This window comes from Chryseobacterium aahli, assembly GCF_022699665.1.
Taxonomy (GTDB): Bacteria; Bacteroidota; Bacteroidia; order Flavobacteriales; family Weeksellaceae; genus Chryseobacterium; species Chryseobacterium aahli.
Map to the genome: position 1 here is coordinate 1 of NZ_JALDNB010000007.1, position 56602 is coordinate 56602.

Genomic DNA, 56602 nt, shown 5'->3' on the forward strand with positions numbered 1-56602 from the left:
GGATGGGGGGCGGGGTTTTGTGTTGGGAAGAGTTGATGTGTCGAGGGAGCGGAGCGGTCGGGAGGGGGTTGAAAGGTGGTGTGAATGTTTGAAAAAGACATGGGTTGAGCAGCAGGGAGGGATTATGCAAGGGAGGATCATTGGAGAAGCAGAGAGTTTTAGGGAGCGGGTGAGGATGTGCTAGAAGTTTGAATTTATATTCAGATGGGTGGATTTTATATTTCTTTATTGCCAAAGATTGTTTTGAGTATTGTTGTAGAGAGGACATGTCCGGTTGATATGGGTTGTGGAATTTATATTAGTGTATCCGATTTTTGAAATGGCTTCCTATTAGCAATGTGATGTGCCGCTCCGATGGAACTCATGATCTTTATTGTAAATTACACTACAAACAGGCTGCTCCTACGGAGCTCAAAATTTTCACTATTCGACTATACTATGAACAGTGATCTCCTAGTGGAGCTTTATTTGTATTATGCTAGAAACATTACTCATGGGAGAGTTTTTGATTTAAAACTATACTTACTATAGATGCAATCTGTAAAATTTTAGATTATCAAATGTTATGGTAAGCCTGATAATGTGTGGGAGATTAGTAATTTTTTATGGCAAATAGCAATACCACCCACCACACTACCTTAGCCCCGATAAGAGCGGCATCCTTTTTATGGGCACCGATGCACAGCAGCGAAACCATAAAAAGATACAGCGGTGAGCGGGAAAAAGCTACTCAAGAAAATGAAGTGTGAGGCAATCTTTGGATGACAATGGGAAATCACTTCTCCTATTATATGATACAAAAAAAGAGTCCGGTTGTGCCGAACTCTTACTATATAGATGTGTAAAAATTTACTTAGTCAACTTTGTTGTTGGTAGAGAAACTGTTCCGGGATCTTTCCATAGGCCGTCTTTTTCGGCTCTTTTTTTCACTGCTTCTGCTCTTTTGTTGCTATCAGGGTGCGAATTAAACATTTTTTGAAATCCCGATTGTGCTGATCCACCTTCGGATAGTAATGCCAATTTCTTGAAAGCTGTATATGCGCCAACTACATTATAGTTGTTTGTTCTCATAAAATCGTAAGAATATGTATCTGCCTGAGATTCTTGTTTTTTGCTGTGAGAAGCATCTAAAAACGCATTGGCCATTTTCCCAACCTGACCTTCGCTCAATGTTGCAACTGTGGATGATGCTGATGATGCTGCATCCATTGCTGCAGCTTTTAAATATGCTGATTTTATAGCATCTTTTGTATCTTGATTTTTAACGTGACCAATCTCGTGACCGATAACTGCCAGCAATTCATCGTCTGTCATGATATCCATTAAAGATGAAAAAACCCTTACACTACCATCTGCACATGCAAAAGCATTGATGTCTTTCACTTTGTAGACTTTATAGTTCAGATTAAGTCCGTCTTGAGATTTGTGTTTTGCAAAAAGCTTGTTAAGTCTCACTGTGTAAGGATCTTTAGGACCTGCAATCGCATTGTTCTTATCCATATAATCTACAGATTCTTTTGAAAGCTTGATTGCATCTTCATTACTGAAAGTAAGTGCCGACGCTCCTTTTGAAACTACTCCCGCAGCTTTTCCTAGATTGATTTTCTGAGCTTGCACATGGTACATTGATCCCAGTACGATTGCACCGATAATAATTTTTTTCATTTTAATATAGTTTAGTGCAACTAAGATAATACTTTTTGACGAAAAAAAATCCTCTTTCGGAGAAGTACCGAAAAAGGATTTGGCTAACTATATATATGTGTTTCTATTAATCAATAAATAGAAGTGCAATATCTGTAGCTTGTTGACCAGTTAAAATCTCATCATACGCTGCAGAACCTGCTGCTGCCCCAAAAGCTGTCGCAGTATTGAACCCTGCTTGCATTGTTACATCTTCACCTGCATAAACCGCATTGGTTGCAGGAGGCATACCTCCACTTCCACTTCCGCCACTCGCTAACTCGATCCATCCTTTGTTGGCACGCATTCTACGAACCATTGAAGCATGTCTTGCTTCTACAGAGTGAATCTGTAAGGCCGCCTGAAGGACATCTTTGTTTGACATCACATTACCTGCCTGCCCTTTATATGCTCTTACACCCGTATCTTCAAAAGCCTGCGCCAAAATAAGGAACTGCTGATAATTGGTAAATGGAGTGAAAGCACCATTTACTGTAAAATCAAAAGTCGGTTTAGCCCCCGGAGTAACTCCCAAAGATGTTAATGTACTTTTAAGAAAAGTAACGTGAGCATCTTCATGCTTGGAAATCTGCTGAAAAACAACTTTATCCGAAGCAGGGATCAGGTTTGTGGCAGCAAGTCCAATTTTATAATATTCGTCTTCTAAATATTCCAAAGTCAATGCTAGCTGAAGGGCATCTGTTAATGCACTTTTCATTGCCAAAGTAGGTTCTGTTGGGGTTTCAGCTTTGGCTGAAGTTGCCATAAAGCTTCCTAATCCTAATGGTATCGCAGCAACAGCCGCTTTTTTACCAAATGAGGTGATATCTGAAAGATTATCTAATCTAGACGTTTGCTTTGTGAAAAAAGAATCGTCAGAGAATTTATCTAATAATTTTAAAATGTTCATAATAATTGATTTTTGAGATTGGTAAATTAATTAATGCCTCTTTCTTTCCAGGTAAATGGAGTTTTAATAAACCCTCCGGCTGCCGCAATAACATCTTTTGGTTCTTTTGCTACATCCAGTCCTGTAGTAGGATTTACCACATCATCTCCTGAGAAAGCTGCAGTTAAAGGATTAATCAAATCTCTGATTGCGGATGCATGTCTTGCTTCTACAGAAACAATTTTACCTGCAAGCACAAGATAAGTAGGGTTTGTAATATACTTACCCGCAGCATTGTAAGCGGCAACTCCTGTATCTTCTAAAGCTTTTGCAGTAGCCAGAACAGAACTTCTGTCGTTAAAGTTTACATTCGGATATTGAAATTCAAGTGTTGGAAGAACGTTAGTTGTTGCACCTGTAATTGCTGCTTTAAAGAAATCTCTGTGAATAACCTCATGGTGATAAAGGTCTGTAAGTACTTCTTTTTCAATAGTTGAAATTCCTGCATAGAAATTATTTACCACTTTCGTGTAGAAATCGGCTTCTAATTGTTCAAGAGCATATGCATAGTTCAAAACACCTACATCGCCCATTCCCAAATCAAATATTTTATTATCATTGTAGACAAAATCGTCATCATCGCAACCTACCAAAGTAAGCCCGGCAACGGCAATACCAATACCGCTTAGTTTTAGAAAGTTTCTTCTGCTGGTATCCAAGGTGGCTCCTTGGTTGGAAACATTAATTGGTTTTTTCATAATATTATTTTTAAAAAGGTTTAGTCTGTTTAATGATATCTACGACAATAGTTTTCGTTTGGTTTTCATAAAATTTAAAAAAAACAAATATTTATTAAACAAATCCCTTAAAAACCCCTAAAACACTGTAAATAAAATAAATATCGAGTGCTTTATAATTGATAATGAAGATTATAATTGGATTGATTTTAAAATAAATTTTACTTATTTTTGTGAAATGAGTCAAAAATGGATTTATAAAACCGAACCTGATGAAGAAACTGTTGATGGATTGAGTTCGTCGCTTGGTTTTGGAACTTTTGAATCCAAACTATTGGTTCTCAGAGGAATTGACAATTACCAAAAAGCGCGCGAATTTTTCAAGCCAAACTTCACAGATATTCACAACCCTTTCCTGATGGCGGATATGCAAAAAGCCGTAGAGCGGGTTGCTACAGCCATAGAAAATGGGGAAAAAATAATGATTTATGGAGATTACGATGTCGACGGAACTACCGCTGTGGCGCTTACTTATCTTTATTTAAGAAAAATAGTTCAGAAAAAATATTTAGATTTTTACATTCCCGACAGAAATTCTGAAGGATACGGAATTTCTACCGAAGGAATTGATTACGCCAAAGAAAATGGCTTTTCACTGATTATCGCATTAGACTGCGGAATCAAGGCGATTGACATGATTAATTATGCCAAAGGAAAACAAATTGATTTCATTATTTGTGATCACCATTTACCCGGAGACGAAATTCCGGATGCCGTAGCCGTTTTAGATCCGAAAAGATCAGATTGTCGCTATCCTTTTAAGGAACTTTCAGGATGTGGAGTTGGTTTTAAACTGTGTCAGGGATTAAATACCATCTATAAAATTCCGGAAACTGAATTGTTTGAATTGACCGACTTATTGGCTATTTCTATTGCTGCGGATATCGTTTCAATGACTGGCGAAAACAGAGTTTTGGCTAAAATGGGGTTGAAAGTTCTCAGAAAAACCCGCAACTTAGGTTTAAGATTGTTAATTCCTGAAGATAAACTGTCGCATTTTGAAATTTCAAATATTGTTTTTGAAATTGCTCCAAAAATAAACGCTGCCGGAAGAATTTCTCACGGTAAAGCTGCTGTAGAATTGATGGTTTCAGATAACCTGAAACATGCACAGCAAATTGTAGGCGACATTATGAATCTGAATGACGAAAGGCGCGAACTTGATATGAACTCTACCCTTTCTGCACTCAATCAGGTAATTGAATCTCAGCAGGAAACAAAATATTCCACAATTGTCTATCATCCTGAATGGAACAAAGGTGTGATAGGAATTGTAGCCTCAAGATTGATTGAAACTTATTATAAACCAACTTTGGTTTTTACCGACGGAAATAATGGAGAAATGGTAGCATCTGCAAGATCTGTTTCAGATTTTGATGTGCATGAAGCGCTGGATCTTTGTTCGGAATACTTTCTGAAATTTGGAGGACATCACGCTGCGGCCGGACTTTCTATGGAAAAAGATAAGTTTGAGGCTTTCAAAATTAAATTTGAAAAAACAGTAGCCGAAAAAATTAAAGATCATCAAAAAGAACCTTCCATCACCATAGATGCTGATGTGGATACAGACGAAATCAACAGAGATTTTATTAACTTCCATCGAAAACTAGGACCTTTCGGGCCTCAGAATATGAAACCGAATCTTGTTTTAAGAAATCAAAAGATTGCCGGTTATCTGAAAACGATGGGTAAAGATAATAATCACCTTAAGTTTTACATTAAACAAGAATCTACAGGAAGAAATATAGAATGTGTCGGCTTTAAACTCGGTCAGTTTGCTGATGATTTTAGAAATAAATCTTTTGACATAGCTTTTACTTTAGAAGAAAACCATTGGAAAGGGAATGTGACCCACTATCTGAATATCAGAGATGTGAAATTTAGAGAAGATTAACCTTAATCAATCCAACCTTAAACTCAACCTCAACTTTGAAAAAAATCGGTTTATTTTTCGGGTCTTTCAATCCCATTCATATTGGTCATTTAATTTTGGCTAATTATATTCTGGAGAACTCGGATATGCATGAATTGTGGTTTGTAGTAAGCCCGCAAAATCCTTTTAAAGAAAAAAAATCACTCCTGAAAGATCATAACCGTCTGGATATGGTGCAGCTCGCCGTGAAAAATTATCCTCAAATGCGTGCATCCAACGTTGAATTTTCATTACCAACACCAAGTTACACGATTGATACTTTAACTTATCTTAAAGAAAAACACCCTGAATGTTCTTTCAGCCTAATAATGGGAGAAGATAACCTCGGTAGTCTTCATAAGTGGAAAAATTCTGATGTTTTAATTAAAAATCATCACATCATCGTTTATCCAAGAGTTTTTGATGGCGAGAAAAAAGATTCTGAATATCTTCAGCATGAAAATATTTCGATGATCAAAGCTCCTGTAATTGAACTTTCCGCTACCGAAATTCGCTCCATGATCAAAGAAGGGAAAAATGTAAGACCTATGCTTCCGCCCGAGGTTTTTGAGTATCTGGATGGAAGTAGTTTTTATAAGTAGTTGTTAGTTGTTAGTTGTTAGTTGTTAGTTGTTAGTCAAAATTAAATACTGAATATCATGGAGTTTCTAGAAAATTTATTCTCAAAATATCCTCAGGAAAAAGTTATTAAATGGTTTAAACAGATTTGTTTGGCCGAGGCTATTTCATGGTTTTTTCTATTTACCGCAATGATCTGGATCCGTGTTGATCCGGAAGGTATTTTCCCGATTATCTACATCAGTACAATTGGTAGTATTCACGGATTCTTTTTTACACTTTATCTTATATTTCTTCCAGCTGCAAGAAAAATATACACTTGGGATGATGAAGACACCGTCTTTGCATTGATTTCCGCATTTTTCCCTTTTGCCACGATTTGGATTGACAAAAAGCTGGCACGTTTCGATCGAGAATAAAAAAAGAGACTCTTTTGAAGCCTCTTTTTTATTAAAATTTTATATTTAATTATCTCTAATAACGTGTCCTGTTACACTCAATGTATGTGAGCCTGTAGTATTGGTATAGGTTCCATTTATTGTAAAATCAATGTATTGTCCTACTGCTCCATAATTGCTTATTTGTAACGTAAGATTATTTCCATTAGCATTAATAAATCCTCCCGAAGATTCCAAACTAAAATTAGAGGTAAAAGTTCCAACTCCTGGTAGGTTTTGAGAGCTTAAAGAAAAACTTCCTGTCGCCGCATTTTGTGAACTTACATAAAATCCAGGAATTGGAACTGGACTTTGTGAATTTCCACCAGCATTGATTGGAGAAATAAAATATTTAATAGCTTGTGCATCTGTTTGACTAGTAATAAATTCTGTAGTAGCAGTGCAAACAGTAAGATTACCCAAATTAGTTGTAGGAGAAGTTGCTGTAAAATTAATATCTCCTGTGGTTTGAAGATTAGCAAAATCGGCACCAACAAATGTTAATTGCTGACTTGATGCACAACTTAAAACATTAAAAGAGAAGCTTCCGTTAGTTACCAACGCAGAAAAACTATTAAAATAGTTTGAGCTTGAAGCATAAGATAAATTTGCAACTCCGTTTGTAACATTATTGCCAGAACAATCCTTAAGAGTACCTGTAATTGTTATCGTATTACTCAAACTCTGCGAAATGGTAATTGCAGGAAGTGTGTTGTTAGAATTATTTGTAAAAGGACCAATATTATTGGTCATAATGACATTATTACAAGCATCATAAATTTTTAGAGTTAAATTTTCACCAGCAGGTATAATTCCTGAGGCATTTCCGTTTCCATCTGTAATTGCAGAAGTGGAATTCTGATTTTGTCTAAATAATTTTACCGTTACATTACTCAAAGGTTGTGCAGTAGAGTTTTGAATATGAACATTCAAAATCGCTTGAGGAAACTGTACATCGCAATTCCACCAAGAAAAATGACTTACATTTCCTACATAAGTATTTCCTACTTTCGTTGCAGAACCTTCTTCCTGCCAAATTCCTGTAGTTTCGTTAAAAGCCCACAGCGGAATGGTAGCTGGAGCCGTCGAAGTTTGGGTAGCATCAATTGCCACCGTCATTTCAGCAGTATGGCCATTCGCAATCTGAAGGTTTTGCCCCGAAGTGCCTGTCAATTGCACATGCAGCATCCCGAAAGTTTCCATTATTCTTGCGTTTCCAGCGGTGTTGTTTGCTAGAAGAGATCCAGGCATCAATTCATTTAGATACTGATCTGAAGACTTTAGGTGAAACATAGCAACATTTACATTACCGCTGTAAGCATTACCACTTGCATCTTTGAAGCTTCCGTCAAATTTCACTTTTGTTCCGTTTGACAAAGAAACTGTTGCCGTTGCTCCTGATGCAATCGTAGAAGTATTCGTTGCAGGAATCATCATAATGTTGATTCTATTGCTTCCGTTGGTAGGGACCATGGTACGAGAACCATTCACAAAACCTGCTTTCGTTACTTTTACGTAAGCGAAATTTTCTTTCACATCGGCATTTGTAATTACGAATAGTCCTTTAGAATTAGTTTGTACGGTTGCCGATCCAATAGTAACTGTTGCTCCTGAAACCGGAGTTCCATTTGTTGCTAAAACTAAACCGTGGAAATTTCTTTGTACCGAATTTCCAAAGTTAAAGTTTGTTTCCTGATTTCCTTGTTGCTGATTTTCGAGATCAATAAAAGAATCGCTTTTACATGATACAAGAATCATCAAAATCATTAATAATGAGTAAAGTTTTGTCATAAATTATTATTTTTTTGTGAAATCTAAATTAATCAAAAAAAAGTGAATCTAATTATTTTATTTTTTGTTGTAACAAAACTCTTGTTACGGTTGTCTTATTATGTAGAAACTCAAAGTAATAAAATTTTAATTTAAATTTTAATAACTAACAATCAGTTAGTTACAAATTAAATCAAAACATTTTTACTACTTTGTATTGCATGATACTAAATTTATTACATATCTTTGCAATGTAAAATAATAACAGATACAAGCTTCTAAACTAATTAAAAGATAAACTCATGAAAACGCCACTACTCATCGCAGCTATATTTTTCACCGGATTGACATTCGCTCAGGAAAAAAAATCAGATTCTCTAAAAACTAAAAAAATTGAAGAAGTTGTTTTGACCAAGCAAGTCTTCAAAAAACAAAGTGACCGTTTCGTATATGACGTTGCCGCTTCACCCGTTGCCAAAGGAAACACAACTTTTGATCTCCTAAGACAAACTCCTCTACTTTCTACAACCGATGATAAAAATTTAAAAATTGCAGGAAAAAATAATGCGCTGATCTACATCAACGGTAGAAAAACCAATATGGATGCCGAATCGGTTACTCAATTCCTAAAAAACACTCCTGCAGAAAATATTCAAAAAATTGAAGTGATTACTGTGCCAGGAAGTGAATTTCAGGTAGAATCTTCAGACGGAATCATCAATATTGTCCTGAAAAAGAAAATGAGTGACGGTTTAAGCGGAAATATGAGAATGTCTAATTCTCAAAATAAATACAATGGAAGTTCTGCTAGTTTCTCTACTAACTACAGAAAAGATAAATTGGGAATCAGTGCCAATTTGTATGGCGGAGAGAATATTGACGCTCAACAATATGTTTTACGAAACGGAAATGATTCTTCTTCTAATGAATCTACCGGAAATATTGATGACCCCAATCAATACATCGGAGGATATCTGAATATAGATTATCAGCTGACGGAAAAAAGTAATTTAGCTCTATCATGGAATTCTAACGCCAACAAAAGTTATAATTCTACAGTTAATTTATTCAATACCATTCGTTCTTTTGATAAAGATACTCAGTCATACATTACCAATTACACCAATTCAAGAAACAACGAAGACGCAAGGTCATACAACAATTCAGTTAATTTAAATTATGAACTGAAAACCGATTCTTTGGGAAGTAAATTAAATGTAAATGCAGCCTATCTTAATTACAGAAGATTTCAGTTTACCAATAATAAAACGTATTTATCTGATGCAAATGGTACAGATGGATTACTAAGCCAGACCATTGACCAAAATCTCCCTCAGATCATCAATAATTTTTCCGGTACTGTAGATTATATTCAGAAATTTAAAAATGACTTTACAGTTGCTATTGGTGGAAATTTTAATAAAACCAAAACGGATAATGATACTCAGAATATTACTTATGTAACAGGAAAAAATACTGAATTTGCACCTAACCATTTCATTTATGACGAAAATATTTATGGTGCTTATTTAACTTTAGAAAAGAAATTCTCTGATAAATTATCCGGAAAAGTTGGTACACGATACGAAATCACCAATAGTTTGGGAACTTCGGACAATGCAGCTCCTGAATACAGAAAAATTGAAAGAGATTACCATAATGTACTTCCTTATTTAAGCTTTAATTACGCAATTAACGATAAAAACAATATCTCTTACGCATTTTCAAGCCGAATGAGAAGACCAAGTTTCTGGGAACTGAATCCTGTAAGAAACATTCTTACGGAAGACAATTACACTCAAAATAACCCTTTTGTGAAGGCTTCTTCTACTTATAGCCATGAGCTGACGTATATGTTTAAAAATTCGTATTTCTTAATCTTAAGCCATTCCTTATTTAAAGACAAGATTACACAAGTGCCTTTACAGAGAGATATTTTGAAGCCTCGGAAAGATAAAGAAGGAAATCTTGTCATTGATCCTACAACCAATGAACCATACCAAGATTCCTACAAACAATTAAGATACATCCGTACCAACTTCGGTGACAAACAAGAAATGTCAGCTATGGTAGGAATTCAGAAAACATTTTTTAACCAATATCTGACAATGAACTTCAATGTAGGTCTTCAGAGGAACGTTAATGATGGAAGTCTAAGCGTAGACCCAACTTCTGGTGATGTTTTTCCAACGTATGAAAACAAGATCAGTTCGACAAGCATCCTTATCCAGACCAATAACACCATTCGTTTAGACAAGAAGAAAACATGGTTCTTGGGCGTAAATTATTTCTTTATAGACAAGCAGCAAATCGAATTGGGAATGTTGAAAAACCTGATGAGTTTAGATTTAAGCATCAAGAAAAACTGGAACGACTGGACGTTTGCATTAAACTTAAATGATGTTTTAAGAACAAACATCGTAGAAATCGAAGACTATCAGGCCAACGGAAATTACAATTATGTAAGAAACGACCAATTCAGAAGAGGCGGAACTTTCAGCATCACGTATAATTTCGGAAACCAGAAAGTGAAAAAAGTAAGAGACATCGAAGGCGCATCAGACGCTATAAAAAGCAGAACACGTTAACATTCAATCTTCATATATTTTATTTTGTACAGAAACCTGCCAAGAAATTGGTGGGTTTCGTTTATATTTAAGTATGAATAAATTCTTCACACTTTTATTTTTAATTGCTATGCTTGGCTGTAAAGAGAAAACAATCAATCTCAGCAAAGACATTACATTCGATAAACAAATGGATGTTTCTTACGGTGACAATCCCGAACAGAAAATGGATCTATATATTCCTAAAAATCGAGATTCTGTAAAAACAATTTTCATTATCATTCATGGCGGAGGCTGGAAAGCAGGAAAGAAATCTAACCTCACCTCCTTCACACTCTCAATGATGAAGAGATTTCCTCAAAGTGCTTTTGCCAACATCGACTACCGACTTGCCACTGAAAAACGCTTCGGTTTCCCTAATCAGACTGATGACATCCAGAATGCAATTGACTATTTATTCGGGATTGCGCCAATTAAATCGAAGTTTGTTCTTCTTGGAAACAGTGCGGGCGGGCATTTGTCTATGCTTTATTCTTATCGCTTTGATGAAAAAGACAGGGTAAAAGCTGTAGTGAATATTGTAGGACCATCAGATTTATCAGATTCTAATTTTAAAAACTATTCAGATTATTCGTTTGTTGAAAATCATTTGGTTGATCCTGCCGCAATTCCAAAAGGAATTTCGATGGGAAATTTTGCAAGTCCGGTTTATTGGGTAAATAAAAATTCTCCTCCGACTCTTTCTTTCTATGGAAATAATGATCAGGTAATTCCATTATCACAAAAAGGAATTTTAGATTCAGTTTTAAATAAAAATGGAGTTTTAAATCAATCTTACGAGTTTCCCGGAGGACATCTTGATTGGATGAATGAGAAAAATGCACCTTTTTTAATTAATAAAATTGATGAATTTCTACGAAACCACTAAATATATAGCTAAAAAGAAGTGGCCAAAATTTCTTCCGACCACTTCTTTTATTAAACGTATTCTGCGCAGGTGCCAAAAGCCGAGCATCGCCCAAACTGATTGGGGCACAATGGCCATGGACATCCGTCTTCAACCCAAGGAGCTTTCACACTTCCTTTAATTTCTTTCAAATCATTTCTCGTAAGTTTTTTAACTTCTAATTTTTTAAAGTTTTTCATGATTATTATTTTTTAAATTGGTATCCTAAATTTAAACTTAAAATATCAAATATTCATAATAAAAATGATTTTTTTATCATTCTGATTTAAAAACCTCCGTTTTCTCCGAAATTCCATTAGCATTAAACGCTTCAATCTGGAAATAATAAGAATCTACTCTGTCTGCCCCGGTGAAGAAATATTCATTTTTACCGTAGACCATAATGCTTCCATATAATTTGTCAGGAGACTTTCCCCAATAAATAACATAACCATCAGCTTCTGAGTTCTGTTGCCATTTCATCCAAATGCTCCTTCTCTCACCATATTTTTTAGCATCAGCTCTTAACGGAACAAATCCCTGCACTTTTCCGGGTTTCGCTCCTGCTCCTTTTCCAAATACTCTGAAACCGCTTAATGCAAACTTTCCTGTCGGCATTTTGAGGTTTTCCATTTTTAAATATCTTGCTTCCGAAGGTTTTTCTAATTCTACATAATCGTGAGGAACATCTTTGGTATTTTTGCTTTTATCCACAATGACTTTCCATTTTTTACCATCATTTGAGCCGTAGATTTTATACTGATGCATTTTGCCCTCAGTTTTTCCCATAAATTCTACATCCTGATCTGCATAATTGACCTGAATGGCATTAATGGTAGAAATTTCACCTAAATCTGTCTGAAACCATTCTCCCGAATTTCCGGTTTTTGCACTCCAATACGTTTTGATATCTTCATCCACCGCATTGTTAGAATGATAACCACCCAAAGTTGACGAAACCTGAACGGGTTTGTTGTAATTTAGCAACATCCAATTCGTGAAAAGTCCTTTTGAAAAATCTTTTCCTTGTGCAAACTGCGGAAGTAAAGTGGGATAATCTCCGTAAGCCGTGTTGGTGTACATCACATCATCTTTATCAAACCCTGCAGGCCAGATTCCCAAACGTCTTTCAAAATTATTTTTAGTGGAAATAAAAATCGTTGAAACGTGCCACCAGTTTTTAAAATTATCTTCAAAAGTTGCTCCGTGCCCCGCTCCCCTTGCAAAACCTCCCGGCTTGTAAGAAAAAGGATTGTGCTGTTGATATTCATACCCTTCTAAAGGATTTTTCGAAATATACACTCCATCAGAATAACCGCTGAATTCTGTTGCCGGAGCACCGTACTGCATATAATATTTGTCTTTGTACTTCGTTACCCAGGCTCCTTCCACAAAAGGCTGTAGGAAAACGTTGTCATTATATTCACCAAATCTTTCCCAGCCGTGATCTTCAGGTTTCAGTCTTAAAATAGGCTTTACGAAACCTTCAGACTGCAGATTTTTCACTTTAACTTCTGTTCCTAAAAGCGGCCATTCGTTGCTTGACCCCCAATACAAATACAGTTTATTTTTGTCTTCATCATAATGAAAAGCAGGATCCCAAGCTCCAACCTTTAAAGTATCAACGGCAATTTTCCAATCGTCCACAGTTGGATTGGTTGATTTCCAGATCGGAAAATCAGATTCCCAGGTTGAGCCGTACACATATAAAGTATCTTTCATCGCCCAAACTGCAGGAGCATTCAGATCGTGGGTATATTTGTTATCTCTGAGGAATTTTCTTTTGACAAATTTCCAGTCGAGCATATTGTCGCTGTGCCAATATCCTTCCTGATTGGTAGAAAATAGAAACAGTTTCTTTTGAAAATTTACAATCACCGGATCAGCTGTTGCTCGGTGTTTTCCTTGCTTAGAAAAAACTTCAAAAGGCGTGTAACCATAATCGATATTGATTGGATTACAATAGGTTTTTTGCTGAGCGTCAATGGAAAAGCTTAACAGAATCGCTAAACTCAGGTATATTTTTTTAATCATAATCATCCTTATATTTTTACAAATTTAATTATTTTTTAATGGCTGCTAAAAGCATAACAATAAAAAACTTCTGACTCTATTTAAAGTCAGAAGTTGTATTTTATTAAATTAAATGATTATTTTTTAGGCAAAAAGACTTCAGCAAGCATACATCTTGCACTTCCGCCTCCGTTCACTTCAATGGTATTCAAATCTGAATAAATAATTTCGCAATACTTTTCAATATTTGAAATTTGCTCAGCATTTAAAGACTGATAAGCGGTCTGACTCATTACGAGAAATTTTTCGCCATCTTTATTTTGAACCTGAAGCATATTTCCGGCAAACTGCTGCATTTGTTCTTCAGAAATTTCTATGATTTCTTTTCCTGAATTTTTAATGGTTTCAATGACTTTGCTTCTTTCCAGTTCATTATCGATGCAGTCAAGACAAATCACGACAAACTTATCTGCCACGCACATCATCACGTTGGTATGATAAATTGGAAGTCTTTCTTCGCCAACCGTTTGAAAAGAATGGAAAACAACGGGAGTGAAATCATATTTAGCACAAAATTCTCTGAATAAATTCTCATCTAATCTTAAAGAAACTGAGCCGTAAGCTATTTTATTATCGTGATCAAAAATCATGCTTCCTGTCCCTTCCAAAAAGTGTCCCTGAATTTCAGGTAAAGACCAATCATCGATTTCAGCAACTTCAAAACCTTGGTTTTTGATGCCTTCAATGATATCTTCTCTACGTTCCACCCTTCTGTTGGAAGCGAACATCGGATACAAAACCACTTTTCCATCGTTGTGAAAACTTACCCAGTTATTTGGGAAAATAGAATCGGGCGTGTGAGGATCGATGGTATCTTTTATCGTAATGACATTGATTCCTTTACTTTTTAGTTTTTCAACAAAAATTTTGAATTCTGCCAAAGCTTTTGACTGAATGTCTGCACCTTTCTGCTCTACCTGAAAGTAGTTGTTCTCAGCTGTTTCTGCATTATAACCGAATGCGATCGGCTCTATCATTAATACTGTATCTGTTGTTTGCATTTTTGCTTGATTTAATTTTCTTCTTTAATTAAAAATGTGTGAATTGGAAAAGATAGAAGATTCAGATTTTCACAAAGATTAATACTATCTTTTTTTTCTGAAAATGTTTCTGCTTCGACTTCCAAGTCTTTAAAATATTGGTCGTTATATCTTCTGAGAGTTTTTGAAGTTCTTATTCCTTCTTTTCTTACATCTTTTGATGATGAATATTCTGAAATTATTTTTGCATCATCTTCAAATTTTATATTTATATAGATTATATCATCATCTTCAAAGACTGAAGATGTGTCAAAATTTTGAATAAACCTAGCTGAAAATTTAGGATTAAATAGTACTGATGGAGAATAATTTTGTACATAATAATATTCAGAATATTTGGACTTATCATGACTAACAATATAGTCTCGGGTATTTACTTTAGATACACTTTTCCTTAAGGTCAAAATTCCATTTTTTAATTTATACTCTTTTTTATTAGGAAGTCTTCGACTGACCAAATTTCCCTTTCCATCATATTTTATTTCTTCCCAAAGAATCCATTCATTAAAACCGTTTTGATAATTCTTGTAAACAATTTCTTCTTTTATATTCTCATTTCCATCGTAAAAAACTTCTCTAAAAGGTGAGCCTGCATATTCCAATTTTTCACTTACTTTTTTTTCATTTTTTTTATGAATGGTAAGAATAGAATCTTTTTCAATTCTGATGATTTGATGATCAGGGTAATTATCAAAATGGTATTTCGTTACTTTATAATCTTTCTGTAAAATTGAATCTATCGTATGATAATCAGCAAATATCTCTTTCTTTACTTCAGTTTGATTGAAATATTTTTTATTCCAAATTTTTCCCTTATCATAGGTTTCTTCATAACTTAAATTTGGTTTTTTTTGATTAAAAAAATATTTTGTTCTGAAAACATAGATTGAATCTTTTCTCTTACTATCAAAGTTGTAGACATCCCTTTCTTCGTACAAAGTATTGTTAAAAGAAACTTTTGAAAATTTATTGAAGGCTACAATTCCATTATTATTAATCTTCCTTGAAAGTTGATTGACATTATTATCTTTAAAATTCAATGTAAAGTTCTGCTCCCAATTATCTTTTACTGACTTCACAGAGATTAATCGATTATCATCATCAAAATCATAGTATTCTGTATTCAAAGAATCTTTAACAAGAATGGATTTGTCTGAAATTAATTCAATAGATCTGAGAACTTTATTGTCTTTTTTTAGCTTTAAAGTCTTAATTTTATTTTCTTTTAAACCTTTAATATCTCCATATAAAACTTCTGCCCAGTTGATTTTTTGCTGAGAATAAGCTCTGCATATAGATAGCAGAAGGAAAAATACAACTAATTTTTTCAATAAACTTCAATTTGGTTTATTCCCTCACCAAAGGCATCGTAGAACATCTCAACAAACCACCCATTTTAGAAATTTCTCTGTACGGAATTTCTTCAATCGTCATTCCCCACTCATTTCTCAGGTGATTATTCATTCTTGTAAACGAACTGTCTGAAACAACGACTTCTGGAGAAATTGAGAAAATATTCGGGAACATTTCAAACATTTCTTCGTCATTGACATGGAAGCAATTTTCTTCTCCGAAAATATCGATGATTAAGTTGTAATCACTTTCGTCAACAAAACCGTTTTTGTAAACAATACATTTATCAGTACCAATCGGGTTGAAGGTACAGTCTAAATGCAAAATTCCTTGATAGGGTTCTCTGTCATTTTTCTTTAATTCAAAATCTAAAATTCTTTTCTTTGGAAAATATTCTTTTAAGATTTCGATTGCATATTCGTTGGTACGGGCTGTTTTGTAATTTCTGTAATCTTGTGAAAAACAAGTTCCAATGAAAATAAAGTCATTCCACACGATGACATCACCACCTTCGATATGAGCAGTATCGGGAAGATTAATGATATCTCTCCATTTTACTTTTTCAAAGATTGATCGGTAAGCATCTTGTTCGTCGGCGCGATCGGCAATGACATTAGAAATTATCATTTTATCTTCAATAACAAACGAAACATCTCTTGCAAAAACCTGATTGTAATCTTTGATAATACTTGGGCGCAAAACTTCTACATCATATTTCTTCAGTACTTTTTCAAAAGCTTCCATTTCATCAATGATATCTTTTTCCTTCGGATAAATATTGTGCTGGATGGAATGGTATGATTTTGCATCATAACTTTCTTCTAAAGTTGGATCCGGCCCCATTGAATTGGGCTGACCCAAAACCACTGATTTCAGTTTGCCGGTTTCGTTTTTGATATTTAATTTCATAAAAATTCTTCTGATGTATTGGCTTTAAATAAAGCGTTCTGTACATAGCATGAGCCACAAATATAATGAAACGGCGTTGAAGTCAAAAATTTAATATTTAATAAAATGCATGGAATTTATGCCTACAATATTGGTTTGAAATGTTGTCGGAATATCCAAATTCTATCTGTTTAATTTCGCTTTTTCAGATAGAAATAAGGGATAGATATTGAAATCAAATGATATTATCTTTAGACTGAAAATTACAGTTTACAATTTTGGGTTATTTAGAATGTCGATTCAAAAAGAATTTTTAGAAATAAGCAATTTTGAATGACCAAAACATCGTATTAGGTTCATCTTTTTGAATAATTTTTGATTTAGATATAAATTATAAAGTGGACACTATCAATTAGCTGATTGATTAATGATGTCTTTTCTGATACAAACATGATGTTCCTACGTAGCTTTTTATTCGATTTATAGCTCTTTTCTTTTAAAAAAATTATAATTTCTATTGTGGATATTTACTGCTAAAAATTTAAAATCCAATACAGTGAAAAGCTTTAACATAAAGAACAAAAAAATCCCAAAGCAAAAAACTTTGGGATTTTAAATTTATTTGAGAAAACAATATTATCTGTTGGTAATATCGATGTAATCTCTTTTTTGAGCTCCTTGGTAAACCTGTCTTGGTCTTCCGATCGGGTCTCCTTTTAATCTCATTTCTTTCCATTGAGCGATCCATCCCGGAAGTCTTCCTAATGCGAACATTACGGTAAACATTTCTGTAGGAATTCCTAACGCTCTGTAGATGATTCCTGAATAGAAATCTACGTTTGGATATAATTTTCTTTCGATGAAGTATTCGTCTTCAAGAGCTACTTTTTCCAATTGCATTGCAATATCAAGCGCTTTATCTTCGATTCCCAATGCAAGTAACAAATCGTCAGCAGCTTTTTTGATGATTTTCGCTCTTGGATCGAAGTTTTTGTACACTCTGTGTCCAAAGCCCATCAAACGGAAGCTGTCATTTTTATCTTTAGCTTTCTCCACCCACTTGTTAACGTCTCCACCATCTTTTTCGATTAACTCAAGCATTTCGATAACTGCCTGGTTTGCACCACCGTGAAGCGGCCCCCAAAGTGCAGAAATACCCGCCGATACTGAAGCAAAAAGACCTGTGTGAGCAGAACCTACCATTCTTACAGTAGATGTAGAACAGTTTTGCTCGTGGTCAGCATGAAGAATCAATAATTTATCTAAAGCAGCAGTAACTACAGGATTGATTTCAAACTCTTCATTTGGTAATCTGAAAGCCATTTTGTAGAAGTTTTCTACATAGTTCAGGCTATTATCTCCGTGGTTTAATGGTAAACCTAAAGTTTTTCTGTAAGTCCAAGCAGCAAGGTGAGCAAATTTAGCAATCAATAATTCTGCAGCAAGATCCATCTCTTCTTTAGACTGTACGTTAACCGCTTTAGGATTAAAAGCAGTCAATGCAGAAGTAAGAGAAGATAAAACTCCCATTGGGTGAGCAGAACGAGGGAAAGCGTCGATGATTTTTTTCATCTCCTCTGCTACGAAGTTATATTTTTTGATATTACCGTTGAAAGTTTCAAATTGTTCTTTTGTAGGCAATTCACCGTGTAACAAAAGGTACATTACCTCAGTAAAGTTTGATTTTTCAGCGATTTGCTCGATAGGGTAACCTCTGTAGAACAATTCTCCTTGGTCACCATCAAGATAAGTAATCTCGCTTAGTGTTGCACCTGTATTTTTGTATCCTAAATCTAGGGTAATAAGACCTGTCTGGTCTCTTAATTTTGAAATATCTATTCCTCTGTCTCCGATTGTACTATCCACGATTGGATATTCATACGAATTACCGTCGTAATTCAATATAACTTTGTTGTCTGACATTATTTAATTTATTTTTTTTAAATATACTATTTATTATAAAATACGGCAAACAAAAAATTTCGTTCGCCGTTATTTATAAATTCAATTGATTATCTTTTGATTTTAAAAGCATCTAATCCTGGGAAATAAGCTGTATCACCCAAAGCTTCTTCAATTCTTAATAATTGGTTGTATTTCGCCATTCTGTCTGATCTTGAAGCAGAACCTGTTTTGATCTGACCGCAATTCATAGCAACTGCCAAATCTGCAATTGTAGAATCTTCCGTTTCACCAGACCTGTGAGACATTACTGATGTAAATTTGTTGTGCTGAGCCATTTGAACTGCTGCCATTGTTTCAGAAAGAGAACCGATTTGGTTTACTTTAACCAAAATTGAGTTAGCAATTCCTTCGTCAACACCTCTTTTTAATCTTTCAACATTAGTTACGAATAAATCGTCACCTACCAATTGTACTCTATCACCGATTTTATCAGTTAACATTTTCCAACCTTCCCAGTCATTTTCCTGCATACCGTCTTCGATAGAGATAATTGGGTATTTATTTGCTAATTCAGCTAAATAAGAAACCTGCTCGCTGCTTGTGAATTGAGCTGCATCAGGAGTCTGGAATTTTCTGTAATCATAAACTCCGTCTTTATAGAATTCTGAAGCTGCACAATCTAATGCGATCATTACATCATCACCTGGCTTGTAACCTGCTTTTTCGATAGCCTGAAGTAAAGTATCTAAAGCATCTTCAGTTCCTTTGAAAGTTGGTGCAAAACCACCTTCGTCACCTACTGCCGTAGAAAGACCTCTTGAATGAAGAATCGCTTTTAGATTGTGGAAAATCTCAGTTCCTTTTCTCAATGCGTGAGAAAAAGAATCTGCTTTTACCGGCATTACCATAAATTCCTGAAAAGCAATCGGGGCATCTGAGTGAGATCCACCATTGATTACGTTCATCATCGGAACAGGAAGTGTATTAGCATTTACACCACCGATATATTTGTATAACGGCATTTTTAGTTCAGCAGCAGCAGCCTTTGCAGCAGCTAAAGAAACACCAAGAATTGCATTAGCACCGATATTTCCTTTGTTTTTCGTACCATCTAAGTCGATCATAATCTGATCTAAAAGATTCTGATCATAAACCGGAAGGCCTACCAACTCGGGAGCAATTACTTCTCTTACATTTTCTACAGCTTTAGAAACACCTTTTCCCATCCATTCAGAACCGCCATCACGCAATTCTACCGCTTCATGTTCTCCAGTAGACGCTCCAGAAGGCACTGCAGCACGACCCATCGCACCACTTTCTGTAAATACATCAACTTCCACTGTAGGATTCCCTCTTGAATCCAAAATCTGTCTCGCTTCTATGTAAGAAATGTAACTCATTTTTTGTTTATTTATAGTTTAGACAAATTTAATTAAAAAATAAGTTTTTTCGTTAGTTCAGGAATATCAATTGATGTTTTTTGAGTTAAATTTTAGTTAATATTTAAATTGTAATGATTACTTGTTTGAAATGATTTCAAAAAAGGTTACACAATTCAACAATTATATTTATTTTTTGTTTTCTACAAAAACACTTTTTCTTTCGGAGTCAAGTCCCCAGTTTAGACCTAAAAAGGAAATCAGATTATCTTTATCTCCATAGTTTTTGCCAAATGCAGCATTGATGTATACTTTATCCGAAACTTTGTAAGCCAACAAGCCACTTGAGCGAAAAGTATTCTCAAGATCATTCACACGATAAATGTACTCGTAAGAAATTGAAAACCTATTGTAAATAAATTCTGCTTTTCCACCAAAATCAAAATTTTTAGTTCTCAAGAATTGCTGATTGGTATCTAAGGTTGTTCCATCTTCAAGATATCTTGCTATCCCGTAAAAATTAAGCTTTTTTTCAACATTAGGTTTTTCTATGTCCGTAAAATCAAAACCTGTATTTAATGTCATCCAAAAGCCTAGCTTACCAAACTGATTATTTGAAAATTTATTATCAGAGAAAAAAGTGCTATAACCTCCTGCGAAATCTACAGAAAGAAGTGGTGGTGATTCTAATAAGTTTCTGTAATAATCAACATTATTGGCATCGCTTTGGTTCTCATTAAACTTCTTTTGCAATTTATTTGTTATGTCTGATATTAATTTTTCGCAATCAGAATCACTCAAATTCTCATCAATACATTTTTGTGCAACTCTTTTGTTTTCTTCTTTCTCTTCTTCTCCATTCATGTATTTACTCATCAATTTTAGTTTGGCTTTTTTCACCAAATCTTCCTTTATTATTTTTTGGAGATTATCTTGGCTTCTAATTTTAATTAATGTACTTCTTACACTTACTGAAAATGCTGGATTCTTGATATCATCATCAGAATTAAATGATAAATCTCTCACAAATCCTAATGAAACAGACGCCTTCTTAACTTCATTAAAAATTATTTGTCTCTTAGTTTTTTCATTATATCCTGCATACTTAAGTGAGTTCATTCTTTTTGCTGGCAAAATCCAATATGGTGTAATTTCAAAAGCGTATGTATCTGGTATTCCCTCATTTTTTTTGAATGAATTTACCAAGCTCAAAATAATCGCTTTTTTTGATTTGGGAGTTTCCAATTCTGAAGGGGAAATTCCGAGCAAAATTAAAGATGGAGCATTTGAAATAGCAAGATCCTTAATTTCAAACTCAATATCTTTTGCTTCATGATCATTTGTTTGTGATTTATAGTTGTGAAATGAAGCGAAAAACAAAAGCAATAAAAATATTTTTTTCATGACCATTTATTTTATTGTTATTACTTTTACGCTAATAATTCTTTTCTGAGCATCTAAGTCAGCCTTGGTGCTGTTTAGAAAGGGAAATACTTTATTATTTTGACCTGACAAAGCATACAACACATTAGTTTGATGCATTGCACTTTCAACATTATCATCATTAATTCCGCTAAAATCGAAAATATGACGAACTCGAAGTCTTTTGCTTTTCTCAACAAATAGTTGTATGTTATGCTCGCTTCCATCATATAGTTCAACGTCTTCTGCTAAAAATTTCACATTGGTATTCACTTGTGCTACAGAAGAAACATTGATTAGTAAGAGCGTATTATCCAGACTTTCATGACTCACTTTAAACGTTTTGACTGATTTTTTTGTTTTTGTTTTCATGATTTTTTAGGTTTTAGATTGTTAATTAGGTTTTTTATTTTATCACGGTTTTAATTAGTGATTCAATAATTCTCTTAGCAAATAAGGACGATAATAAACAGTAGCACGCAAATATGAAATAATCAATAAATGTTTCAAATTTGAGAACATCACTATTTGTTGCATTTAAAATCAGAATGGATAGAAAAGATGCTAAGATTCCAAAAAGAATACTTGCTGTAAAAGTTTTATTCTCTTCATTAATGATAATCTGTAAACTGTTTATTTCAGCAGTCAGTTTTTGAATTTTTTCGTTTAACTCAAAACAGTCATCTTGTACATTAGCTCTGGAAATATTCTGAGATAGCAGATTAATCTTTAGATTCACGCTTTCAATTAATGGTATAGTATCTTTAAGATATTTGTAAAAATTACTTGACAATCCTCCTAAAAGACCACAAACAATAATTATAATCAAGACCAAAACACTTTTCTCATTTTGAAATACAAGCATTATATATTTAAAAAGATCTTTGTTTTTGTCACCTTGTAATTTTCTATACTCGTTCTGGTTAGTTTTTAGATTTTCGTCCAATTGATTATTAATTTGTGTTGCTATGGTGGCGTTTTGTTTTAGCAAAATCTGTGAAAGAGAATCTTTTTTTTGAGCGTCCTTCATTTTATTTACTATAAAATCTATGTGTATCGGATCTTTGATTTTTGTCAGAATTTTATCATTCTGTTCAATAAGTTTCTTTTGAATACTATCTAACTTTTTGAGGTCTTTATATTCAATTTCACACTTTTCAATAGTAAAATCTTTGTTATTATTTTTTTGATAGTATAAAAAAGCACCTATAAGAATAACCAATAGAATTATTATTGTCCCAATGTTTTTTTTCTCACTTAAAGTTTTCATGGTTAATAGTTTGTTAAAGTTTAAAGTTTACACTTCAAATTTCCAATTAATAACAACTCAAATCAATTACACAAAAGGGTGATTCTTAAAACAAAAAATCAGCACCATTAAAATGATGCTGATTTTAAAATTTTAATTAATCTGCTTATAAGTTAATCTTGAAAAAAATAGAAGTTCCTTTTTCGGTAGATAAAATTTCAAATTGTCCGCAAGATTCTTTCATTCTTCGTTCCATATTCCGGAGACCGTTTCCTGTAGCTTTTTCTTGATCAAAACCTTTCCCGTTATCTGATATTTCCATAATCAAATATTTATTCTCCTGGATAAACGAAAGCTTTAGTTGATCTGCACCACTATATTTATACGCATTGTTTAAAGCTTCTTTGATACATAGAAACATACTACGCCTTAGTTCCGTTGAAATTGGTGTTTCAGAAGTAATTTGATCTCTATCAAAAGTCAATACAATTGGTGTTTTTTTCAAAAAACCCTCCGCATAAATTTTAGCATATTCAACGAAACTTCCAACGGTGTCATTCCCTGAATTTAAACTCCATAGCATTTCTCGCATTGAGACATTCATTTCTTCGGATGTTTTCAGAAGTTCATTGATATCGTTTTTTAAATCTTCGTCTTCAGCTTTTTGTTTTAAAAATTCCGCCTGAAGTTTGAGTGCTGAAATACCCGCTCCAAGATCATCGTGCATATCATGGGAAATGCGTTCACGCTCTAGTTCTATAGATTTTTGCTTTTCGAGTTCTTTTTGGAGTAGCTGGTTTTGGTATTCGGATTCTTTGAGTTGGTTTTCTTTGAAATACAAGATTTGCTTTCGGTTATACGTTATTACAACAAATATGATAAAAATAACAAGTAGCAGAATGAGCAGAATTGCTACAATATAAGTCAATTTTATTTCAGGAGGTAAGGACTTCATCTTTTTCGTGTTTATATTTTGTGAGACCTATATAAAATAATGCATAAACTAGAATATTAATTAATAATAGTACATTTTTCAATAATCCTAAAAAATGTTTATCCTCTAAGTTTAATAAGTACATAGGGATTATTCTGAACAAGAAAAAACAACTCCAAATAAGTAATGAGGTTGAAATCCAAAAGTGAGGCTCGTTAGTTATTTTAATCTCAGATACATTACTTAATTTCAAATAAAACCAATAAAGTGAGTATAATATATTTGTTATACAATACAGTATTGCAATACTTAAATTGTATTTATCTTGGTCAAAAAAATGATATGTAAAGTATATGCACGTTAAAATACATAGTGAGATTAATACGATTATAAACTTATTTTTTATGTATTTATAATAAAAAAAAACAAAAAAAATTATATTGTATATATTTAAATAATTATATTGAATTGATTTTGAGGTTATAATATTTACTTCTGAGAAAATATCAATTAAAAAGTTCGCTATCAAAAAAACAAAAAAGTAATTTTGAGAAGAATAAGTTTTTCTCAAAATTACTATCGACTTTACAACGGTAATAAAAAAAACAATATAGTATATTTTTAAAAGCATTATGGTTCTAAACTTCCTTGGTCATAATATGGAAAAGAAAGCAAAGGACCGTTTACATCTTCGGGTATTGAAGTTAGATATATAGATTCTTGAGATTTATTATTGTCCCCAAAGCAAACGTCAAATTTTAGTTTTATAACAGTTTTGGTATCACATATACTAAAATAATTATCTATTCTTTCAAAATATTCCTGCACTTTACTTAAATCATATTTTATTCCATATGGTATATATCCAGATTTAGGAGTTGTAGTTGATAAACTCTTTATATAACTTCCTATACTACTTATCCTAAAGTCAGAATATAACTCCCCCAAATCAACTATAGCTGTCACATCATAATAATCTTTTAAGTTGAAAAACAAGTATGTAAGATCCTCTTTTCCAGCACCTTTAAATGTAATTAATATATACAAATTACTTTTAAACGCAGCAAGACTATTTTTATTTTCATCACTTATATTAATACTATTATTACACCATTTATCAAATAATATATCTGATAGATAGACAAAGCTAAAGTTAAGGTCAGAATATCCATCATTAACTCTAGCATCAACTAGCGATTTAAAATCATTGTAATATAACTCAAAATTATTTCTTAATTGCTTGGGATCAACTTTAGCATAATCACTTCCATGTACAATATCACTTACAGGATAATTAATTGCCGGTTTATAATAGACCTCATTATCAACAAAATCATTACCATACAATTCTCTAATTTTTTCTTCTAATTCTTTTTTAGATTTTATTTCTTTTTGATATTTTACAATTTTTTTTTCAATATCACAATTAAAATTTGCTTTAGCATTTCCCTCCAACGAGTCCGATTTATTAGTGTCATCCTTTTTATTGCAACTGAGAATAAAACATGCGATTATTACCAATAATGATAACTTAATGATTTTCATAATTTTAGTTTTTAAAATGGTTAAATTTATTTATAGCTTCAACTTTATTATTTACATGAAGCTTTCTGTATATGTTTCCTACGTGTTTTTTTACGGTATCAATGCTTATAAATATTTTATCGGCAATTTCTTTATATAAAAGACCTTGAGATAAAAGTTCTACAATTTCGGTTTCACGCTTTGTGAGCTCTTCAAAATCTTTCACTTTAATTGCTTTCCTTTCAAAATGAGCTAAAACTCTTCTTGCAATAGAAAAACTCATCGGTGCACCACCATTGTACACGTCACGAATTGATGACAGAATCTTATCCATACTCTCGCCTTTGATGAGATATCCCAATGCGCCAGCTTTTAATGAATTGAAAATCATTTCGTCATTTTCAAAGCTTGTACACATGATGAATTGAGATGTAGGCATGTCTTTTTTCAACTTTCCAATAATATCAATTCCAAGCATATCCTGAAGTTGTATGTCCATCATAACTACATCAGGAGAAAGATCAGATAAATTTTTGAGAGCAGTATTTCCGTCAAAAAACTGTGCGACTACCTTCATATCAGTTTGGTAATCGATCACTTTCTTCAACGCATTGTTGTAGTTTTTTTCGTCTTCTACTATGGCTATGGAAATGCTCATGTTTGTTATTTTCTTTAAGACAAATTTCAACAGAAAACAAAGCAGAAACAATTACACGTTTGTGTAATATTAGAATTTTGAGTTCGAGGTTATTGGTTTGTTTTTTGTTTTTATTAAATTTAAAGAAAATTTCACAATTGGGGAATTAATTTAAATTAATAATTACAAAAATATATTGAATGAAAAAAAGTATTCTAATCGCTGCATCTTTTTTGGCTATATCTTTAATTGGCTGCAAAAAAAATGAGAGCGGAAATAAAGGAATTGTAAAAACCGAAAATTCTGAACAAACGGTTCTTGCAGACGACGGAAAAGCAGATTCTACGATTGCTTACAATGTTGATGTAAATGGGAAGAAATCGATTAAAACAGATTATGTTTATAAAGCAACCGACGGAACTTTGGTGAAGGTTGTTTATGACTATAATCCGGAAAAGAGAACTTTGAAAGTGACTAATAACAACAAGACTTTTGTCTTAGAAAAGTCTGAAGCCAAAACCAATGAAACAACTTATGAAAAAGCTGATATGAAAGCTACAGTAAAGGGCGATAGTCTAATTATACATCAAGGTGACAACATTATTGAGTTGGTAAAGACCAAAATATAAGGCACAAAAAAACCGCTCAGAAATCTGAGCGGTTTTTATTATACTTTCTGTAATAATGATCCATTTATCCAGCCATACAAAGGTTCCTCTCCTTCTTTAGGCTTTTCTAACACATACACATAAAACCAGTCTAGCTTACTTTTTAGGAATTCAACTTTAGCATCTTTCTGAAGTTGTCTTAAAGATTCGAATTCTGTACCAGCTCCTTTTCTGATGTTTACGTTATTGACGGTAACTTTATAGATATCTGCTGTATCATCATCACGTCCAAATAATTTAGCACGGAAATTTTCCATTGGAAAAGCCGGACCGGGATCGTTTTTTCTGTAAGGTGAAACATCATCATGTCCCAAAACTTCCTTGATGTTATAATTTTCCATTAATAATTTGCAGACTTTAAAACATGCGTCTATCTGTTTTTCAGTAAAATTATGCCAATACGTTACATTTTTTTCATGCTTATGTTTGCCTTCAACCACAACATCCTTAGGATATTCCTTTTCGAACCAAGCATAAAATCTATCATTTACTTTTGTTAATCTTCCCGGATTATCTAGTTCGATACCTATCGAAAAATCATTTAAACCTGATCTGTCTGCCCATCTGCTTTTTCCGGCGTGCCAAGCTTTTTTACCAAATTCAATCATCTGGGTGATTTTTCCTTCCCTGTCTATGACAAGATGTGCCGAAGCTTTTGCAGCAGGATCTTTAAACCAGCTAACAGAACTTTCTGCACTTCGACCTGCCGTAAAATGAATAATTATAGTATCGGGATTCATGTCACCACCCTTATTCGGGGTGTCTGTAAAACTTATACTTTCATTAGAAAGTGTTTTTGATAATTTGTTTTTTAAAATTTTCATGTTTGTATTATTTAAATCTACACAAATATCTATCGTTTTCAAACATTGGTCAATTACACTTTCGGGTACAAAAAAACCGCTCAGAAATCCGAGCGGTTTTTTTATATCTCTGTATGAATATTACTCACCAGCTTTTTCTTCAGTAGAATCTGTAGCTTCTGCCTTAGGCTCTTCTACTTTTTCTTCTACTACAGGAGCTTCAGCAACCACAGCTTCTTTCTTAGTAGCTGTTGTAGATCTTCTGCTTCTTCTTGTTGTCTTCTTCTCCTCAGCATTAGGATTATAAAGCTCATTGAAATCAACTAACTCGATCAAAGCTGTATCTGCAGCATCACCAGGTCTGAAACCAGTCTTGATGATTCTCGTATAACCACCGTTTCTTTCAGCGATTTTCGGAGCTACAGTTCTGAATAATTCAGTAACCGCTTCTTTACTTTGAAGATATGAAAAAACAATTCTTCTGTTGTGTGTAGTATCTTCTTTTGCTTTCGTTAATAGAGGCTCAACGTATACTCTTAAAGCTTTCGCTTTAGCTACAGTAGTGTTGATTCTTTTATGCTCAATCAGAGAACAAGCCATATTAGAAAGTAACGCGCTTCTGTGAGAAGCTGTTCTTCCTAAGTGATTGAATTTTTTACCGTGTCTCATTATTATTTAATTATCAGCGTCTAATTTATATTTTGCAACGTCGAAACCGAAGTTAAGACCTTTTGAATGCACTAATTCTTCTAGTTCTGTCAAAGATTTTTTACCAAAATTTCTGAATTTCATCAAATCAGACTTACTGTAAGAAACTAGTTCTCCCAATGTTTCAACTTCAGCCGCTTTTAGACAGTTTAGGGCTCTTACAGAAAGATCCATATCTGCTAATTTAGACTTAAGAAGTTGTCTTGTGTGAAGAGTTTCCTCATCGTATTGGATAGATGCCTTTACAGCTTCAGTTTCTAGAGTGATTCTCTCATCAGAGAACAACATGAAGTGATAAATCAATATCTTAGAAGCTTCAGTTAAAGCATTCTGAGGGCTTATAGAACCGTCAGTTTCAATATCTAATACTAATTTTTCGTAGTCTGTTTTTTGCTCTACACGATAATTTTCAATGCTGTACTGCACTTTTTTGATCGGCGTAAAAATAGAGTCGATAGCAATAGTTCCTACAGGAGCATTGTTTGACTTGTTTTGGTCTGAAGGTACATACCCTCTTCCTTTTTCTACATTAAACGTGATTTCGAAAGTTACATCTGAGTTTAGGTTACAGATCATCAATTCTGGATTAAGAATCTCAAAACCGTTGATTGATTTACCTAAATCCCCAGCAGTAATTACAGTTTGACCGGAAACTTTAGCAACAACCTGTTCGTTAGTTTGGTTTTCTGCCGTAGCTTTTAATCTTACCTGCTTAAGGTTAAGAATAATTTCGGTAACGTCTTCAATTACTCCTGGAATCGTTGAAAATTCGTGCTCTACACCTTCTATTTTGATAGATGAAATAGCGTATCCTTCCAGAGAAGAAAGCAACACTCTTCTCAAAGCATTACCGATTGTAAGCCCGAAACCTGGTTCTAAAGGTCTGAATTCGAATTGACCTTTAAATTCATCAGAGTTAAGTAGAATTACTTTATCGGGTTTTATGAATTGTAAAATTGCCATATTATTGGGTTGAGCAAAAATTTGATTAAAAAATTATTTAGAGTAAAGTTCGACGATAAGCTGTTCCTTGATGTCTTCCGGGATTTGGATTCTCTCAGGAGCAGATACGAAAGTACCTTGCTTTTTCTCATCGTTGAATTGTAACCACTCATAGTTTGCTTTAGAAGCTAAAGCATCTGCAACAACCTCTAGAGACTTAGATTTTTCTCTTACAGCGATTACATCACCAGCTTTTACCAAATAAGAAGGAATGTTAAGGATCTCACCATTCACAGTGATGTGTCTGTGAGAAGTCAACTGTCTTGCACCAGCTCTGGTTTTAGCAAAACCTAATCTGTATACAACGTTATCCAATCTTGATTCGCAAAGCTGTAATAAAACTTCACCTGTTACACCTTTACTTCTGTGCGCTTTTTCGAATAAGTTAGCAAACTGTCTTTCTAAAATACCATAAGTATATTTAGCTTTTTGCTTTTCCATCAACTGGACAGCGTATTCAGATTTCTTTGCTCCTCTTCTTTTGTTAACACCATGTTGTCCTGGCGGTTGGTTTTTTCTTTTCTCGAAGTTCTTATCATCTCCGTAGATTGCAGCACCAAACTTTCTAGCAATCTTTGTTTTAGGTCCAATATATCTTGCCATAATGGGTAAATTCTAAAAATTAAACTCTTCTTCTTTTTGGTGGTCTACATCCATTGTGCGGCATAGGAGTAACGTCAATAATTTCGCTAACCTCGATACCTGAATTGTGAATTGTTCTGATAGCAGATTCTCTACCTGCACCCGGACCTTTCACATACACCTTTACTCTTCTTAAACCAGCCTCGTGAGCTACGTTTGAGCAATTTTCTGCTGCCATTTGAGCAGCAAAAGGAGTGTTCTTTTTAGAACCTCTGAACCCCATTTTACCGGCAGATGCCCAAGAGATAACTTCTCCGTTTTTATTTGTTAAAGAAATGATGATGTTATTGAAAGAAGCTTGAATATGCGCTTCACCAATAGCCTCAACTTTTACTTTTCTTTTTTTAACTACTTTACTTTGTTTTGCCATAATTCCTAACGATTATTTACTTGCTTTTTTCTTGTTAGCAACTGTTTTTCTCTTTCCTTTACGGGTTCTCGAGTTGTTTTTCGTTCTCTGGCCTCTTAAAGGTAGTCCTAGTCTGTGACGTATTCCTCGTTGGCATCCTATGTCCATTAATCGCTTAATGTTCAATTGCACTTCAGATCTAAGCTCACCTTCTACTTTAATGTTTTCAGTGATGTAATTTCTGATTGCAGCCAATTCATCGTCATTCCATTCGTTGACTTTCTTGTCTTCGCTGATACCGGCAGCTTTAAGGATTTCAGAAGAAGTACTTCTTCCTACCCCATAGATGTAAGTTAAACCGATAACACCTCTTTTGTTTTTTGGTAAATCAATACCTGAAATTCTCGCCATAATTTAGCCTTGTCTTTGTTTAAATTTTGGGTTCTTCTTGTTGATTACAAATAGAACGCCTTTTCTGCGAACGATCTTGCAATCAGCACTTCTTTTTTTAATTGATGCTCTAACTTTCATTTGATATATATAATCTTTTAAAAAGGACAAATGGAATCTTTCGATTTCATTTGAAATATAATTATTATTTTATACTAATACAGTCATCAAAATGACTTCAATATTGAGTATTTATTTTTTAACAATAGCCAAATGGAGATCAGAAGATTCCATTTGGCATTTTGTTTAATATCTAAATGTAATTCTCCCTTTTGATAAATCGTAAGGAGACATTTCAAGTTTTACCTTATCACCAGGTAAAAGTTTAATATAATGCATTCTCATTTTACCAGAAATATGAGCGATAAGCATATGCCCATTTTCTAGTTCTACACGGAACTGGGCGTTCGAAAGTGCTTCCGTAATAACGCCATCCTGTTCAATATGTTTCTGTTTTGCCATAAATTAATATCCAGTCGATCTTGATAGTTTAGACTGCATTAAGCCATCATAATGATGATTCAGCAGATATGTGTTAATCTGTTGAACAGTATCTAATACCACCCCAACCATAATTAGCAACGAAGTTCCCCCGAAAAATAGGGCGAACGCATCTGTCTGAACAAGACTCCCATGCACTATTGCTGGAAGGACTGCAAAGATAGATAAAAATATTGCACCTGGCAAGGTAATTTTTGATAAAATGTCATCTAAGTAATCAGCTGTCTCTTTACCAGGTCTTACCTTCGGTACCAAACCTCCGTTTCTCTTTAAATCATCAGCCATTTGGTTCACCGGAATTGTAATTGCGGTATAGAAAAATGAAAAGATAATAATTAATAGTGCAAACAATACATTGTACTGCCAGCTAAAAACATTCTTGAAACCTGCAAGAAAAGTATTAGACTCATCAAATTTTGTCAATAAACCAGGTACAAACATTAATGCCTGAGCAAAAATGATTGGCATAACCCCAGCTGCATTAACTTTCAATGGAATCCACTGTCTTGCTCCCTGCATAAGATTTTTATTAACACCTCCTCTTGCCTGAGCTCTGCTTACATACTGGATAGGGATTTTTCTGACAGCAACAGATAGTACTACTGCTAAAAGAACAACCAACATCCAGAATATTACTTCAACCAAAATCATGATCGATCCTAAACCTCCTTTTCCGTTCTGTACAGCGATTTCCTGTACAAATGCTTCTGGTAATCTAGATAAAATACCTACCATAATAAGGATAGAAATACCATTTCCAATACCTTTATCGGTAATTTTTTCACCTAACCACATCGCAAATACAGAACCACCTACCAAGATAACAATACTTGGCAACCAGAACATAATAGAGTTTGGATCTACAAAATATGCAGACTGGAACTGAGCATACGGTAAGAATAATTGAGTAATAGAAGTTAAATAAGAAGGCGCCTGTACAAGACAAACCCCAATTGTTAACCATCTAGTAATTTGATTCAATGTATTTCTACCAGACTCTCCGTCTTTTTGAAGCTTCTGAAGATAAGGGATAGCCATCCCCATCAACTGAACAATAATAGAAGCAGAAATATAAGGCATGATACCTAACGCCATCACGGAAGCGTGGCTGAAAGCCCCACCCGTAAACGACGAAAGCAAGCCAAGGAGACCTGCTCCTTGCTTGTTACCGCCTTGATTTTTATAATGCTCTAAGAGATCTCCTACTTCTGCAAGGTTAATCGCAGGTAGAGAGATGAAAGATGCGAATCTATACACAAGGATAATACCTAAAGTAAAGAGAATTTTGTCTCTCAGTTCTTTAAGGCTCCAAATATTCTTAAGGGTTTGTATAAATTCTTTCATTAGTAATATTATAAGGTAATTGCTTTTCCACCTGCTTTAGAAATCAATTCTTCAGCAGATTTAGTGAATTTGTCAGCAGAAATTGAAACCGCAGATTTCAATTCACCTCTACCCATAATTTTCACTATTTCGTTTTTAGTAGCTAAACCGTTTTGTACCAAAACTTCTTTAGTAATATCTCCTGTTATAGATTTAGTATCAATTAAGTTTTGAATATCATCCAGGTTAATACCTCTGTATTCTTTTCTGTTTACGTTTCTGAAACCGAATTTAGGAAGTCTTCTTTGCAAAGGCATCTGTCCACCTTCAAAACCGATTTTTTGAGAATAACCAGCTCTAGCTTGCTGACCATTGTGACCTTTCCCAGCTGTACCGCCTTTTCCACTACCTTGTCCTCTACCAATTCTCTTTGAACTAAAAGTAGAACCTGCTGCAGGTCTTATGTTGTTTAAATTCATTTTAAAATTATTTTAAAAATTATTTTTGAACTTCAAGTAAGTGACTAACTGCAGCTATCATTCCTAAAATTGAAGGAGTAGCTTCGTGCTCTATAACTTGGTGAAGTTTCTTAAATCCTAATGCTTCAAGCGTTCTCTTTTGGGTTTTTGTTCTACCAATAGCGCTTCTTACTTGTTTTACTTTAATTGTTGCCATTGTATATTTATTAACCGTTAAACACTTTACTTAGAGAAACTCCTCTCATTCTTGCAATTTCTTCTGGTCTTCTGATGTCTAACAATGCTTTGAAAGTTGCCTTTACCACATTGTGAGGGTTTGAAGATCCTTTAGATTTTGAAAGGATATCGTGAATACCTGCAGACTCCAATACCGCTCTTACTGCACCACCGGCAATAAGACCTGTACCGTGAGAAGCTGGTCTCAAGAAGATATCAGCACCACCATATCTAGCAGAACTTTGGTGAGGAATTGTATGGTTCATTACAGGAACTTTTACTAAGTTTTTCTTAGCATCTTCTACTGCTTTAGCAATAGCAGAAGCAACTTCCTTAGATTTTCCTAAACCAAAACCGATAGTTCCAGCTTCGTCTCCTACAACAACAATTGCAGAAAATCCGAAAGCTCTACCCCCTTTAGTTACTTTTGTTACCCTATTTACGGATACGAGACGATCTTTTAATTCTAATCCTCCCGGTTTTACTCTTTCTATATTATCTAGTCCTAACATATTTTCCGAAATTTAATGATTAGAATTTAAGTCCTCCTTCTCTCGCACCATCAGCTAGAGCCTTAACTCTACCGTGATATACGAAACCGTTTCTATCAAATACAATAGCTTCAATTCCAGCAGCAATAGCTTTGGCAGCGATAGCTTTACCTACAGCAGCAGAAATTTCACTTTTAGTACCATTAGCGTCTACACCTTTTTCTCTCGAAGAAGCTGAAGCTAACGTTTTACCATCTTTATCGTCTATTAACTGAGCGTAAATTTCCTTATTACTCTTGTATACAGATAATCTTGGCAATTCAGAAGATCCAGAGATTTTCCCTCTTACTCTTCTTTTGATTCTTATTCTTTTTTCTAATTTACTTAGTGCCATTTTCTTAAAATTTATTAAGCAGATTTACCAGCTTTACGTCTAACATTTTCTCCTACGAATCTTACACCTTTTCCTTTGTATGGCTCAGGCTTTCTGAATGAACGGATCTTTGCAGAAACCATTCCTAGAAGTTGCTTGTCATGAGACGTTAAAGTAATAATTGGGTTTTTACCTTTTTCAGTCAATGTATCGATTACTACTTCTTTTGGAAGTTCTAGTACGATACCGTGAGAGAAACCTAAAGCTAACTCAAGTTTTTGACCTGAGTGAGAAGCTCTATATCCTACTCCCACTAGTTCTAACTTCTTAGTGAAACCTTCAGTAGCTCCAATAATCATGTTGTTTACTAACGCTCGGTATAAACCGTGTAGCGCTCTGTGTTGTTTAGAATCAGATGGTCTGCTGAATGTAAGCACTCCATCTTCTTGTTCTAAAGTAATTCCTTCTGTAAGTTCCTGAACTAATTCTCCTTTAGGACCTTTTACAGTTACAACGCCATCTTTTTCAGTGACAGTAACTCCAGCTGGAATTGTTATAATTGCTTTACCAATTCTTGACATTTTCCTTTAATTAAAAATTAATAAACATAGCAAATTACTTCACCACCTACTTTTTCTTCTCTAGCTTTCTTATCTGTCATTACTCCTCTAGAAGTTGAGATAATAGCTACACCCAAACCGTTCAATACTCTTGGAAGTTCTGTAGAACCTTTGTATTGTCTTAGACCTGGTCTTGAAGCTCTCTGGATAGATTTGATTGCAGGCTTGTTTGTTTGCTTGTCATACTTAAGAGCGATTTTGATTGTCCCTTGAACAGCGCTATCTTCAAACTTGTAGTTTAAGATATACCCTTGATCAAATAAGATTTTCGTAAGCTCCTTTTTGATTTTCGATGCAGGAATTTCCACCACCTTGTGGCCTGCGCTTTGTGCGTTCCTTACTCTTGTTAGGAAATCTGAAATTGGATCTGTTACCATTTCTTTGTTTTAAATTATTGGTTAATGACAATCAGTATTGAAAAGACTTGAAGATTAAAGACTATATGGTTCCGAATGTTTCTTCGCCTGATCTCTTTACCTTCAGTATCTCAACAACTTAATTGTCACTTTTATTTTTTTAATTTCATTTTTCTAATAAACATAGCCAAAACGAAAATTAGTCTCTCAGAGAAATAATAATTTTCCTGAGCGGGTGCAAAAATACAAAAAAAATTAATACTATTTATTTTTTTCTTTGCCTCTAAGCCTACTTAATTTTGTACTCTATTTATTAAAATACAGCTGACTTATAAAAATATAGAAGTCAGCTGTAAAAATTTTCATTGCTTACCAACTAGCTTTTTTAACGCCTGGGATAAGACCGTTGTTGGCCATTTCTCTGAAAGTTACTCTAGAAATACCAAAGGTTCTCATGTAACCTCTTGGTCTCCCTGTCAATTTACATCTGTTGTGTAATCTAACAGGAGAAGCATTTTTAGGCAATTTTTGAAGTCCTTCGTAATCACCAGCTTCTTTAAGAGCTTTTCTTTTCTCAGCGTATTTAGCTACAGTAGCTTCTCTTTTGCGCTCACGCGCTTTCATTGATTCTTTAGCCATTTCTTAGTTCTTTTTGAAAGGTAAACCGAAGTGAGTTAATAATGCTTTAGCTTCTTTGTCTGTTTTCGCAGTTGTAACGAAAGTAATGTCCATCCCTTGGATTTTCTTTACTTTGTCGATTACGATCTCAGGGAAGATAATTTGCTCAGTAATACCTAAGTTATAGTTACCTCTACCATCGAAACCATCAGCTTTGATACCAGAAAAATCTCTAATACGTGGTAAAGCAGAAGAAGTCAATCTGTCTAAGAATTCGTACATTTTCTGAGCTCTAAGAGTTACCTTAGCACCTACAGGCATACCTTTTCTTAATTTGAAAGCAGCTTCATCCTTTTTTGAAATAGTACCTACGGCTTTTTGCCCGGTAATATTTGTAAGTTCTTCAACAGCATAATCGATGATTTTTTTATCAGCAGTAGCGTCTCCTAAACCTTGAGATAAAATAATTTTCTCTAGTCTTGGTACCTGCATTACTGATTTGTATCCGAATTCTTCCATCATTGCTGGAACAATTGTTTCATGATATGCTTTTTTGGGTCTTGCGATATATTCCATGTGTTATTTAAAATTATAAAGTTTCACCCGTTTTTTTGTCGATTCTTACTTTCTTATCTCCGTCGATTTTGTAACCAACTTTGATAGCTTTTCCGTCTTTATTAACTAAAGCTATGTTTGAGATATGAATAGAAGCTTCCTTTTCTGTAATTCCTCCTTGAGGATTTGAAGCTGAAGGCTTAACGTGTTTTTTAACGATGTTAAGTCCTGCAACGATTACTCTAGGGTCTTTTCCTTCTTTTTTGATCACTTCAATAACTTCACCAGTTTTACCTTTGATATCTTTTTTACCAGTGGTAATGATTACGTTATCTCCTCTTTTTATTTTTAACTTTGACATTTTTTTTAAAATTTTAAATATTAAAGTACTTCAGGAGCTAATGAAATGATTTTCATATATTCTTTGTCTCTCAACTCACGAGCCACAGGTCCGAAAACACGTGTTCCTCTCATTTCTCCTCCAGCGTTTAGTAAAACACAAGCATTGTCTTCGAATTTGATGTAAGATCCATCTTTTCTTCTAACTGCTTTTTTAGTTCTTACTACTACCGCCTTTGATACTTGACCTTTCTTAGCGTTTCCTGATGGTGTAGAATCTTTAATAGTAACTACGATTTTATCACCAACTGAAGCATATCTTCTTCTGGTACCTCCCAGAACTCTGATCACTAGTACTTCTTTAGCACCTGTGTTATCAGCAACTTTTAATCTTGATTCTGTTTGTAACATTACTTAGCTTTTTCAATGATTCTTACTAATCTCCATCTCTTGCTCTTGCTCAAAGGTCTTGTTTCTGTAATTAATACAGTATCTCCTTCTGTGCATTCGTTGTTCTCGTCGTGTGCAGTATATTTTTTCGTTTTCAAAACGAATTTACCGTACATCGGGTGCTTTACTCTTGTAGTTTCACTAACAACAATAGTTTTTTCCATTTTATTGCTGGAAACCACTCCGATTCTTTCTTTTCTTAAATTTCTATCCATTGTAAAAAGGATTATTGTTTGTTAGTTAACTCAGTGTTTAGTCTTGCGATTGTCTTTCTCAAATCTCTGATTTGGATTGGATTTTCAAGTGGACTGATTTTGTGAGCCAATTTCATTTTTGAGAATTGAGCTTTAGCTTCAGCCAATTTTGCTTGAATATCTTCAGCGCTTAGATTTTTAATTTCAGCTTGTTTCATTGTTTCAGAGATTAAAGAGGTTTAACAAAATCGTTTGCAACTATAAATCTAGTCGTAACTGGTAATTTCTGTGCAGCAAGTCTTAAAGCTTCCTTAGCGATTTCGTAAGATACACCTCCGATTTCGAACATAATTTTACCTGGTTTTACTACAGCTACCCAATATTCTACAGCACCTTTACCTTTACCCATCCTTACTTCGGCTGGTTTTTTAGTAATAGGCTTATCTGGAAATATTTTGATCCATAGTTGACCTTCTCTTTTCATATATCTTGTCGCAGCGATACGAGCAGCTTCGATCTGTCTAGCAGTGATCCAAGCACCTTCATTAGCTTTGATTCCGAAAGTTCCGTAAGCAAGTTGATTACCTCTTTGAGCAATCCCCTTCATTTTCATCTTGTGAACTCTACGGAATTTGGTTCTTTTTGGTTGTAACATAATTTCTTAAATTTTAGATTTTAGAATTTAGATTTTAAAAAAGTAACGGTCATTTAAAAACTATCCTCTAAAATTTTATTAATTATTTTTTTTATCTCTAGAAGGTCTTCTGTTGTCTCTGTCTCCACCTCCTCTGTTTCCGCCACCTGAAGGACCACCTTTCTTCTGTTGTCCTACTAATGGAGAAAGATCTCTTCTTCCGTAAACTTCTCCTTTCATGATCCACACTTTAACTCCTAACTTACCGTATTGAGTTAATGCTTCACCGATATGATAATCGATATCTGCTCTGAAAGTTGATAATGGAATTCTACCGTCTTTGAAAGACTCAGATCTTGCCATTTCAGCACCGTTCAATCTACCAGAGATTTGAACTTTGATACCTTCAGCACCCATTCTCATTGTAGAAGCGATTGCCATTTTCACAGCTCTTCTGTATGAGATACGGTTTTCGATCTGCTTAGCGATACTGTCTGCAACTAATACTGCATCAAGCTCAGGTCTTTTGATTTCGAAAATATTGATTTGAATATCCTTTTTTGTAAGTTTCTTCAATTCTTCTTTTAACTTGTCAACTTCCTGACCTCCTTTACCGATGATTAATCCCGGTCTAGCAGTAGTGATTGTTACAGTTACTAATTTAAGTGTTCTTTCAATATAAATTTTTGAAATTCCACCTTTAGATAATCTTGCTTCAAGGTATCTTCTGATTTTGTAATCTTCAGCGATTCTATCACCGTAGTTTTTACCACCAAACCAGTTAGAATCCCATCCTCTGATGATACCTAATCTGTTACCAATTGGATTTGTCTTCTGTCCCATACCTTGAATTAATTTTCTTTTGTACCTAAGATTAGTGTAATGTGGTTTGATCTTTTTCTGATTCTGTACCCTCTACCTTGTGGAGCTGGTCTTAGTCTCTTCAATTGTCTTGCACTGTCTACAAAAATTTCTTTAACGATAAGGTTAGCTTCTTCAATATCAGCACCATCATTCTTTGTTTGCCAGTTGGCCATCGCAGAAAGTAATACTTTTTCTAATTTCTCAGAAGCTCCTTTTTTTGAATATTTTAGGATGCTTAAAGCTTTGTCAACTTCTACCCCTCTGATGATATCAGCAACTAATCTCATCTTTCTAGGAGATGTCGGGCAATCATTGTGTAATGCTTTTACTACATCTTGATTTGTTAATTTACGTGCTAATGCACTTTCTCTTTTTCTTGATCCCATGATTATCTACTTCCTTTGTTTTTATTACCACCATGACCTCTGAAAGATCTTGTTGGAGAAAATTCGCCTAGCTTGTGACCAACCATGTTTTCTGTAACATATACAGGGATAAAAGATTTCCCGTTGTGTACTGCAATAGTTTGTCCTACGAAGTCCGGAGAGATCATTGATGCTCTAGACCAAGTTTTGATAACTGTCTTCTTACCAGACTCTATGTTTGTCTGAACCTTCTTATCTAAAGTATGATGAATGAATGGTCCTTTTTTAAGTGATCTTGCCATAATTATTTACGTTTAGATATGATATGACGGTTAGACGCTTTGTTTTTCTTTCTGGTTTTGTAACCTTTAGCTGGCATACCGTTTCTAGATCTTGGGTGACCTCCAGATGAACGACCTTCACCACCTCCCATTGGGTGATCTACAGGGTTCATTACTACCGGTCTAGTTCTAGGTCTTCTACCTAACCATCTGCTTCTACCAGCCTTACCTGAAACAGTTAACTGATGATCAGAGTTAGAAACAGATCCAATCATTGCATAACACTCAGTAAGGATCATTCTAGATTCTCCTGAAGGCAATTTGATGATTGCATATTTTCCGTCTCTTGAAGTCAATTGAGCTGATGAACCAGCACTTCTTGCTAAGATTGCACCTTGACCAGGCTTCATTTCGATACAAGAAATTACAGTTCCCAAAGGAATACTTTTTAATTTCATTGCGTTACCTACATTAGGTTCTACGCTTTCTCCTGAAATGATTTTTTGGTCAACTTTGATCCCGTTTGGAGCGATGATATATCTCTTCTCTCCGTCTGCATACTCAACTAAAGCGATGAAAGCAGTTCTGTTTGGATCATATTCTACAGTTTTTACCGTTGCTTCAACATCATGCTTGTTTCTTTTGAAGTCGATAATTCTGTATTTCTTTTTGTGTCCACCTCCGGTGTAACGCATGGTCATTTTACCAGTTTGGTTACGTCCACCTGACTTACTAATACCAACGGTTAGAGACTTCTCTGGTTTGTTGGTAGTAATTTCCTCAAAATTGTTTACAATTCTGAATCTCTGTCCTGGGGTGATAGGTTTTAATTTTCTAACAGACATTACTATTATTTATAATTAATAATTAATTTACAGCAAAAATGTCGATTACTTCTCCTTCAGCAAGAGTGATAATCGCCTTTTTCAATTTGTTTGTCTTTCCTACTTGAAGACCTTTTTTAGTGTATTTCGAAGAAACTTTAGGAGCATAAATCATGGTTCTAACGTCTGCTACTTTCACACCATAAGCTTGCTCTATTGCATTTTTAATCTGGATTTTATTCGCCTTAGGTTGTACTAAGAAAGAATAAGCACCTCTTAAATCTGTAAGATAGTTTGCTTTTTCTGAAATAACTGGTTTAATAATTAGTGACATGATTTATTTCTTTAAATTTTCCTGGAATTTTTCAACTGCACCTTCTAAGAAAACGATCTCACCTGCATTGATTAAGTCATAAGAAGAAATTTCGTTGAATTTCATAACTTTAGTCTTAGGTAAGTTTCTTGAAGATAAATATACATTCTTGTTTGTATCAGGAAGAATGAATAAAGATTTCTTATCGTTCAATGCCAATGCATTCAAGATAGTGATGAAATCTTTAGTTTTAGGAGCTGAAATGCTCAATCCTTCAACAATTTTGATGCTGTTATCTCTCATTTTCTGAGAAAGAACAGATTTTTTAGCTAATCTCTTAAGAGCTTTGTTCAATTTGAATCTGTAGTCTCTCGGTTTTGGACCGAAAATTCTACCTCCACCTCTGAAAACTGGAGATTTGATATCACCATATCTTGCAGAACCTGAACCTTTTTGCTTTTTCAACTTTTTAGTTGAACCAGTGATTTCGCTTCTTTCTTTTGATTTATGAGTACCTTGACGCTGAGCAGCAAGATATTGTTTTACTTCTAAGTAAACCGCGTGCTTATTTGGCTCAATTCCGAATACTGTTTCGTCTAGAGTTACTTTTTTTCCGGTTTCTTTTCCTGATGTATTTAATACTACTAGTTCCATTTTCTGATAATTACATAAGAATTTTTAGCTCCCGGAACAGCACCTTTTACTACTAAAAGATTTTGTTCTTGATCCACTTTTAATACTTGAAGGTTTTGTACAGTTACCTGCTTACCTCCCATTCTACCTGCCATTCTCATCCCCTTGAATACTCTAGAAGGATCCGATCCCGCACCGATTGAACCTGGAGCTCTTAATCTGTTGTGCTGACCGTGAGTAGCTTGCATTACACCTCCAAAACCGTGTCTTTTAACAACACCTTGGAAACCTTTACCTTTTGAAGTTCCTGTAACGTCTACATATTCACCTTCAGCGAATAAGTCTACTTTCACTTCATCTCCTACGCTTACAGTATCAACGAATTCTCTGTAGAATTCTACCAACTTAGCTTTAGGAGCAGAACCAGCCTTTTTAAAATGGCCAGCTAACGCTTTACCAACGTTCTTTTCACTCTTGTCATCGAAACCTAACTGAACAGATTTGTATCCGTCCTTTTCAATGGTTCTGACCTGTAAAACTGAGCAAGGACCTGCCTGAATAACGGTACACGGCATGTTTTTGCCGTTTTCGTCAAACAGAGAAGTCATCCCAATTTTTTTTCCAATAATACCTGACATTATTTATATAATATGTTATAAAATTTCTTGTATTCACGTTCATTTTGCGAGATCTCAAGTAATTACCAAGTTTGAATTGGGCATACTCCTCCCCGAAAATGAGTGTGCAAATGTATGAATAAAATTTAATTTGACAAATATTTATAGTAAAATATTTTGATTTTTAATGATTTAGGGAAATTTGGAAAAATCTGGTTGAATGTTTCGCTAAATATTTTTGAACTACAGAAAATTTAAAAATGAGTTTATTTTTTATTTAATAATTACACTCACTCCAATTTCTTCAAGATTATTTTTGTCTTCTTCCAAAATACCATTGTCCGTGATCAGATAATCTATCTTATCCAAAGGAGCGATTTTACCGAAACCTTTTACGTTCAATTTAGAAGAATCTGCTAGAATGACAACCTTTTCAGAACAATTAATCATTAATTGATTCAGGTGAGCTTCTGCAGCATTAGAAGTACTAATTCCGAAATCCATATCGATTCCGTCTACCCCAAGAAATAATTTATTACAGGAAAATTGTTTTAAAATAGCTTCAGAAATAGAACCTACAATAGAAGTAGAACTTTTTCTCACTTCTCCACCCAATTGTATGATATTAATGTTAGGATTGTTACACAATTCAATTGCAACACGCAAAGAAGAAGTTAAAACCGTTAACGGACCGAAATTCACTAGCATTCTTGCCAGATAATGCATCGTCGTTCCGGAAGCCAAAATAATACAGTCATTTTCCTGAATCAAGGACAATGCGGTTTTTGCAATATTTTTCTTTGCTTCTACATTGATGTTTTCCTTTTCATCCACATTCTTTTCATACGCATATCTTACATGCCTACTTGCACCGCCATGATTTCGGAAAAGCAATCCTAAACTTTCGAGATAATTCAAATCCTTTCGAATTGTAACTGACGAAACATTAAATTTTTCACACAAATCCTGAACAAGCACATAATCTTTTTCATCCAATTCTTTCAAGATATCATTATGTCTTGGCAGCAGCTTTTCCATTTCGTTTCATTTCATCAAAAATACCAATTTTATTTTGATTCAAAAAAATTTCACTTATTTTCTTTTTAGTTTCGTTTTTAATTTATACATTTGAAAACGAAACATAACGAAATATTATGAAACGAAACGAAGAACTTAGCAAATTAACCTCCATAAAAGAATGGGACTTTCTAATCATCGGTGGAGGAGCGAGTGGTTTAGGTTCGGCATTGGACGCTACAAGCAGAGGATTTAAAACCTTACTATTAGAATCACACGATTTCGCAAAGGCGACTTCCAGTAGAAGTACAAAATTGGTACACGGAGGAGTAAGATATTTAGCACAGGGAGATATAGGTTTAGTAAAAGAAGCTTTGAAAGAAAGAGGTTTACTCGCGAAAAATGCAGCTCATGTGGTTAAAAACCAGTCTTTTATTATTCCAAATTACACTTGGTGGGGAGGCATTTATTATAAAATAGGACTTTCTATTTACGATTTCCTTGCAGGAAAACTAAGTTTAGGAAGAACACAATACATCAGCAAATCAAAAACCGTAGAAAAACTTCCAACAATTCAGCAAAAAGGCTTGGCAAGCGGAGTTGTTTATCAGGACGGACAGTTCGATGATGCACGATTGGCAATTAATTTATCGCAAACCATTATTGAAAAAGGAGGAACTGCCGTTAATTATGTTAAAGTTATTAATTTAATTAAAAATGATTCTAATAAAATAACAGGTGTAGTTGCAGAAGATCAGTTTACGAAACAGCAATTCGAAATTAAAGCGAAAGTGGTCATCAATGCAACCGGAGTTTTCACGAATGACATCTTAAATATGAATAACCCGAAACACGGAAAATTTGTAGTTCCGAGCCAGGGAATTCATTTGGTTTTGGATAAATCTTTCTTAAAAAGTGACGACGCCATTATGATTCCTAAAACTTCAGACGGAAGAGTCTTGTTTGTCGTTCCGTGGCATGACAGAGCCTTGGTCGGAACAACCGATACTTTATTGGAAAACGAAAGTTTCGAACCGAGAGCTTTGGAAGAAGAAATTAATTTCGTTTTAGCTACAGCAAGACAATATTTATCTAAAAAGCCAACCCGTGAAGATGTAAAATCTGTTTTCGCAGGACTTCGACCATTGGCAGCACCAAAAGACGGAAGCAAAAGCACAAAAGAAGTTTCCCGAAGTCATAAAGTGGTTACATCCGACACCGGATTGATTTCCATTATCGGTGGAAAATGGACAACGTACCGTAAAATGGCAGAAGACACGATCGATGAAGCAGTAAAAGTTCACAACTTAGGAATTACAACTTCCAAAACAGAACATCTTTCGATTCATGGAAATGTAAAATCTGAAACTGTTGATAGAACCAATCATTTATATGTATATGGTTCAGACATTCCTGAAATCAAAAAATTACAACAAAACAATCCTGAATTTTCAGAAAAAATACATCCTGATCATCCATTCACAATAGCAGAAGCAGTTTGGGCAATCCGAAACGAAATGGCTCAGACTATTGAAGATATTTTGGCAAGAAGAGTCCGTCTTTTATTTTTGGATGCAAGAGCAGCGATCGACAGTGCACATAAAATCGCTTTTATTATTGCAAAAGAAAACGGACATTCTGCAGAATGGGCAAACGAACAGGAAAACGAGTTTATCGAATTGGCGAGAGGATATTTACTGACTCCTTATTCGCCAAGAAACATCTAACTTTAATTTAATCTCAAAGATGAGTGACCAATTAATTCTCGCTCTAGACCAAGGTACAACATCGTCAAGAGCCATTTTATTCAATCACAGCGGAGAAATAGAATTTGTTTCTCAGAAAAGTTTTGAACAGATATACCCTACTCCGGGTTGGGTAGAACATGACCCCAACGAAATCTGGTCTTCTCAAGTTTCCGTAGCTGCAGAAGTTATTGCCAAAGCAGGAATTTCCGGAAGAGAAGTTGCCGCTATCGGGATTACCAATCAACGTGAAACTACCGTCGTCTGGGACAGAGAAACCGGAGATCCCGTCTACAATGCGATTGTCTGGCAAGACAGAAGAACGTCTAAATATTGCGACGAATTAAAAGAACAGGGTCATGCCGAAATGATTAAAGAAAAGACAGGTCTTGTTTTAGACGCTTATTTTTCTGCAACAAAGCTGAAGTGGATTTTAGACACTGTAGAAGGTGCAAGAGAAAAAGCTGAAGCAGGAAAACTGTGTTTCGGAACAGTGGATACTTTCCTTGTATGGAAATTAACACGTGGAAAAATGTTCATTACCGATGTTTCGAATGCTAGTAGAACCATGCTTCTAAACATCCATACTTTGGAATGGGATAATGAGCTATTAGAATTATTCAATATTCCAAGAGCCATTTTACCTGAAGTAAAACAAAGCAGTGAGATCTATGGAGAAACTGCCACTACTCTATTTTCAACAAAAATTCCGATTGCAGGAATTGCAGGAGATCAACAGGCTGCCTTATTCGGGCAAATGTGTACAACTCCCGGAATGGTAAAAAATACGTACGGAACCGGCTGTTTCCTTTTAATGAATACAGGAACAGAAGCTGTTTCATCCAAAAACAATTTGTTGACGACTGTTGCATGGAAAATTAACGGAGAAGTAAATTATGCATTGGAAGGAAGTGTATTCGTTGGCGGAGCAGCTATCCAATGGTTGAGAGACGGTTTAAAATTAATTAATTCGGCAGAAGAAGTAAATACACTGGCTCAATCTGTCGAAGATAACGGCGGTGTTTATTTTGTCCCTGCATTAACGGGTTTGGGCGCGCCTTACTGGGATCAGTACGCTCGTGGAACTATTGTAGGAGTAACCCGTGGAACAACAAACGCACACATTGCAAGAGCGACTTTGGAAGGGATTGCTTTTCAAGTGTATGATATTGTAAAAGCGATGGAAGCTGATGCCGGGAAAAAAAGTCCTGAACTGAGAGTGGATGGAGGAGCTTCTGCAAGTGACATTTTAATGCAGATTCAGTCGGATATTTTCAGGGCTAAAATTACAAGACCAAAAACATTGGAAACAACAGCTTTAGGAGCCGCTTATCTTGCAGGCCTTGCCGTTGGATATTGGAAAAATATTGACGAAATCCAGTCTCAATGGATTGTTGACAAACACTTCCAGCCGCAGATGGAAGAAGAGAAAGTTGAAAAGATGCTTAAAACATGGAAAAAAGCCGTTCAGCGTTCTCAAAACTGGATCGAAGATTAATCACATTTAAAACAAATTAAAACTATGACTCCATTTGTAGCAGAAATAATCGGCACCATGCTGATGATACTTTTAGGAAACGGTGTGGTGGCAAACGTTGTCTTAAAAGGAACCAAAGGAAATAATTCCGGATGGATCGTGATTACCACGGCTTGGGCATTGGCGGTCTTCGTTGGCGTAACCGTTGCGGGACCCATCAGCGGAGCACATCTGAATCCGGCAGTAACTTTAGGGTTGGCAATTGCAGGAAAATTCTCTTGGGATTTGGTTCCAACCTATATTGCAGGAGAGATGATTGGGGCAATGCTGGGTGCTTTTCTGGTTTGGTTATTTAACAAAGATCACTTTGCTATTACAGAAGATGAAGGTGCAAAATTGGCTTGTTTCAGTACAGGTCCAGCAATCAGAAAACCTATTTCAAATTTAATCAGCGAAATCATGGGAACTTTCGTTCTTGTCTTTGTGATTTTCCATTTTGCAGATCCGAGTGTTACTTTAAATAACGATCCGACCGCAAAAATTGGTTTAGGAACAGTTGGTGCTTTACCAGTTACGTTATTGGTTTGGGCAATTGGCTTATCTTTAGGAGGAACGACAGGTTATGCCATCAATCCTGCAAGAGATTTAGGACCAAGAATTATGCATGCTATCCTTCCGGTAAAAGGAAGCAGTGACTGGAGTTACGCATGGATTCCTATTGCAGGACCTATTGTAGGAACCACTCTCGCAGCTTTACTACATCTCGCTTTAAGTTAATCACAGAAAGTCTACACAATGAAAAAACTATTTTATATATGCCTGATTGTATTAGGCACAGGGAATTTTTATGCCCAGCAAAATGCAGAAAATCAGGAAGACAGCAGATTAGATTTCACTGCAAACGTTCAGAATAATCACCTTTGGAGAGGTTTGATTATTACGGATAAACCCGTTGTAATGGGAAATGTCTCCTACGCATTAGATAAAGATAAAAACTGGAAAGTCGGAATTTGGGGAGCATCTTCAATGACTGATGATAAAGATGGAACGCACTATAAAGAAATCAATTATTATGTTCAGTATTCCAACGGGCGTTTATATATTGGTTTGTGGGATTTATTTAATTCAAGAAACATTAATACTGCGGTTGCTTCGGATGATATTTTTAATTATTCAAACAGAAAAACTGCGCATATTATTGATTTAAGAACCAACTATACTTTCGGACCAGCATTTCCATTAAATATTGAAGCAGACATTATGCTTTATGGTGGTGCTAATGCAGGAGAAGTTGTTTTGGAATATGACGGAACTTATAAAAAGAATAAATATTCCACCTACGTTCAGGTAAGCTATCCTGTGATTAAAGATAAAAAAGTTAACCTTGATGCTTTTGTAGGAGCTGGTTTTGCTTTAAATGACAAAAACTTTCTGTACGGAAACGGGACGAATAGTTTTGACATTGTAAATGTTGGCGTAAAAGCGACCAAATCTCTTAAAATTACGGAACATTACACACTGCCGGTTTCTATGATGGCGATGTGGAATCCTGCGAATAAGTTTGCACGAATACAACTTGCCGCAACGGTATTTTAAATTAAAATTGTTAGTATTTTACAAACCATTCCAATATTGGAGTGGTTTTTTGTTTCTATTCATTAAGAGAAGTGATATTGAAAGTAATCACCATAATTTTACGGTTTAATTTTTGCTAATGTATTTTTAATTTTGAGAAAATTTATAATATGAAAAAGGTTTTTAGTTTACTTCTTCTATTCATCAGTATTCTGTCTTTTGCTCAATCAAAAGCGCCATTTACCGGGAAAAGAAGCTTCAATATCGAACAAGGCGCAAGCGGCTCAGGAACTCCGGCCTATTATCTTGATGTAAAGAAAAACGGAAATGTACATTTTGGATTTCTGCAGATCAATCAGGCAGACCAAACGGAAACTAAAGAAGAGATCAATGCAGGAAAATATAATCCGAAAGTCATGAAAGTACATTTCAAAACGTATAATGAAACTTTTTATGTGAAATTTGATAAGGAGAAAATCTATTTAACTGATGAAAAAGGAAATATCAAAAAATCAGATGACTGCTGTCCGGTTTCTGAACTCGCTTCAATAAATTGCAACTGCGAAAGCATTCTTTATAAGTAATGAAAATTCTTCAACTTCTTCTGACTTTCCTTTTGGTAGTTTCTTGCACGGAAAAACAAACCCATCCTTATACCTACTATTATTGGAAAACCAATCTCGCTTTAAATCAAACTGAGAAAAAAGCACTTGTAAAATCTACTTCACCTTATTTATATACAAGATTTTTTGACGTCGATAAGATTAATGGAAAATTTGAACCGGTTGCTGTCATTACCAAAGACGAAAGCTTTAGCACTGAAAAAGAAATCATCCCTACAATTTTTATCACCAACCGAACTTTTTTTGAAATTAATGAATCCGACATCAAATTTCTGGCTGAAAGTATTTATCAGTTAATTCAGAAAAAAGTGAAAGAATACAAATTAACTTCTAGCAACGAAATTCAAATTGACTGCGACTGGGCTGCAGGAACGAAAGATGATTATTTTAAATTTCTAAATGAATTAAAGAAAATCTCCGGAAAAGAAATTACCTGTACACTTAGACTTCATCAGGTGAAAGATAAAAATCTGATGGGAATTCCGCTAGTGAAAAAAGTATATCTCATGTGCTACTCCACTTCTTCACCGCTTGAAAATTCAGATAAGAATTCGATTTTAGATGTCAATATTCTGAAAAGCTATTTATCTAAGCTCGAAGATTATCCTTTAAAGAAGATTGAAGTTGCATTACCAATCTACTCCTGGGGAATTGTAACCAATCATTTAGGAAAGCACAAGCTCATCAATGCGTTGTCTAAAAAAGATTTAGAAAATTCAAATTTTAAAAAAATATCTGACAACGAAATTGAAATTATAAAAGACGGTTTCTATTTTGGGAGTTTCATGAACAAAGGTTTCAAAATAAAGGTGGAAGAAATTTCTGATGAACAACTTAATAATGTTACACAGTTTTTAGATAAAAAATTAAACGGCTACAACATTATATATTACCAATTAGATAGTAAATTTGTGGAAGGCAGAATTTTCTGATGGCTGGAAGCAGGAAGATTGGCTCAATAATTAAGCGCAACAATTTCTTCCCACAGATTTCACAGATCTTCACGGATAAATTTAAACTCAATAAAAAAATATGTGCAAATCTGTGCGATCTGCGGGAAATAAAAAAATAAACACCAAAAATACATATGAAAAAGTATATTCTATCATTAGCGGTTGCATCGCTTTTCTATACCAAATCTGAGGCGTGCGCGTGGGCAGATCCGGATTATGATTACTTTAACTTGTTTACCCAAAGCATTATTAAGGATAAATCATATCTTCCTTTTCTTCACAACTATTCTTCGAGATTTTATACTGATTTTAAATCTTCACAGATTCCAAATGAGAATATCGAAGCATGGAGAAAATTCTTCAACAATCAATTAACCTATACTGAAACAGATTATCTGGTGAATAAAATTGCCATGAATGATCTCAATGATTTGAAGAAAGGAATGCCGAACAATCCGTTACTGCAAAAAGTTGGAACGGGTTTCTATACAAAATACCGTGAAGGAATTGATTATTTGATTGAGGCAAAATATCTTGAGCCTTACATGAAAATCAATTATGTGGAAACTGCAGATTCATTCTATTACAGAGAAAATGAAAGCGACAAAAATGCTACACAATTAGATTATGCCAAAACAGTTTCAGCGCTGACATCCTTATATAATGCGGCCAAAAATCCTGAAATTAAGCAGCGGTATGGATATCAGTTGGTGAGATTCAATCATTATACGAGAAATTTCGATGCGGCACTTCAAGCTTTCAAGTCTTATGTTGAGCCAATTTCGTTAAGAGGCGCTTCTTATTATATGGCTTTAGATCAACTGGCAGGCGCACAGAGGGGATTGCAAATGGGGAATGATGCCAACTGGAATTTCTTTCAGGTTTTTAAAAACAGCAAAAGCCGAAAAGAATCTGCGTTTATCTCCATGAAACTTTCCGACACGGCATCTTTCAATAATATCCTGAAAAGAGCGGGAAATAATGAGGAGAAGAACATGGCGTATTTTCTCTTGGGCTATGAAGATTTTACCAACCCGATTCCGATGATGGAAAAGATGTATGACATTGATCCGAATTCGGAAATTTTAAAAGTGATGGCCGCAAGAAGCATCAACGAACTGGAACGAAGCTATCTTCCGACGTATTATTACGAATCAAAAAATCCAGACCAGTCAGGAAATACAAAAACTACTGCAACTACAGAAACAAAAAAAGTAGAGAAAAAAGAACTCAGCTTTTGGCAGAAAATTGTTTTGTTCTTTAAAAATCTTTTCAGCTCAAAATCTGACAAAGTGAAGGACGGAACTAAAAATGACCAAAGCGACGACGAGTTGTTGGAAAACCCAAACAGAATTCCTTTTTACACAAAAAATCAAAGTTATTATTACGACGAGAAACAGAAAGACTTTCTTGATGATTTCGAAAAATTCACTTCAAAAACTAAAGAAAAATCTACTGACGAATATTGGCAGATAGCTGATGCTTATCTTAAATTTTTAAAGAAAGATTATGAAACCAGCACAGAAATTTTAGAAGACATCAAAACCAACAATCCGGAATATCTTGAAGAAATCAAGAGAATGAAAGTCTTGAATGATATTGTTTCGCAGCCAAAGATTGATGCGGATTATGAAGATCATTTAATGAAAGACTATGCCGATTACTTTGTTGAAAAGAAAATCGAAAAAGATAGCACAGAGGATGAAAGATATGATTACTATGGTTCTGCTCCTTCTACTGCGTCGTTCTTAAAAGATGTTCTGGCCAACCGATATTTTCTTCAGGGTGAAGACGGAAAATCTTATCTGATGAACAATAAGCTTTCTGACCTTCAGTACAACCCGAATTCTACTTTGGTAAAAAGTGTAGAAGATTTTTACAGAAAACCAAACAAGACAGCATTTGAACAGCAAATTATTGCCAAAAACATGGACAATGTAGGAAATATTAATGCATTCTTCAATGTGATTTACGGTGACAGAGCGATGAGATTGGCAGATTTTGATAAAGCAAAATTGTATTATCAAAAGGCTCAGAACTTCTCCGGAATTCCGCGAGAAAATTATGAAAGGTACAATCCGCAAACCGGGAATTATGAAAAACTGGTTTATGATGGTCAAAACTATGACGGTTTCACCAACATTCCGAATTTGGTTTTTGGACATAATGTTTGGGAAAGTTTTCAGAGTTCTGATACAGAAAGTATGCAGGCGGAAAATTACACTGCTTTTACTTTCATTAAACCAAAAATGAATAAACTTGAATTGGCAGATGCTTTAGTTCAGCTTAAAAAAATCGGAAACGGTAAAGATGAAAAATCAGCGCAGGCAAATCAACTCATAGGAAATGTCTTGTACAATACTTCTGTTCTCGGATATTACAGAGAACTGTTTGTAATGGATGTCGACAACAGTAACGGTGGAAAATATGACTTCTGGAGTACTAATAAGAAAACTCCGTATCAATACTATTACAAGAATTTCACATCGACTACTTACATTGAACCTGATAATTTTGATTTGGCTTTAAATTTTTACAAAAAAGCTTTAAATCTGTCAAACAACAAAGAACAAAAAGCAAGACTACTTTTCCAGATGGCAAGCGCTGAGCAGGGAAAATACTATCAGTATGAAGCTAAAAATCAGGCAAACATTGATTATGCTGATCCGAAATGGTCTGAGAAAAATGATGCTTATCAAAAGCAGATGAATGATTTAAAGAATCAGAAATACAGAACCTATTTTGCTCAGCTAAAATCACAATATTCAGATACAGAAGCAGCGAGAACGCTATTGGGAAGCTGTAGTTATTTTGATTATTTTATGAAGAGATAGTTTAATTAAAAAAAGAAAAAAGGAATCAAATCGATTCCTTTTTTTGTTTCTGCTCCTGCAGCCAAAGATCATGTTTCTTTTTAAAGGTTTCATGCTTTCTATTTTGATTTCTCTTGGCTGCATCTATAGAATGTGATGCATGAATATCTTCATCTTCTTCAGCAAAATCTGCAAGTTTCTCGTAATAACAGTGAATTTGGTCTAATTCCTTTTCAGTCAAATCCTCAATATCGACCATTCGGTTGCTGGCTTTTTCATTGGCAGCGATCAGCTCATTCAGCTTGATCTGAATGGCTTTTGAATCTTTATTCTGAGATTTCTGAATAAGAAAAACCATCAGAAAAGTTATTATCGTAGTTCCTGTATTGATCACAAGTTGCCATGTTTCTGAATAATTGAAAACAGGGCCTGAAACTGCCCAAATGACAACAATGGCTACGGCACTAAGAAAAGCATAAGAACTTCCTGTAAACTTTGTTGCCCAATTTGAAAATTTTTCAAATATGCTTCTATCTTCTTTTGACATTATTTTATTTTAATTAAATGTAATCAAAAATTCAGCCTCAAAATATAGAATACTTTTCTATTATTGTATAGGATAGCCTACTGCCTTATCAATTTCTATGGGATTGTTTTCTCTAAGCATTGTTTTTCTCCGTTCATCAGACATTCCTTTTATTTGCTCTAAACTTTTTATCTGTACTCCCATTACATAAAATGTATTTTCAGGATTGGTATTCGATTTAAATGATTCTGCAATATCCTGTAAAGGATTGTCATAAAGTTCCAATTGTTTTTTTGCAATTATTTTTTCAGTGACAGGAATTGGTTTTCGCCCCATAAAACTATCAAGAAATTGAGCTTCATACGTCTTGGGGAACTTCATGCTTTTAGACAACTTAAAAATAAAGTTTTTCTTATCGTCTTCAATCTCAAAAATCAATCCGGGAAGTCCTCGGAATTTGTATGGTCCTTCACTCAGATTAACATCTTTAGAAAACCACGCAATCCAATTTCTGCCACCAAAAGTTGTCGTTGCTTTCTGTAATGTGTACTGTTCTTCAACTTTTGTATCATTGAGAAGTTTCCAATTCATTTTATCTGTTGATTTGAGAGAGAAAAAATCTTTCAGCAAAATCAGTGAAGTATTTTCAAAAGAGTTCTTTTTTCTGATAAGAGCAGGCAGATGATCATCCCACCTAGATCTTCTTTGACCCCGAATAATATTTAGAGAATCAGTTTCAGCATAAGAATAGGGATAAAATTTAACATCATCAGCATTGATATCTAAAATCATATTTTCTGCAGCAAATTCTTTTGCCAATGAATCTGATTTGTATTGAAACTGATAAATAAAACGGTGCGTTTGTGCTGATAAGAGTAATGGAAATAATAGCAATATCAGTTTTTTCATATTTTAATTTTTAATCAAAAATATCAATAATGTTTGAATTAGATGAAATTTAGAGATTAGATATTTAGCTTAAATAAAATTTAAAGCAAAAAAAATCCCTCTTCTTTCGAAAAGGGATTATATTTAAGATGATAAGCCAAAAGGCTCAATTATCACACTTTAATTTCAACGTCAACTCCTGAAGGAAGTTCTAATTTCATTAGAGCATCAACAGTTTTAGAAGAAGAAGAGTAGATATCCATCAATCTCTTGTGAGCTGATAATTGGAACTGCTCTCTTGCTTTCTTGTTTACGTGTGGAGATCTCAACACCGTGAAGATTCTCTTATTTGTAGGTAATGGAATAGGTCCGTTTACAACAGCACCAGTAGCCTTTACCGTTTTTACGATTTTCTCAGCAGACTTGTCTACCAAGTTGTAATCGTAAGATTTTAGTTTTATTCTGATTCTTTGTGACATTTCTTTAATTTAAAAAATTAACCTTTTGCTTTAGCGATAATATCTTCAGCAACGTTTTGAGGAGTAGCCTGGTACTTCTCTAATTCCATAGAAGAAGTAGCTCTTCCTGATGAAAGTGTTCTTAGAGTAGTAACATATCCGAACATTTCAGATAATGGAACTGAACCTTTGATAACAACGGCACCGTTCTTTTCTTCTTGTCCACTGATAGTACCTCTTCTCTTGTTAAGGTCACCAATGATGTTACCCATATATTCTTCCGGAGTTACAACCTCCAATTTCATAATAGGCTCCATAATTACTGGCTTAGCAGCACGTCCCGCTTCTTTAAATCCTAATTTAGCAGCTAATTCAAAAGAAAGTGCATCAGAATCCACCGCGTGGAAAGATCCGTCTTTAAGAGTAACTTTAATACCTTCAACTTCGAAACCAGCCAAAGGACCGTTTTTCATTGCAGCTTTAAAGCCTTTTTCAATTGCAGGAACAAATTCTCTAGGAACGTTACCACCTTTGATCTCATTAACGAATTCTAAACCAATTTTACCTTCGTCAGCTGGTCCTAATTCAAATACGATATCAGCAAATTTACCCTTACCACCAGATTGTTTTTTGTAAACTTCTCTATGCTGAGCAACTCTTGTAAGATTTTCTTTGTATTCTACCTGAGGCTGACCTTGGTTTACTTCTACTTTGAATTCTCTTCTCATACGATCTACAAGAATGTCAAGGTGAAGTTCACCCATTCCTGAGATAATCGTTTGACCAGAAGCTTCGTCAGTTTTAACCTGGAAAGTAGGATCTTCTTCAGCTAATTTAGCCAAAGCGTTACCCATTTTATCTTGATCTGCTTTAGTTTTAGGCTCAACAGCGATACCAATTACCGGATCTGGGAAAACCATCGATTCTAGAACGATTGGGTTTTTCTCGTCACACATTGTATCACCAGTTTTGATAGATTTAAAACCTACCGCTGCACCAATATCTCCTGCTTCAATATAATCTACAGGATTTTGCTTGTTAGCGTGCATCTGATAGATTCTAGAGATTCTTTCTTTATCACCTGAACGAGTGTTCAAGATATAAGAACCTGCATCTAGTCTTCCAGAGTACGCTCTGAAGAATGCCAATCTTCCTACGAAAGGATCGGTAGCAATCTTAAATGCCAAAGCTGCGAACGGCTCATTAACGTCTGGTTTTCTGAAAATTTCAGCATCAGTTCTTGGGTCAGTACCTTTGATGTCATCTTTATCCAATGGTGAAGGCAAATATTTACATACTGCATCCAACATAAACTGTACTCCTTTATTCTTAAATGAAGAACCACAAGTCATTGGGATAATAGATAAATCGATAGTAGCTTTTCTAAGAGCTTCGTTGATTTCGTCTTCTGAAATTGAATCTGGATCTTCGAAGAATTTCTCCATCAAAGTATCATCATAATCAGCAACTGCTTCAACTAATTTCTCTCTGTATTCCAGAACTTCAGCTTTCATATCTTCAGGAATTGGCACTACTTCGAAAGTAGCTCCTTGTCCTGCTTCGTCCCAAACGATCGCTCTGTTTTTAATTAAATCAACTACACCTTTGAAATCTTCTTCAGCACCGATTGGCAAAACGATTGGAACTGCATTAGATCCTAACATTGTCTTAACCTGGTTTACCACGTTAAGGAAATCAGCACCTTGTCTGTCCATTTTGTTTACGAATCCCATTCTTGCAACTTTGTAGTTGTCAGCAAGTCTCCAGTTTGTTTCAGACTGAGGCTCTACTCCATCTACTGCAGAGAATAAGAATACCAAACCATCTAATACTCTTAAAGATCTGTTTACTTCTACTGTAAAGTCAACGTGTCCTGGTGTATCGATGATGTTGAAGTGGTAAGGCTTAGTTTCAGCTAATGGCTTACCTTGGTCTGTTGGGAAATTCCAAGAACAAGTAGTTGCAGCAGAAGTAATTGTAATACCTCTTTCAGCCTCCTGCTCCATCCAGTCCATTGTAGAAGCACCATCATGTACTTCACCAATTTTGTGGTTTACACCTGTATAGAATAAGATTCTTTCTGTAGTGGTAGTTTTACCAGCATCAATGTGCGCAGCAATACCAATATTTCTTGTAAATTTAAGATCTCTACTCATTTCTAATTAGAATTTAAAGTGTGAGAAAGCTTTGTTAGCTTCCGCCATTTTGTGAGTATCAGATTTTTTCTTGTAAGCAGCACCTTCTTCTCTTGAAGCAGCTACAACTTCGTTAGCCAATTTTAAAGCCATTGACTTATCATTTCTCTTTTTAGAGTAAAGGATTAACCATTTCATTGCCATAGAAATTTTTCTATCAGCTCTGATCGGCATAGGAATCTGGAAGTTAGCTCCACCTACTCTTCTAGAACGTACTTCTACGTGAGGCATAACGTTAGTTAATGCATCTTTCCAGATTTCAAGGGCAGTCTTTTCAGTTTCTCCTTTTTTTGCTTCTACAAGGTCTAATGCATCATAGAATATTTTGAATGCGATAGACTTCTTACCGTCTAGCATCAAGTTGTTTACGAATCTAGTTACCAATTGATCATTAAATTTCGGATCTGGTAACAACGGTCTTTTTTTCGCTTTTGTCTTTCTCATTGTTTCTGTACCTTATTTAATGATTATTTTTTCTTTCCTTTAGCTGGCGCAGCTGCTGCCTGACCTGGTTTTGGTCTCTTAGCTCCATACTTAGATCTTCTCTGCGTTCTTCCGCTAACACCTGCAGTGTCTAATGCTCCTCTTACGATATGATATCTTACTCCCGGTAGGTCTTTCACCCTTCCGCCGCGTACCAATACTATCGAGTGCTCTTGAAGATTATGTCCTTCGCCCGG

At 34.7% G+C, this 56602-nt stretch carries 66 protein-coding genes (1 of these 66 cut by a window edge); 13 read left to right on the forward strand and 53 right to left on the reverse strand.

Annotated features, from left to right (window positions below; all coding sequences use genetic code 11):
* Window positions 1-849: 849 nt before the first annotated feature.
* The 3 genes from MQX03_RS11635 to MQX03_RS11645 form a co-directional block, all read right to left on the reverse strand.
* Window positions 850-1665 carry a M48 family metalloprotease gene (locus MQX03_RS11635; protein WP_129535077.1) on the reverse strand — a complete coding sequence of 272 codons (816 nt, stop codon included), beginning with the start codon at window positions 1663-1665 and terminating at the stop codon, window positions 850-852.
* Window positions 1666-1771: 106 nt separating this feature from the next.
* Window positions 1772-2593, reverse strand: coding sequence for a ferritin-like domain-containing protein (locus MQX03_RS11640; protein ID WP_242803330.1), 822 nt, complete (start codon window positions 2591-2593; stop codon window positions 1772-1774).
* Between the two features lie 26 nt (window positions 2594-2619).
* Window positions 2620-3330: a ferritin-like domain-containing protein gene (locus MQX03_RS11645; protein WP_242803331.1), complete on the reverse strand. Its 711-nt coding sequence runs from the start codon at window positions 3328-3330 to the stop codon at window positions 2620-2622.
* 217 nt (window positions 3331-3547) lie between these two features.
* On the opposite strand from MQX03_RS11645, the gene recJ reads away from it, so the two are divergent.
* From recJ to MQX03_RS11660, 3 genes are read left to right on the forward strand one after another with little or no spacing between them, the layout of a single operon-like run.
* Window positions 3548-5263, forward strand: a complete 1716-nt coding sequence (gene recJ / locus MQX03_RS11650) for a single-stranded-DNA-specific exonuclease RecJ (RefSeq protein ID WP_242803332.1) — start codon at window positions 3548-3550, stop codon at window positions 5261-5263.
* Between the two features lie 35 nt (window positions 5264-5298).
* Window positions 5299-5883: a nicotinate (nicotinamide) nucleotide adenylyltransferase gene (gene nadD, locus MQX03_RS11655; protein WP_242803333.1), complete on the forward strand. Its 585-nt coding sequence runs from the start codon at window positions 5299-5301 to the stop codon at window positions 5881-5883.
* A 57-nt stretch (window positions 5884-5940) separates the two neighbouring features.
* The gene (locus MQX03_RS11660; protein ID WP_242803335.1) at window positions 5941-6279 is read left to right on the forward strand and encodes a DUF3817 domain-containing protein; all 339 of its coding nucleotides are present in this window, start codon (window positions 5941-5943) and stop codon (window positions 6277-6279) included.
* 45 nt (window positions 6280-6324) lie between these two features.
* Here the strand turns inward: MQX03_RS11660 and MQX03_RS11665 are convergent, their stop codons facing one another.
* Entirely contained in the window at window positions 6325-8088 is a 1764-nt protein-coding gene (locus tag MQX03_RS11665) for a carboxypeptidase-like regulatory domain-containing protein (protein ID WP_242803337.1), read from the reverse strand.
* A gap of 281 nt (window positions 8089-8369) precedes the next feature.
* Here MQX03_RS11665 and MQX03_RS11670 point away from each other — a divergent pair, with 281 nt between their 5' ends.
* Together MQX03_RS11670 and MQX03_RS11675 are read left to right on the forward strand one after the other, a co-directional pair.
* Window positions 8370-10655 (forward strand): TonB-dependent receptor domain-containing protein, encoded by a 2286-nt coding sequence (locus MQX03_RS11670; protein WP_242803338.1) that lies wholly within the window; start codon window positions 8370-8372, stop codon window positions 10653-10655.
* A gap of 73 nt (window positions 10656-10728) precedes the next feature.
* Window positions 10729-11562: an alpha/beta hydrolase gene (locus MQX03_RS11675; RefSeq protein WP_242803340.1), complete on the forward strand. Its 834-nt coding sequence runs from the start codon at window positions 10729-10731 to the stop codon at window positions 11560-11562.
* A 50-nt stretch (window positions 11563-11612) separates the two neighbouring features.
* On the opposite strand, the gene MQX03_RS11680 is transcribed toward MQX03_RS11675, so the two are convergent.
* The 13 genes from MQX03_RS11680 to MQX03_RS11740 all read right to left on the reverse strand — a co-directional run bounded on the left by MQX03_RS11680 (window position 11613) and on the right by MQX03_RS11740 (window position 26005).
* A complete protein-coding gene (locus MQX03_RS11680; protein ID WP_242803342.1) occupies window positions 11613-11780 on the reverse strand; it encodes a hypothetical protein in 168 nt (55 codons plus the stop codon).
* 76 nt (window positions 11781-11856) lie between these two features.
* Window positions 11857-13614, reverse strand: coding sequence for a discoidin domain-containing protein (locus MQX03_RS11685; RefSeq protein ID WP_262916939.1), 1758 nt, complete (start codon window positions 13612-13614; stop codon window positions 11857-11859).
* Between the two features lie 116 nt (window positions 13615-13730).
* Window positions 13731-14654, reverse strand: coding sequence for a citrulline utilization hydrolase CtlX (gene ctlX / locus MQX03_RS11690; RefSeq protein ID WP_242803344.1), 924 nt, complete (start codon window positions 14652-14654; stop codon window positions 13731-13733).
* Between the two features lie 11 nt (window positions 14655-14665).
* Window positions 14666-16024 carry a hypothetical protein gene (locus MQX03_RS11695; RefSeq protein WP_242803346.1) on the reverse strand — a complete coding sequence of 453 codons (1359 nt, stop codon included), beginning with the start codon at window positions 16022-16024 and terminating at the stop codon, window positions 14666-14668.
* A 16-nt stretch (window positions 16025-16040) separates the two neighbouring features.
* Complete coding sequence (locus MQX03_RS11700; RefSeq protein ID WP_242803347.1) at window positions 16041-16955, reverse strand: dimethylarginine dimethylaminohydrolase family protein; 915 nt, start codon at window positions 16953-16955, stop codon at window positions 16041-16043.
* Between the two features lie 615 nt (window positions 16956-17570).
* Window positions 17571-18857, reverse strand: coding sequence for a citrate synthase (locus tag MQX03_RS11705; protein WP_229983472.1), 1287 nt, complete (start codon window positions 18855-18857; stop codon window positions 17571-17573).
* 89 nt (window positions 18858-18946) lie between these two features.
* Window positions 18947-20239 (reverse strand): phosphopyruvate hydratase, encoded by a 1293-nt coding sequence (gene eno, locus MQX03_RS11710; protein ID WP_129535091.1) that lies wholly within the window; start codon window positions 20237-20239, stop codon window positions 18947-18949.
* A gap of 168 nt (window positions 20240-20407) precedes the next feature.
* Entirely contained in the window at window positions 20408-21622 is a 1215-nt protein-coding gene (locus MQX03_RS11715) for a hypothetical protein (protein ID WP_242803349.1), read from the reverse strand.
* A gap of 6 nt (window positions 21623-21628) precedes the next feature.
* The gene (locus MQX03_RS11720; RefSeq protein WP_242803351.1) at window positions 21629-22012 is read right to left on the reverse strand and encodes a hypothetical protein; all 384 of its coding nucleotides are present in this window, start codon (window positions 22010-22012) and stop codon (window positions 21629-21631) included.
* 34 nt (window positions 22013-22046) lie between these two features.
* Window positions 22047-22910, reverse strand: coding sequence for a YEATS-associated helix-containing protein (locus MQX03_RS11725; RefSeq protein ID WP_242803353.1), 864 nt, complete (start codon window positions 22908-22910; stop codon window positions 22047-22049).
* Window positions 22911-23055: 145 nt separating this feature from the next.
* Window positions 23056-23844: a sensor histidine kinase gene (locus MQX03_RS11730; protein WP_242803354.1), complete on the reverse strand. Its 789-nt coding sequence runs from the start codon at window positions 23842-23844 to the stop codon at window positions 23056-23058.
* Window positions 23845-24453: 609 nt separating this feature from the next.
* The gene (locus MQX03_RS11735) at window positions 24454-25368 is read right to left on the reverse strand and encodes a hypothetical protein (protein ID WP_242803355.1); all 915 of its coding nucleotides are present in this window, start codon (window positions 25366-25368) and stop codon (window positions 24454-24456) included.
* 4 nt (window positions 25369-25372) lie between these two features.
* Window positions 25373-26005: a response regulator transcription factor gene (locus tag MQX03_RS11740; protein ID WP_242803356.1), complete on the reverse strand. Its 633-nt coding sequence runs from the start codon at window positions 26003-26005 to the stop codon at window positions 25373-25375.
* Window positions 26006-26184: 179 nt separating this feature from the next.
* Between MQX03_RS11740 and MQX03_RS11745 the strand changes: the two genes are divergently transcribed.
* Complete coding sequence (locus MQX03_RS11745; RefSeq protein ID WP_242803357.1) at window positions 26185-26613, forward strand: hypothetical protein; 429 nt, start codon at window positions 26185-26187, stop codon at window positions 26611-26613.
* Between the two features lie 38 nt (window positions 26614-26651).
* On the opposite strand, the gene MQX03_RS11750 is transcribed toward MQX03_RS11745, so the two are convergent.
* The 30 genes from MQX03_RS11750 to MQX03_RS11895 form a co-directional block, all read right to left on the reverse strand.
* Window positions 26652-27476: an N-acetylmuramoyl-L-alanine amidase gene (locus tag MQX03_RS11750; RefSeq protein WP_242803358.1), complete on the reverse strand. Its 825-nt coding sequence runs from the start codon at window positions 27474-27476 to the stop codon at window positions 26652-26654.
* Between the two features lie 120 nt (window positions 27477-27596).
* Window positions 27597-28124 (reverse strand): 50S ribosomal protein L17, encoded by a 528-nt coding sequence (gene rplQ, locus MQX03_RS11755; RefSeq protein ID WP_229983463.1) that lies wholly within the window; start codon window positions 28122-28124, stop codon window positions 27597-27599.
* 6 nt (window positions 28125-28130) lie between these two features.
* A complete protein-coding gene (locus tag MQX03_RS11760; RefSeq protein WP_047442244.1) occupies window positions 28131-29126 on the reverse strand; it encodes a DNA-directed RNA polymerase subunit alpha in 996 nt (331 codons plus the stop codon).
* 33 nt (window positions 29127-29159) lie between these two features.
* The gene (rpsD, locus tag MQX03_RS11765; RefSeq protein WP_129535099.1) at window positions 29160-29768 is read right to left on the reverse strand and encodes a 30S ribosomal protein S4; all 609 of its coding nucleotides are present in this window, start codon (window positions 29766-29768) and stop codon (window positions 29160-29162) included.
* 19 nt (window positions 29769-29787) lie between these two features.
* A complete protein-coding gene (gene rpsK / locus MQX03_RS11770) occupies window positions 29788-30177 on the reverse strand; it encodes a 30S ribosomal protein S11 (RefSeq protein WP_129535100.1) in 390 nt (129 codons plus the stop codon).
* A gap of 12 nt (window positions 30178-30189) precedes the next feature.
* A complete protein-coding gene (rpsM, locus tag MQX03_RS11775; RefSeq protein ID WP_047442246.1) occupies window positions 30190-30567 on the reverse strand; it encodes a 30S ribosomal protein S13 in 378 nt (125 codons plus the stop codon).
* A gap of 3 nt (window positions 30568-30570) precedes the next feature.
* Window positions 30571-30687 (reverse strand): 50S ribosomal protein L36, encoded by a 117-nt coding sequence (rpmJ, locus tag MQX03_RS11780; protein ID WP_007839480.1) that lies wholly within the window; start codon window positions 30685-30687, stop codon window positions 30571-30573.
* A gap of 165 nt (window positions 30688-30852) precedes the next feature.
* Entirely contained in the window at window positions 30853-31068 is a 216-nt protein-coding gene (gene infA / locus MQX03_RS11785) for a translation initiation factor IF-1 (RefSeq protein WP_027387199.1), read from the reverse strand.
* 3 nt (window positions 31069-31071) lie between these two features.
* Window positions 31072-32451 (reverse strand): preprotein translocase subunit SecY, encoded by a 1380-nt coding sequence (gene secY, locus MQX03_RS11790; protein ID WP_129535101.1) that lies wholly within the window; start codon window positions 32449-32451, stop codon window positions 31072-31074.
* A gap of 8 nt (window positions 32452-32459) precedes the next feature.
* Window positions 32460-32909, reverse strand: a complete 450-nt coding sequence (gene rplO / locus MQX03_RS11795; protein WP_129535102.1) for a 50S ribosomal protein L15 — start codon at window positions 32907-32909, stop codon at window positions 32460-32462.
* A 19-nt stretch (window positions 32910-32928) separates the two neighbouring features.
* Entirely contained in the window at window positions 32929-33105 is a 177-nt protein-coding gene (gene rpmD, locus MQX03_RS11800) for a 50S ribosomal protein L30 (protein ID WP_047442249.1), read from the reverse strand.
* Window positions 33106-33115: 10 nt separating this feature from the next.
* Window positions 33116-33637 (reverse strand): 30S ribosomal protein S5, encoded by a 522-nt coding sequence (gene rpsE, locus MQX03_RS11805; protein WP_129535103.1) that lies wholly within the window; start codon window positions 33635-33637, stop codon window positions 33116-33118.
* Window positions 33638-33656: 19 nt separating this feature from the next.
* Entirely contained in the window at window positions 33657-34010 is a 354-nt protein-coding gene (gene rplR / locus MQX03_RS11810; protein WP_129535104.1) for a 50S ribosomal protein L18, read from the reverse strand.
* Window positions 34011-34024: 14 nt separating this feature from the next.
* Window positions 34025-34570 carry a 50S ribosomal protein L6 gene (gene rplF, locus MQX03_RS11815; protein WP_129535105.1) on the reverse strand — a complete coding sequence of 182 codons (546 nt, stop codon included), beginning with the start codon at window positions 34568-34570 and terminating at the stop codon, window positions 34025-34027.
* Between the two features lie 17 nt (window positions 34571-34587).
* The gene (gene rpsH / locus MQX03_RS11820) at window positions 34588-34986 is read right to left on the reverse strand and encodes a 30S ribosomal protein S8 (RefSeq protein WP_129535106.1); all 399 of its coding nucleotides are present in this window, start codon (window positions 34984-34986) and stop codon (window positions 34588-34590) included.
* A 348-nt stretch (window positions 34987-35334) separates the two neighbouring features.
* Window positions 35335-35604, reverse strand: coding sequence for a 30S ribosomal protein S14 (gene rpsN, locus MQX03_RS11825; RefSeq protein WP_047442254.1), 270 nt, complete (start codon window positions 35602-35604; stop codon window positions 35335-35337).
* A gap of 3 nt (window positions 35605-35607) precedes the next feature.
* Window positions 35608-36159, reverse strand: coding sequence for a 50S ribosomal protein L5 (gene rplE, locus MQX03_RS11830; protein WP_129535107.1), 552 nt, complete (start codon window positions 36157-36159; stop codon window positions 35608-35610).
* A gap of 13 nt (window positions 36160-36172) precedes the next feature.
* Window positions 36173-36499, reverse strand: coding sequence for a 50S ribosomal protein L24 (gene rplX, locus MQX03_RS11835; protein WP_129535108.1), 327 nt, complete (start codon window positions 36497-36499; stop codon window positions 36173-36175).
* 20 nt (window positions 36500-36519) lie between these two features.
* Complete coding sequence (gene rplN, locus MQX03_RS11840; RefSeq protein ID WP_034684837.1) at window positions 36520-36888, reverse strand: 50S ribosomal protein L14; 369 nt, start codon at window positions 36886-36888, stop codon at window positions 36520-36522.
* A complete protein-coding gene (gene rpsQ / locus MQX03_RS11845) occupies window positions 36888-37142 on the reverse strand; it encodes a 30S ribosomal protein S17 (protein WP_027383312.1) in 255 nt (84 codons plus the stop codon). The genes rplN and rpsQ overlap by 1 nt, the downstream gene beginning before the upstream one ends.
* Before the next feature lie 11 nt (window positions 37143-37153).
* Complete coding sequence (gene rpmC / locus MQX03_RS11850) at window positions 37154-37339, reverse strand: 50S ribosomal protein L29 (RefSeq protein ID WP_047442257.1); 186 nt, start codon at window positions 37337-37339, stop codon at window positions 37154-37156.
* A gap of 11 nt (window positions 37340-37350) precedes the next feature.
* Entirely contained in the window at window positions 37351-37776 is a 426-nt protein-coding gene (gene rplP / locus MQX03_RS11855) for a 50S ribosomal protein L16 (RefSeq protein WP_047442258.1), read from the reverse strand.
* A gap of 78 nt (window positions 37777-37854) precedes the next feature.
* Complete coding sequence (rpsC, locus tag MQX03_RS11860) at window positions 37855-38598, reverse strand: 30S ribosomal protein S3 (protein WP_129535109.1); 744 nt, start codon at window positions 38596-38598, stop codon at window positions 37855-37857.
* An 8-nt stretch (window positions 38599-38606) separates the two neighbouring features.
* Window positions 38607-39005, reverse strand: a complete 399-nt coding sequence (rplV, locus tag MQX03_RS11865) for a 50S ribosomal protein L22 (protein ID WP_047442260.1) — start codon at window positions 39003-39005, stop codon at window positions 38607-38609.
* 2 nt (window positions 39006-39007) lie between these two features.
* Window positions 39008-39286, reverse strand: a complete 279-nt coding sequence (gene rpsS, locus MQX03_RS11870; protein WP_034702850.1) for a 30S ribosomal protein S19 — start codon at window positions 39284-39286, stop codon at window positions 39008-39010.
* A gap of 2 nt (window positions 39287-39288) precedes the next feature.
* Entirely contained in the window at window positions 39289-40110 is an 822-nt protein-coding gene (gene rplB / locus MQX03_RS11875; protein ID WP_047442262.1) for a 50S ribosomal protein L2, read from the reverse strand.
* 22 nt (window positions 40111-40132) lie between these two features.
* A complete protein-coding gene (gene rplW / locus MQX03_RS11880; RefSeq protein WP_129535110.1) occupies window positions 40133-40423 on the reverse strand; it encodes a 50S ribosomal protein L23 in 291 nt (96 codons plus the stop codon).
* A 3-nt stretch (window positions 40424-40426) separates the two neighbouring features.
* Window positions 40427-41056, reverse strand: coding sequence for a 50S ribosomal protein L4 (gene rplD, locus MQX03_RS11885; protein ID WP_229983457.1), 630 nt, complete (start codon window positions 41054-41056; stop codon window positions 40427-40429).
* On the reverse strand, window positions 41047-41673 hold the full coding sequence (rplC, locus tag MQX03_RS11890) for a 50S ribosomal protein L3 (protein ID WP_129535112.1): 627 nt from the start codon (window positions 41671-41673) through the stop codon (window positions 41047-41049). Before rplC ends, rplD begins: the two co-directional genes overlap by 10 nt.
* 252 nt (window positions 41674-41925) lie before the next feature.
* Window positions 41926-42690 carry a DeoR/GlpR family DNA-binding transcription regulator gene (locus tag MQX03_RS11895; protein WP_164998551.1) on the reverse strand — a complete coding sequence of 255 codons (765 nt, stop codon included), beginning with the start codon at window positions 42688-42690 and terminating at the stop codon, window positions 41926-41928.
* A gap of 116 nt (window positions 42691-42806) precedes the next feature.
* On the opposite strand from MQX03_RS11895, the gene MQX03_RS11900 reads away from it, so the two are divergent.
* The 7 genes from MQX03_RS11900 (at window position 42807) to MQX03_RS11930 (ending at window position 51876) form a co-directional block, all read left to right on the forward strand.
* Entirely contained in the window at window positions 42807-44396 is a 1590-nt protein-coding gene (locus tag MQX03_RS11900) for a glycerol-3-phosphate dehydrogenase/oxidase (protein ID WP_242803359.1), read from the forward strand.
* 19 nt (window positions 44397-44415) lie between these two features.
* Window positions 44416-45912, forward strand: coding sequence for a glycerol kinase GlpK (gene glpK / locus MQX03_RS11905; protein ID WP_242803361.1), 1497 nt, complete (start codon window positions 44416-44418; stop codon window positions 45910-45912).
* Between the two features lie 15 nt (window positions 45913-45927).
* A complete protein-coding gene (locus MQX03_RS11910) occupies window positions 45928-46668 on the forward strand; it encodes an MIP/aquaporin family protein (RefSeq protein WP_317224586.1) in 741 nt (246 codons plus the stop codon).
* An 18-nt stretch (window positions 46669-46686) separates the two neighbouring features.
* Window positions 46687-47487: a hypothetical protein gene (locus MQX03_RS11915; protein WP_242803364.1), complete on the forward strand. Its 801-nt coding sequence runs from the start codon at window positions 46687-46689 to the stop codon at window positions 47485-47487.
* Window positions 47488-47636: 149 nt separating this feature from the next.
* Entirely contained in the window at window positions 47637-48050 is a 414-nt protein-coding gene (locus tag MQX03_RS11920; protein ID WP_242803366.1) for a hypothetical protein, read from the forward strand.
* Window positions 48050-49021 (forward strand): hypothetical protein, encoded by a 972-nt coding sequence (locus MQX03_RS11925; RefSeq protein ID WP_242803368.1) that lies wholly within the window; start codon window positions 48050-48052, stop codon window positions 49019-49021. The genes MQX03_RS11920 and MQX03_RS11925 overlap by 1 nt, the downstream gene beginning before the upstream one ends.
* 155 nt (window positions 49022-49176) lie before the next feature.
* Window positions 49177-51876 carry a hypothetical protein gene (locus MQX03_RS11930; protein ID WP_242803370.1) on the forward strand — a complete coding sequence of 900 codons (2700 nt, stop codon included), beginning with the start codon at window positions 49177-49179 and terminating at the stop codon, window positions 51874-51876.
* Window positions 51877-51901: 25 nt separating this feature from the next.
* On the opposite strand, the gene MQX03_RS11935 is transcribed toward MQX03_RS11930, so the two are convergent.
* The 6 genes from MQX03_RS11935 to rpsL all read right to left on the reverse strand — a co-directional run.
* Window positions 51902-52402 (reverse strand): low affinity iron permease family protein, encoded by a 501-nt coding sequence (locus MQX03_RS11935; RefSeq protein WP_242803372.1) that lies wholly within the window; start codon window positions 52400-52402, stop codon window positions 51902-51904.
* Between the two features lie 60 nt (window positions 52403-52462).
* The gene (locus tag MQX03_RS11940; RefSeq protein WP_242803373.1) at window positions 52463-53290 is read right to left on the reverse strand and encodes a GLPGLI family protein; all 828 of its coding nucleotides are present in this window, start codon (window positions 53288-53290) and stop codon (window positions 52463-52465) included.
* 152 nt (window positions 53291-53442) lie between these two features.
* Entirely contained in the window at window positions 53443-53748 is a 306-nt protein-coding gene (rpsJ, locus tag MQX03_RS11945) for a 30S ribosomal protein S10 (RefSeq protein ID WP_002661363.1), read from the reverse strand.
* 17 nt (window positions 53749-53765) lie between these two features.
* Complete coding sequence (gene fusA, locus MQX03_RS11950) at window positions 53766-55883, reverse strand: elongation factor G (RefSeq protein WP_129535121.1); 2118 nt, start codon at window positions 55881-55883, stop codon at window positions 53766-53768.
* Between the two features lie 6 nt (window positions 55884-55889).
* Window positions 55890-56366: a 30S ribosomal protein S7 gene (gene rpsG, locus MQX03_RS11955; protein ID WP_028122161.1), complete on the reverse strand. Its 477-nt coding sequence runs from the start codon at window positions 56364-56366 to the stop codon at window positions 55890-55892.
* A 23-nt stretch (window positions 56367-56389) separates the two neighbouring features.
* Window positions 56390-56602, reverse strand: partial view of a 30S ribosomal protein S12 gene (gene rpsL / locus MQX03_RS11960; RefSeq protein WP_027383325.1) — the 3' portion only. Its footprint extends 201 nt past the window's final position; 213 of the gene's 414 nt are visible here — the last part of the coding sequence; its start codon lies off the right edge, out of view; it ends in the stop codon at window positions 56390-56392.

Excerpts from the sequence above, each read along its gene's own strand:
- MQX03_RS11635 (WP_129535077.1), bottom strand. The coding sequence starts at position 1,665 with ATGAAAAAAATTATTATCGGTGCAATCGTACTGGGATCAATGTACCAT.
- MQX03_RS11640 (WP_242803330.1), bottom strand. The coding sequence starts at position 2,593 with ATGAACATTTTAAAATTATTAGATAAATTCTCTGACGATTCTTTTTTC.
- MQX03_RS11645 (WP_242803331.1), bottom strand. The coding sequence starts at position 3,330 with ATGAAAAAACCAATTAATGTTTCCAACCAAGGAGCCACCTTGGATACC.
- recJ (WP_242803332.1), top strand. The coding sequence starts at position 3,548 with ATGAGTCAAAAATGGATTTATAAAACCGAACCTGATGAAGAAACTGTT.
- MQX03_RS11660 (WP_242803335.1), top strand. The coding sequence starts at position 5,941 with ATGGAGTTTCTAGAAAATTTATTCTCAAAATATCCTCAGGAAAAAGTT.
- MQX03_RS11665 (WP_242803337.1), bottom strand. The coding sequence starts at position 8,088 with ATGACAAAACTTTACTCATTATTAATGATTTTGATGATTCTTGTATCA.
- MQX03_RS11670 (WP_242803338.1), top strand. The coding sequence starts at position 8,370 with ATGAAAACGCCACTACTCATCGCAGCTATATTTTTCACCGGATTGACA.
- MQX03_RS11675 (WP_242803340.1), top strand. The coding sequence starts at position 10,729 with ATGAATAAATTCTTCACACTTTTATTTTTAATTGCTATGCTTGGCTGT.
- MQX03_RS11680 (WP_242803342.1), bottom strand. The coding sequence starts at position 11,780 with ATGAAAAACTTTAAAAAATTAGAAGTTAAAAAACTTACGAGAAATGAT.
- MQX03_RS11685 (WP_262916939.1), bottom strand. The coding sequence starts at position 13,614 with ATGATTAAAAAAATATACCTGAGTTTAGCGATTCTGTTAAGCTTTTCC.
- ctlX (WP_242803344.1), bottom strand. The coding sequence starts at position 14,654 with ATGCAAACAACAGATACAGTATTAATGATAGAGCCGATCGCATTCGGT.
- MQX03_RS11700 (WP_242803347.1), bottom strand. The coding sequence starts at position 16,955 with ATGAAATTAAATATCAAAAACGAAACCGGCAAACTGAAATCAGTGGTT.
- MQX03_RS11705 (WP_229983472.1), bottom strand. The coding sequence starts at position 18,857 with ATGTCAGACAACAAAGTTATATTGAATTACGACGGTAATTCGTATGAA.
- eno (WP_129535091.1), bottom strand. The coding sequence starts at position 20,239 with ATGAGTTACATTTCTTACATAGAAGCGAGACAGATTTTGGATTCAAGA.
- MQX03_RS11715 (WP_242803349.1), bottom strand. The coding sequence starts at position 21,622 with ATGAAAAAAATATTTTTATTGCTTTTGTTTTTCGCTTCATTTCACAAC.
- MQX03_RS11720 (WP_242803351.1), bottom strand. The coding sequence starts at position 22,012 with ATGAAAACAAAAACAAAAAAATCAGTCAAAACGTTTAAAGTGAGTCAT.
- MQX03_RS11725 (WP_242803353.1), bottom strand. The coding sequence starts at position 22,910 with ATGAAAACTTTAAGTGAGAAAAAAAACATTGGGACAATAATAATTCTA.
- MQX03_RS11730 (WP_242803354.1), bottom strand. The coding sequence starts at position 23,844 with ATGAAGTCCTTACCTCCTGAAATAAAATTGACTTATATTGTAGCAATT.
- MQX03_RS11735 (WP_242803355.1), bottom strand. The coding sequence starts at position 25,368 with ATGAAAATCATTAAGTTATCATTATTGGTAATAATCGCATGTTTTATT.
- MQX03_RS11740 (WP_242803356.1), bottom strand. The coding sequence starts at position 26,005 with ATGAGCATTTCCATAGCCATAGTAGAAGACGAAAAAAACTACAACAAT.
- MQX03_RS11745 (WP_242803357.1), top strand. The coding sequence starts at position 26,185 with ATGAAAAAAAGTATTCTAATCGCTGCATCTTTTTTGGCTATATCTTTA.
- MQX03_RS11750 (WP_242803358.1), bottom strand. The coding sequence starts at position 27,476 with ATGAAAATTTTAAAAAACAAATTATCAAAAACACTTTCTAATGAAAGT.
- rplQ (WP_229983463.1), bottom strand. The coding sequence starts at position 28,124 with ATGAGACACGGTAAAAAATTCAATCACTTAGGAAGAACAGCTTCTCAC.
- MQX03_RS11760 (WP_047442244.1), bottom strand. The coding sequence starts at position 29,126 with ATGGCAATTTTACAATTCATAAAACCCGATAAAGTAATTCTACTTAAC.
- rpsD (WP_129535099.1), bottom strand. The coding sequence starts at position 29,768 with ATGGCAAGATATATTGGACCTAAAACAAAGATTGCTAGAAAGTTTGGT.
- rpsK (WP_129535100.1), bottom strand. The coding sequence starts at position 30,177 with ATGGCAAAACAAAGTAAAGTAGTTAAAAAAAGAAAAGTAAAAGTTGAG.
- rpsM (WP_047442246.1), bottom strand. The coding sequence starts at position 30,567 with ATGGCGAGAATTTCAGGTATTGATTTACCAAAAAACAAAAGAGGTGTT.
- rpmJ (WP_007839480.1), bottom strand. The coding sequence starts at position 30,687 with ATGAAAGTTAGAGCATCAATTAAAAAAAGAAGTGCTGATTGCAAGATC.
- infA (WP_027387199.1), bottom strand. The coding sequence starts at position 31,068 with ATGGCAAAACAGAAACATATTGAACAGGATGGCGTTATTACGGAAGCA.
- secY (WP_129535101.1), bottom strand. The coding sequence starts at position 32,451 with ATGAAAGAATTTATACAAACCCTTAAGAATATTTGGAGCCTTAAAGAA.
- rplO (WP_129535102.1), bottom strand. The coding sequence starts at position 32,909 with ATGAATTTAAACAACATAAGACCTGCAGCAGGTTCTACTTTTAGTTCA.
- rpmD (WP_047442249.1), bottom strand. The coding sequence starts at position 33,105 with ATGGCAACAATTAAAGTAAAACAAGTAAGAAGCGCTATTGGTAGAACA.
- rpsE (WP_129535103.1), bottom strand. The coding sequence starts at position 33,637 with ATGTTAGGACTAGATAATATAGAAAGAGTAAAACCGGGAGGATTAGAA.
- rplR (WP_129535104.1), bottom strand. The coding sequence starts at position 34,010 with ATGGCACTAAGTAAATTAGAAAAAAGAATAAGAATCAAAAGAAGAGTA.
- rplF (WP_129535105.1), bottom strand. The coding sequence starts at position 34,570 with ATGTCAAGAATTGGTAAAGCAATTATAACAATTCCAGCTGGAGTTACT.
- rpsH (WP_129535106.1), bottom strand. The coding sequence starts at position 34,986 with ATGGTAACAGATCCAATTTCAGATTTCCTAACAAGAGTAAGGAACGCA.
- rpsN (WP_047442254.1), bottom strand. The coding sequence starts at position 35,604 with ATGGCTAAAGAATCAATGAAAGCGCGTGAGCGCAAAAGAGAAGCTACT.
- rplE (WP_129535107.1), bottom strand. The coding sequence starts at position 36,159 with ATGGAATATATCGCAAGACCCAAAAAAGCATATCATGAAACAATTGTT.
- rplX (WP_129535108.1), bottom strand. The coding sequence starts at position 36,499 with ATGTCAAAGTTAAAAATAAAAAGAGGAGATAACGTAATCATTACCACT.
- rplN (WP_034684837.1), bottom strand. The coding sequence starts at position 36,888 with ATGTTACAAACAGAATCAAGATTAAAAGTTGCTGATAACACAGGTGCT.
- rpsQ (WP_027383312.1), bottom strand. The coding sequence starts at position 37,142 with ATGGATAGAAATTTAAGAAAAGAAAGAATCGGAGTGGTTTCCAGCAAT.
- rpmC (WP_047442257.1), bottom strand. The coding sequence starts at position 37,339 with ATGAAACAAGCTGAAATTAAAAATCTAAGCGCTGAAGATATTCAAGCA.
- rplP (WP_047442258.1), bottom strand. The coding sequence starts at position 37,776 with ATGTTACAACCAAAAAGAACCAAATTCCGTAGAGTTCACAAGATGAAA.
- rpsC (WP_129535109.1), bottom strand. The coding sequence starts at position 38,598 with ATGGGACAGAAGACAAATCCAATTGGTAACAGATTAGGTATCATCAGA.
- rplV (WP_047442260.1), bottom strand. The coding sequence starts at position 39,005 with ATGGGATCAAGAAAAAGAGAAAGTGCATTAGCACGTAAATTAACAAAT.
- rpsS (WP_034702850.1), bottom strand. The coding sequence starts at position 39,286 with ATGGCAAGATCACTTAAAAAAGGACCATTCATTCATCATACTTTAGAT.
- rplB (WP_047442262.1), bottom strand. The coding sequence starts at position 40,110 with ATGTCTGTTAGAAAATTAAAACCTATCACCCCAGGACAGAGATTCAGA.
- rplW (WP_129535110.1), bottom strand. The coding sequence starts at position 40,423 with ATGTCACTAATTATTAAACCAGTTATTTCAGAAAAAGCAAACTATCTT.
- rplD (WP_229983457.1), bottom strand. The coding sequence starts at position 41,056 with ATGGAACTAGTAGTATTAAATACATCAGGAAAAGAAACCGGAAAAAAA.
- rplC (WP_129535112.1), bottom strand. The coding sequence starts at position 41,673 with ATGTCAGGTATTATTGGAAAAAAAATTGGGATGACTTCTCTGTTTGAC.
- MQX03_RS11895 (WP_164998551.1), bottom strand. The coding sequence starts at position 42,690 with ATGGAAAAGCTGCTGCCAAGACATAATGATATCTTGAAAGAATTGGAT.
- MQX03_RS11900 (WP_242803359.1), top strand. The coding sequence starts at position 42,807 with ATGAAACGAAACGAAGAACTTAGCAAATTAACCTCCATAAAAGAATGG.
- glpK (WP_242803361.1), top strand. The coding sequence starts at position 44,416 with ATGAGTGACCAATTAATTCTCGCTCTAGACCAAGGTACAACATCGTCA.
- MQX03_RS11915 (WP_242803364.1), top strand. The coding sequence starts at position 46,687 with ATGAAAAAACTATTTTATATATGCCTGATTGTATTAGGCACAGGGAAT.
- MQX03_RS11920 (WP_242803366.1), top strand. The coding sequence starts at position 47,637 with ATGAAAAAGGTTTTTAGTTTACTTCTTCTATTCATCAGTATTCTGTCT.
- MQX03_RS11925 (WP_242803368.1), top strand. The coding sequence starts at position 48,050 with ATGAAAATTCTTCAACTTCTTCTGACTTTCCTTTTGGTAGTTTCTTGC.
- MQX03_RS11930 (WP_242803370.1), top strand. The coding sequence starts at position 49,177 with ATGAAAAAGTATATTCTATCATTAGCGGTTGCATCGCTTTTCTATACC.
- MQX03_RS11935 (WP_242803372.1), bottom strand. The coding sequence starts at position 52,402 with ATGTCAAAAGAAGATAGAAGCATATTTGAAAAATTTTCAAATTGGGCA.
- MQX03_RS11940 (WP_242803373.1), bottom strand. The coding sequence starts at position 53,290 with ATGAAAAAACTGATATTGCTATTATTTCCATTACTCTTATCAGCACAA.
- rpsJ (WP_002661363.1), bottom strand. The coding sequence starts at position 53,748 with ATGTCACAAAGAATCAGAATAAAACTAAAATCTTACGATTACAACTTG.
- fusA (WP_129535121.1), bottom strand. The coding sequence starts at position 55,883 with ATGAGTAGAGATCTTAAATTTACAAGAAATATTGGTATTGCTGCGCAC.
- rpsG (WP_028122161.1), bottom strand. The coding sequence starts at position 56,366 with ATGAGAAAGACAAAAGCGAAAAAAAGACCGTTGTTACCAGATCCGAAA.